The 57,671-nt window shown below is 56.2% G+C and carries 49 protein-coding genes (2 of these 49 running past the window's edge); 17 read left to right on the top strand and 32 right to left on the bottom strand.

Annotated features, from left to right (window positions below; translation table 11 throughout):
* From maeB to FY046_RS18320, 7 genes are all read right to left on the bottom strand, one after another.
* Positions 1–1,840: the 5' portion of an NADP-dependent oxaloacetate-decarboxylating malate dehydrogenase gene (gene maeB / locus FY046_RS18350; RefSeq protein ID WP_133845938.1), read on the bottom strand. Its footprint begins 440 nt before the window's first position; the window shows 1,840 of its 2,280 coding nt (coding positions 1–1,840); the start codon lies at positions 1,838–1,840; the stop codon falls past the left edge of the window.
* A gap of 239 nt (positions 1,841–2,079) precedes the next feature.
* Complete coding sequence (locus FY046_RS18345) at positions 2,080–3,042, bottom strand: sugar-binding transcriptional regulator (protein ID WP_200643949.1); 963 nt, start codon at positions 3,040–3,042, stop codon at positions 2,080–2,082.
* Between the two features lie 101 nt (positions 3,043–3,143).
* A complete protein-coding gene (locus FY046_RS18340) occupies positions 3,144–4,001 on the bottom strand; it encodes a phosphogluconate dehydrogenase C-terminal domain-containing protein (protein ID WP_159336151.1) in 858 nt (285 codons plus the stop codon).
* Positions 3,998–4,810, bottom strand: coding sequence for a sugar phosphate isomerase/epimerase family protein (locus FY046_RS18335; protein ID WP_212815644.1), 813 nt, complete (start codon positions 4,808–4,810; stop codon positions 3,998–4,000). Before FY046_RS18335 ends, FY046_RS18340 begins: the two co-directional genes overlap by 4 nt.
* Positions 4,811–5,596, bottom strand: coding sequence for a triose-phosphate isomerase family protein (locus FY046_RS18330; RefSeq protein WP_446186348.1), 786 nt, complete (start codon positions 5,594–5,596; stop codon positions 4,811–4,813).
* Positions 5,593–7,353, bottom strand: coding sequence for a dihydroxyacetone kinase family protein (locus tag FY046_RS18325; RefSeq protein ID WP_446186347.1), 1,761 nt, complete (start codon positions 7,351–7,353; stop codon positions 5,593–5,595). The genes FY046_RS18330 and FY046_RS18325 overlap by 4 nt, the downstream gene beginning before the upstream one ends.
* Positions 7,350–8,690: an MFS transporter gene (locus FY046_RS18320; protein ID WP_159336149.1), complete on the bottom strand. Its 1,341-nt coding sequence runs from the start codon at positions 8,688–8,690 to the stop codon at positions 7,350–7,352. Before FY046_RS18320 ends, FY046_RS18325 begins: the two co-directional genes overlap by 4 nt.
* A 422-nt stretch (positions 8,691–9,112) precedes the next feature.
* Between FY046_RS18320 and rpiB the strand changes: the two genes are divergently transcribed.
* The 3 genes from rpiB to tkt all read left to right on the top strand — a co-directional run bounded on the left by rpiB (position 9,113) and on the right by tkt (position 12,871).
* Positions 9,113–9,571: a ribose 5-phosphate isomerase B gene (rpiB, locus tag FY046_RS18315; protein ID WP_133845932.1), complete on the top strand. Its 459-nt coding sequence runs from the start codon at positions 9,113–9,115 to the stop codon at positions 9,569–9,571.
* A gap of 281 nt (positions 9,572–9,852) precedes the next feature.
* A complete protein-coding gene (tal, locus tag FY046_RS18310; protein WP_159336148.1) occupies positions 9,853–10,803 on the top strand; it encodes a transaldolase in 951 nt (316 codons plus the stop codon).
* Between the two features lie 67 nt (positions 10,804–10,870).
* Positions 10,871–12,871, top strand: a complete 2,001-nt coding sequence (gene tkt, locus FY046_RS18305; RefSeq protein WP_133845930.1) for a transketolase — start codon at positions 10,871–10,873, stop codon at positions 12,869–12,871.
* A 45-nt stretch (positions 12,872–12,916) separates the two neighbouring features.
* On the opposite strand, the gene FY046_RS18300 is transcribed toward tkt, so the two are convergent.
* The 4 genes from FY046_RS18300 to FY046_RS18285 all read right to left on the bottom strand — a co-directional run bounded on the left by FY046_RS18300 (position 12,917) and on the right by FY046_RS18285 (position 19,090).
* Positions 12,917–15,979: an efflux RND transporter permease subunit gene (locus tag FY046_RS18300; protein ID WP_446186346.1), complete on the bottom strand. Its 3,063-nt coding sequence runs from the start codon at positions 15,977–15,979 to the stop codon at positions 12,917–12,919.
* On the bottom strand, positions 15,976–17,118 hold the full coding sequence (locus FY046_RS18295) for an efflux RND transporter periplasmic adaptor subunit (protein WP_339506956.1): 1,143 nt from the start codon (positions 17,116–17,118) through the stop codon (positions 15,976–15,978). Before FY046_RS18295 ends, FY046_RS18300 begins: the two co-directional genes overlap by 4 nt.
* An 83-nt stretch (positions 17,119–17,201) precedes the next feature.
* Positions 17,202–18,398 (bottom strand): sensor histidine kinase, encoded by a 1,197-nt coding sequence (locus tag FY046_RS18290; RefSeq protein ID WP_446186345.1) that lies wholly within the window; start codon positions 18,396–18,398, stop codon positions 17,202–17,204.
* Complete coding sequence (locus FY046_RS18285) at positions 18,395–19,090, bottom strand: response regulator (protein WP_133845926.1); 696 nt, start codon at positions 19,088–19,090, stop codon at positions 18,395–18,397. The genes FY046_RS18290 and FY046_RS18285 overlap by 4 nt, the downstream gene beginning before the upstream one ends.
* Positions 19,091–19,211: 121 nt before the next feature.
* Here FY046_RS18285 and FY046_RS18280 point away from each other — a divergent pair, with 121 nt between their 5' ends.
* On the top strand, positions 19,212–19,994 hold the full coding sequence (locus FY046_RS18280) for a MipA/OmpV family protein (RefSeq protein WP_446186344.1): 783 nt from the start codon (positions 19,212–19,214) through the stop codon (positions 19,992–19,994).
* Positions 19,995–20,168: 174 nt separating this feature from the next.
* Here the strand turns inward: FY046_RS18280 and FY046_RS18275 are convergent, their stop codons facing one another.
* From FY046_RS18275 to FY046_RS18260, 4 genes are all read right to left on the bottom strand, one after another.
* Complete coding sequence (locus FY046_RS18275) at positions 20,169–21,263, bottom strand: DUF1176 domain-containing protein (RefSeq protein WP_227534916.1); 1,095 nt, start codon at positions 21,261–21,263, stop codon at positions 20,169–20,171.
* A gap of 142 nt (positions 21,264–21,405) precedes the next feature.
* The gene (gene nudK, locus FY046_RS18270; protein ID WP_159336142.1) at positions 21,406–21,987 is read right to left on the bottom strand and encodes a GDP-mannose pyrophosphatase NudK; all 582 of its coding nucleotides are present in this window, start codon (positions 21,985–21,987) and stop codon (positions 21,406–21,408) included.
* A gap of 463 nt (positions 21,988–22,450) precedes the next feature.
* On the bottom strand, positions 22,451–23,899 hold the full coding sequence (ansP, locus tag FY046_RS18265; protein WP_133845922.1) for an L-asparagine permease: 1,449 nt from the start codon (positions 23,897–23,899) through the stop codon (positions 22,451–22,453).
* A gap of 351 nt (positions 23,900–24,250) precedes the next feature.
* Positions 24,251–24,526: a YdgH/BhsA/McbA-like domain containing protein gene (locus tag FY046_RS18260; RefSeq protein WP_133845967.1), complete on the bottom strand. Its 276-nt coding sequence runs from the start codon at positions 24,524–24,526 to the stop codon at positions 24,251–24,253.
* Positions 24,527–24,777: 251 nt separating this feature from the next.
* Between FY046_RS18260 and narQ the strand changes: the two genes are divergently transcribed.
* The 3 genes from narQ (at position 24,778) to acrD (ending at position 30,424) form a co-directional block, all read left to right on the top strand.
* Complete coding sequence (gene narQ, locus FY046_RS18255; protein ID WP_446186343.1) at positions 24,778–26,463, top strand: nitrate/nitrite two-component system sensor histidine kinase NarQ; 1,686 nt, start codon at positions 24,778–24,780, stop codon at positions 26,461–26,463.
* Positions 26,464–26,465: 2 nt separating this feature from the next.
* A complete protein-coding gene (locus FY046_RS18250; RefSeq protein WP_159336139.1) occupies positions 26,466–27,107 on the top strand; it encodes a response regulator in 642 nt (213 codons plus the stop codon).
* Positions 27,108–27,310: 203 nt separating this feature from the next.
* Positions 27,311–30,424 (top strand): multidrug efflux RND transporter permease AcrD, encoded by a 3,114-nt coding sequence (gene acrD, locus FY046_RS18245; RefSeq protein ID WP_446186342.1) that lies wholly within the window; start codon positions 27,311–27,313, stop codon positions 30,422–30,424.
* Between the two features lie 103 nt (positions 30,425–30,527).
* Here acrD and ypfM read toward each other — a convergent pair whose 3' ends face one another.
* Positions 30,528–30,587 carry a protein YpfM gene (ypfM, locus tag FY046_RS18240; protein WP_133845966.1) on the bottom strand — a complete coding sequence of 20 codons (60 nt, stop codon included), beginning with the start codon at positions 30,585–30,587 and terminating at the stop codon, positions 30,528–30,530.
* 284 nt (positions 30,588–30,871) lie between these two features.
* Positions 30,872–31,066 carry a hypothetical protein gene (locus FY046_RS18235; protein WP_133845918.1) on the bottom strand — a complete coding sequence of 65 codons (195 nt, stop codon included), beginning with the start codon at positions 31,064–31,066 and terminating at the stop codon, positions 30,872–30,874.
* A 255-nt stretch (positions 31,067–31,321) separates the two neighbouring features.
* On the opposite strand from FY046_RS18235, the gene FY046_RS18230 reads away from it, so the two are divergent.
* Genes FY046_RS18230 through FY046_RS18220 form a run of 3 tightly spaced genes read left to right on the top strand, consistent with a single transcriptional unit; the run spans position 31,322 to position 33,034 of the window.
* Positions 31,322–31,705 carry an ArsC family reductase gene (locus tag FY046_RS18230; RefSeq protein ID WP_446186341.1) on the top strand — a complete coding sequence of 128 codons (384 nt, stop codon included), beginning with the start codon at positions 31,322–31,324 and terminating at the stop codon, positions 31,703–31,705.
* Positions 31,706–31,707: 2 nt separating this feature from the next.
* Positions 31,708–32,835, top strand: a complete 1,128-nt coding sequence (dapE, locus tag FY046_RS18225; protein WP_133845916.1) for a succinyl-diaminopimelate desuccinylase — start codon at positions 31,708–31,710, stop codon at positions 32,833–32,835.
* 10 nt (positions 32,836–32,845) lie between these two features.
* The gene (locus FY046_RS18220; RefSeq protein WP_062744795.1) at positions 32,846–33,034 is read left to right on the top strand and encodes a YpfN family protein; all 189 of its coding nucleotides are present in this window, start codon (positions 32,846–32,848) and stop codon (positions 33,032–33,034) included.
* Positions 33,035–33,132: 98 nt separating this feature from the next.
* On the opposite strand, the gene ypfH is transcribed toward FY046_RS18220, so the two are convergent.
* From ypfH to dapA, 6 genes are all read right to left on the bottom strand, one after another.
* The gene (gene ypfH / locus FY046_RS18215; protein WP_446186340.1) at positions 33,133–33,819 is read right to left on the bottom strand and encodes an esterase; all 687 of its coding nucleotides are present in this window, start codon (positions 33,817–33,819) and stop codon (positions 33,133–33,135) included.
* Between the two features lie 82 nt (positions 33,820–33,901).
* On the bottom strand, positions 33,902–35,899 hold the full coding sequence (locus FY046_RS18210) for a tRNA(Met) cytidine acetyltransferase TmcA (RefSeq protein WP_167864722.1): 1,998 nt from the start codon (positions 35,897–35,899) through the stop codon (positions 33,902–33,904).
* Between the two features lie 5 nt (positions 35,900–35,904).
* A complete protein-coding gene (gene ypfJ / locus FY046_RS18205) occupies positions 35,905–36,765 on the bottom strand; it encodes a KPN_02809 family neutral zinc metallopeptidase (protein WP_133845914.1) in 861 nt (286 codons plus the stop codon).
* 166 nt (positions 36,766–36,931) lie between these two features.
* The gene (gene purC, locus FY046_RS18200) at positions 36,932–37,645 is read right to left on the bottom strand and encodes a phosphoribosylaminoimidazolesuccinocarboxamide synthase (RefSeq protein ID WP_133845913.1); all 714 of its coding nucleotides are present in this window, start codon (positions 37,643–37,645) and stop codon (positions 36,932–36,934) included.
* 161 nt (positions 37,646–37,806) lie between these two features.
* The gene (gene bamC / locus FY046_RS18195) at positions 37,807–38,835 is read right to left on the bottom strand and encodes an outer membrane protein assembly factor BamC (protein ID WP_133845912.1); all 1,029 of its coding nucleotides are present in this window, start codon (positions 38,833–38,835) and stop codon (positions 37,807–37,809) included.
* Between the two features lie 15 nt (positions 38,836–38,850).
* Complete coding sequence (gene dapA, locus FY046_RS18190) at positions 38,851–39,729, bottom strand: 4-hydroxy-tetrahydrodipicolinate synthase (protein ID WP_133845911.1); 879 nt, start codon at positions 39,727–39,729, stop codon at positions 38,851–38,853.
* A 143-nt stretch (positions 39,730–39,872) separates the two neighbouring features.
* Between dapA and FY046_RS18185 the strand changes: the two genes are divergently transcribed.
* Both FY046_RS18185 and bcp read left to right on the top strand, forming a co-directional pair.
* Complete coding sequence (locus tag FY046_RS18185; protein ID WP_133845910.1) at positions 39,873–40,424, top strand: glycine cleavage system transcriptional repressor; 552 nt, start codon at positions 39,873–39,875, stop codon at positions 40,422–40,424.
* Positions 40,425–40,507: 83 nt separating this feature from the next.
* Positions 40,508–40,975, top strand: a complete 468-nt coding sequence (gene bcp / locus FY046_RS18180) for a thioredoxin-dependent thiol peroxidase (protein WP_133845909.1) — start codon at positions 40,508–40,510, stop codon at positions 40,973–40,975.
* Positions 40,976–41,030: 55 nt separating this feature from the next.
* Here the strand turns inward: bcp and FY046_RS18175 are convergent, their stop codons facing one another.
* The 3 genes from FY046_RS18175 to FY046_RS18165 all read right to left on the bottom strand — a co-directional run bounded on the left by FY046_RS18175 (position 41,031) and on the right by FY046_RS18165 (position 44,677).
* Positions 41,031–42,086: an AI-2E family transporter gene (locus tag FY046_RS18175; RefSeq protein ID WP_167864721.1), complete on the bottom strand. Its 1,056-nt coding sequence runs from the start codon at positions 42,084–42,086 to the stop codon at positions 41,031–41,033.
* 81 nt (positions 42,087–42,167) lie between these two features.
* Positions 42,168–43,778, bottom strand: a complete 1,611-nt coding sequence (locus FY046_RS18170; protein WP_133845907.1) for a sensor domain-containing diguanylate cyclase — start codon at positions 43,776–43,778, stop codon at positions 42,168–42,170.
* A gap of 296 nt (positions 43,779–44,074) precedes the next feature.
* Positions 44,075–44,677 carry a DsrE family protein gene (locus FY046_RS18165; protein WP_133845906.1) on the bottom strand — a complete coding sequence of 201 codons (603 nt, stop codon included), beginning with the start codon at positions 44,675–44,677 and terminating at the stop codon, positions 44,075–44,077.
* A gap of 673 nt (positions 44,678–45,350) precedes the next feature.
* Here FY046_RS18165 and bepA point away from each other — a divergent pair.
* Positions 45,351–46,814, top strand: coding sequence for a beta-barrel assembly-enhancing protease (gene bepA, locus FY046_RS18160; RefSeq protein ID WP_133845905.1), 1,464 nt, complete (start codon positions 45,351–45,353; stop codon positions 46,812–46,814).
* A gap of 18 nt (positions 46,815–46,832) precedes the next feature.
* Positions 46,833–47,186 carry an arsenate reductase (glutaredoxin) gene (gene arsC / locus FY046_RS18155; protein ID WP_133845904.1) on the top strand — a complete coding sequence of 118 codons (354 nt, stop codon included), beginning with the start codon at positions 46,833–46,835 and terminating at the stop codon, positions 47,184–47,186.
* A 24-nt stretch (positions 47,187–47,210) separates the two neighbouring features.
* On the opposite strand, the gene hda is transcribed toward arsC, so the two are convergent.
* From hda to upp, 3 genes are all read right to left on the bottom strand, one after another.
* Positions 47,211–47,918 carry a DnaA inactivator Hda gene (gene hda, locus FY046_RS18150; RefSeq protein ID WP_133845903.1) on the bottom strand — a complete coding sequence of 236 codons (708 nt, stop codon included), beginning with the start codon at positions 47,916–47,918 and terminating at the stop codon, positions 47,211–47,213.
* A gap of 116 nt (positions 47,919–48,034) precedes the next feature.
* Entirely contained in the window at positions 48,035–49,324 is a 1,290-nt protein-coding gene (gene uraA / locus FY046_RS18145) for a uracil permease (protein WP_133845901.1), read from the bottom strand.
* 235 nt (positions 49,325–49,559) lie between these two features.
* Positions 49,560–50,186 (bottom strand): uracil phosphoribosyltransferase, encoded by a 627-nt coding sequence (upp, locus tag FY046_RS18140; RefSeq protein ID WP_133845899.1) that lies wholly within the window; start codon positions 50,184–50,186, stop codon positions 49,560–49,562.
* Positions 50,187–50,431: 245 nt separating this feature from the next.
* Here upp and purM point away from each other — a divergent pair, with 245 nt between their 5' ends.
* Both purM and purN read left to right on the top strand, forming a co-directional pair.
* A complete protein-coding gene (gene purM, locus FY046_RS18135) occupies positions 50,432–51,472 on the top strand; it encodes a phosphoribosylformylglycinamidine cyclo-ligase (protein WP_446186339.1) in 1,041 nt (346 codons plus the stop codon).
* Positions 51,469–52,107, top strand: coding sequence for a phosphoribosylglycinamide formyltransferase (purN, locus tag FY046_RS18130; RefSeq protein ID WP_133845897.1), 639 nt, complete (start codon positions 51,469–51,471; stop codon positions 52,105–52,107). Before purM ends, purN begins: the two co-directional genes overlap by 4 nt.
* 63 nt (positions 52,108–52,170) lie before the next feature.
* Here purN and pstB read toward each other — a convergent pair whose 3' ends face one another.
* Genes pstB through FY046_RS18115 form a run of 3 tightly spaced genes read right to left on the bottom strand, consistent with a single transcriptional unit; the run spans position 52,171 to position 56,761 of the window.
* Positions 52,171–52,938 carry a phosphate ABC transporter ATP-binding protein PstB gene (gene pstB, locus FY046_RS18125; RefSeq protein WP_420361221.1) on the bottom strand — a complete coding sequence of 256 codons (768 nt, stop codon included), beginning with the start codon at positions 52,936–52,938 and terminating at the stop codon, positions 52,171–52,173.
* A gap of 23 nt (positions 52,939–52,961) precedes the next feature.
* The gene (gene pstA / locus FY046_RS18120) at positions 52,962–54,608 is read right to left on the bottom strand and encodes a phosphate ABC transporter permease PstA (protein ID WP_159338053.1); all 1,647 of its coding nucleotides are present in this window, start codon (positions 54,606–54,608) and stop codon (positions 52,962–52,964) included.
* On the bottom strand, positions 54,605–56,761 hold the full coding sequence (locus tag FY046_RS18115; RefSeq protein WP_159338052.1) for an ABC transporter permease subunit: 2,157 nt from the start codon (positions 56,759–56,761) through the stop codon (positions 54,605–54,607). The genes pstA and FY046_RS18115 overlap by 4 nt, the downstream gene beginning before the upstream one ends.
* 144 nt (positions 56,762–56,905) lie before the next feature.
* Here FY046_RS18115 and ppk1 point away from each other — a divergent pair, with 144 nt between their 5' ends.
* A protein-coding gene (gene ppk1 / locus FY046_RS18110; protein WP_133845893.1) for a polyphosphate kinase 1 crosses the window boundary here: on the top strand, positions 56,906–57,671 show its 5' portion. 1,295 nt of this gene lie beyond the right edge of the window; 766 of the gene's 2,061 nt are visible here — the first part of the coding sequence; its start codon is at positions 56,906–56,908; its stop codon lies beyond the right edge, outside the window.

Genomic DNA, 57,671 nt, shown 5'->3' with positions numbered 1-57,671 from the left:
GCGTCAGCTCAGCCAGCTGTTCCGGCGTCGGGTCTTCATTAACGTAAGTATCGGCAATAAAGGTGTTACCGCTCGGCAGCTCCAGCGCGTTCATCGCCCCGGCCACTTTCACGTCCGGACGGAAGCCAAACAGCTTCTCGACGATATCGTAATGCTGCCTGTAATCCCCCACGGTGCCGCAGATCAGCGCATCGGCTTCCCCACGGTGAACCATAATGGCACCGATCAACGTCGGATTGCCGATCACATCACGTTGCGCCTGCTGCGGCGACACGCCACGGCGCTTCATGATCTGGTAATACTCGTTCCAGTACTCCTTAAAACGCGGATCGGATTCGTTGTTCACCACGTCGAAATCTTTGCCCGCTTCGATTTTCAGTCCCAGCTTTTGCAGACGCATCTCAATCACACTCGGGCGGCCAATCAGGATCGGCTTCGCCAGCCCCAGCGTCACCAGCTCCTGGGTGGCATGCAGCACACGCGCCTCTTCCCCTTCGGCCAGCACCACGCGTTTCGGATCTTTACGCGCCTGCGAGAACACCGGTTTCATAAACAGATTGGTTTTGTAGACAAACTCCATCAGCTTTTCGCGGTAGGCGTCAAAGTCAGCAATAGGCCGCCGTGCCACACCGGAATCCATCGCCGCTTTTGCCACCGCCGGGGCGATCTGCACAATCAGGCGCGGGTCGAAGGGTTTCGGGATCAGATACTCCGGGCCAAACGACAGCTCCTGATCGCCGTAAGCGGAGGCCACCACATCGCTCTGCTCTGCCAGCGCCAGTTCGGCAATGGCATGCACCGCCGCCAGCTTCATCTCTTCGTTGATCGCCGTTGCCCCCACATCCAGCGCACCGCGGAAGATAAACGGGAAGCACAGCACGTTGTTCACCTGGTTAGGGAAGTCCGAGCGGCCCGTACAGATGATAGCGTCCGGGCGCACGGCTTTCGCCAGTGGTGGCAGGATTTCCGGCTCCGGGTTGGCCAGCGCAAGGATCAGCGGGTCACGCGCCATCCCTTTGACCATTTCCTGGGTCATCACTTTTGGGCCGGAGCAGCCAAGGAAGATATCTGCGCCTTCGATCACCTCAGACAGCGTTCGTTTGCCGTTATCGGCCACGGCATAAGCCGCTTTGGTTTCCGCCATCGGGGTTTCGCGCCCCTGGTAGATCACCCCTTTCGAGTCGCAGACCACAATATTGTGTTTCTGCATCCCCAGTGCCACCAGCAGGTTAAGGCAGGCAATGGCAGATGCCCCCGCCCCGGAGACCACCAGCCGCACGTCCGAAATGTTCTTTTTCACTACCCGCAGGCCGTTCAGCACCGCTGCCGTACAGATGATCGCCGTCCCGTGCTGATCGTCGTGGAACACCGGGATGTTCATGCGCTCGCGCAGTTTCTTTTCAATGTAGAAGCACTCGGGTGCTTTAATGTCTTCAAGGTTGATGCCACCAAAGGTGGGTTCCAGCGCGGCGATCACATCAATCAGTCTGTCCGGGTCCAGCTCATCCACTTCGATATCGAAGACATCGATACCGGCAAATTTCTTGAACAGTACGCCTTTCCCTTCCATCACCGGCTTGCTGGCCAGCGCGCCGATATTCCCTAAGCCCAGCACCGCCGTACCGTTAGAGATCACCGCCACCAGGTTAGCGCGGGCGGTGTACTTGTCTGCCGCTTCAGGATCGGCGGCGATCGCCAGGCATGGCGCGGCCACACCAGGCGAGTAGGCCAGCGCCAGATCGCGCTGTGTGGCAAGGGGCTTGGTCGGGGAAACCTGAATTTTTCCGGGAACCGGGAATTGGTGAAAATCGAGCGCACTCTGTTTTAACTGATCGTCCATTAGCAGGATCCTTTTTTATGGTGGGGTACAACTGCTCAGTATAGGAGTGCCGGACGGGAGAAAAACTTGAGGGAGTGCATAGAATTGGCATTCAACGATCGGGCGAGGCATGTGCAGGACCGGGCGAGGCATGCCTCGCCCCTACGATGCCCGGCGCAGGAGTCAGGTATTCCAACCCGCCGCAATGGTCAAATATTCCAGCCGGTCGTAGGGGTCAGGCATGCCTGACCCGTGGAAAACTACTTCGTCATATTCAACAGCGTACGAATGTTCTGTGCCGTGGTGGCGATAATATCAATCGCCCCGGTGCGCAGCGCACCCAGCAACGCCATCGCTTTGGTGTTCTCCGATGCGATAGCTATCACACAGGGGATTTTACGCAGCTCGTCGATGCTCAGGCCGATAACCCGGTCATTCATCACCGTATCCACATGCAGCCCCTGAGCGTTAAAGAAATCATAACCCGCCACATCACCAATCACCCCCTGATTCAGGCTGGCATCGATAATCTCATGGGGGGTAAACCAGCCGAGTTTGACCATATAACTGTTTTCATTCATGTCACCGATCCCCACCAGCGCTACATCGGCTTTACGCGCGCGATCCAGCGTCTCTTTGATGGTGCCGTTCTGCATGAATGCCTCTTTCAGCGCACGGTCTTCAACATAGGCCGGAGCATAGAGCGTTTCACTGATACCGCCGAACTTTTTCGCCAGACGGCGACTGATGTGGTCAGCATTGATGGCATCACCGGGGCGGTGCGTCCCGCCAATACCGCTAATAAAGTGGCAGTTACGCGTGGGGACACTGCCTGGATGGTCAGCGACCGCTGCCACGTTACGCCCCTGCCCGACCGCCACCACCGCATTATCTTTCAGTGACTGTGACAGGTGCATCGCGACCAGTGCCGCCACCTGACGGCGCTGCTCATCCTCGTCATGATGATCGAGGGCAATCAGCGCACGTTGTAATGGGAAACGTTCCAGTAACTGCTGCTCCAGCCGGGTACTGAAGACCGGGTGATAGCGCACGTTGATTTCAACGATGCCCTCTTCTTTGGCTCGCTTTAACAAGCGCCCCACTTTAATGCGGGAGATACCAAATTTACGCGCAATCTCTTCCTGGGTAATTTCGTCCTGATAGTATGCAACGGCAATTTCCGTCAGCAGTTCAGTGTCCTGAGATAGCGTGTTTTTTTCCATCCGGGCAGTCGTCTCTTCTCGTCGGTTTCGGTAGCGAGCGCGGCAGCCTGTGCCGCGCCTCAGGCAACAATTTATACCATTTTACGCTATCCGACAGAGGATTAACGACGGATCGCGTCAATTTTGAGCATGCGCGCAATCACGATATCCAGTTCTTTCTCCTCGAAAATCTGTTTCCAGTCGGGCTTAACGATCTTCTCGCGGCCATACTCCATCGCAATCATGCAGGCATCAGAGAACGGGTTAGTGGCGCGGAATGCCACTGCCAGCGCGATCTGAATATGGCCGTACAGCATTGCTTTTGCCGCCTCTTCCGGCACGCCGGAGTGTTTAACCGTCTCATCCAGCGCCTCTTTCATAAAAGCACCGACCATACAGGCTACGGTTTCCACCAGCGTGGGCTCAAGATACGCCAGCTGTTTAACCGTCACCCAGTGCACCTGCTCAACCGGGCCATACATCACGCTGATCACCTTGCTCAGTTCACTCTTCTGCGCATCGCTGCCGCTTTCAAACGACGCCGCCACATGCTGAATGGCAGCCACGCCACCGAAGGCATCGGCGTGTTCTTCTTTGGTATAACGGTCAAGGAATACGGAAGGATGGCACGGATGGGCCACGGCGTAGTGAATGCCCTCGCGCAGCGCAATCAGATTGGCATAAGCCGCTGCCGGGTCCAGCGTTAACAGCGTGGCACCGTTTTTCATCAACGGCACCACACCTTCAGAGACTTTGCCCAGCACAATATCCGGCACCGCGAGGATCACCACATCACTGTGCGGCACCACGGATTCCGTGCTGGACAGCTCACGCCCCTGCCCGGTGACCTGCTCCTGGGCCTTCGGCGCACTCTCACAGTAAAACACCTGATAGTCGCTGCGCTGCAAATTCGCCGAAATGCGCATGCCCATTTTGCCGCCCGCGCCAATCACGGTGATGGTGGTTAATTGTGTGCTCATACTGACTCCTGAAGTTGTTTGTGACGTAAAAAATCAACGCTCTGTTGCGTCCACTCGGCTTCCCGCTGGCAGGTGCTTTCGGCATCCTGCTGCCACGGCAGCCAGTGTTCGACGATCTGATTAATGCCACGCTCTGCCGGACGCACCTGGTCTATCAGCAGATCGTAATCAAGCAGCCCTTCGCCCAGCGGGCAACCGGTCAGCGTGAAACCGACCCAGCCCTCCTGGCGGCTGAAAGCAAAATCTTTAATATGCAGATTGAGCACCCGGTGCGCGGTGTTTGCCACCACTTGCTGGGGGAGTTCGAGAGCGGCGACGCAGTTTGCCGGGTCCAGGCACACGCCCAGGTAATCGGAAGGGAAACGATCGATCACCGACATCATCTGCGCGCTGTTGACCTGCTCGTAAGTCTCCAGACACAGCCGAACCTGCTGGCGTTCAAACGCGGGCAGAATGCTTTCAATCAGCGCGGCGGCTTCCGGCAGCGTTGGACGATGGCTGGCACTGTTAAACATCGAACGGATCACCGTCACCTGTAACACCTGTGCCAGGTGCAGATAACGCTGTAAGTGGGCGGTTTGCAGACCGCGCGTTCCCAGCTCCAGCTCGATGCCCAGCGTATCGGCCTGCTGACGCAGTGTGACCAGCTCGGCATCGCTCCAGCTTTCGATCTGCGGATAATCACAGATTTGAAACAGCGTCACGCCCATATCGGCGGTCTTTTCCAGCATCTGCGCCAGCGTCATCGGAACGGATACACGCGCCGAGGCACGCCAGAAAAAGGCATAGGTACTCAGACCAATCGCCATTTATGCCTCCTGCCGCTGAGCGCTGTGGGCCAGTGCGGCGGCTTCATCAATAATCTGTGCCAGCGCATCGGGTTTGTGGGCGAAGCGCCCGAGAAACAGCCCGCTGACCTGATGGCCAAGACGACTCAACAGCCCCGGCCCGGCGCTGCCACCGTAAATCACGCGAATGTTGATATCGCCCGCCAGATCAAGCTGGCGCAACCCGGTACACACCTCACCGATAAAGGCATCCGGTGCAGGCGCAGGCGCACCAATCGCCCACTGCGGTTCCCAGGCCAGCACCACATCACCGCTCAGCTGTTGCTGACGCGCCTGACTCAGTGCCGCGCTTAACTGATGACGGCAGATCGCTATCGCCTGCTCACTGCTCAGACGTTGTTCTTCCCCCAGGCACAGTACCGGGATTAACCCGTTACGCAGCGCTGCCGCCAGTTTCCCCGCCACCTGACGGTCATCTTCGGCAAAATGGCGACGACGTTCCGCATGGCCGACCTCCACATAGCGACAGCCGATTTCAGCCAGCATCGGGCCACTGACCTCACCGGTCCAGGCCCCGCTGTCCTCCCAGGCCAGATCCTGTGCCCCCACGCTGACTGCCGTATCAGCAAAAATCTGCTTCACCGCCGGAATAGCGGGGAACGCAGGCAGAACGAACAGCCCCACCTCACCGCTGACGATCGCCGGATGCTGACGAGCCAGCTCTGCCACCTGCTGGCTCCAGGTCAGGGTTTGTTGATAGCTGAAATACATTTTCAGGCTGACGCCCAGTGTGATGCGCGCGCTCACTGGCTGGCCTCCTGAAGGGAGAGTGTCGCGGGTGCGCGGGCCTGTAGCTGCACCAGCACTTTATTGACGATCAGCGCCAGCGAGACGGCCCCCGCGTCTGGCGTGCCCAGGCTCTTCTCAGCCAGTGGACGGGCGCGGCCCATTTTCGGCAACAGCTGCGCCGTCTCTTTGGCGCTTTTGGTCGCCTGCTGTGCTGCCGCCGCCCAGGCATCAATCAGCGTGTCACCTGCGGCCACGCGGGCACTCAGGCACTCGCTGAAAGGCACCAGCACATCGACCATGGTTTTATCGCCCGGCTTCGCTTTACCGAAGTGCATAATCCCCTCTTTGGCATGCTGCACCCCCAACGCAACGCGCCGGGCATTCGGGGTTTTAACATCCCCCAGCGCCGTGCCAATCGCCGTCAGCAGCACGCCCCAGAGCGCACCTGAAGTGCCTCCGGCTTTGTCCGCCCAGGCATCGGCGGCGCGACACAGCAGCGTTCCGGCACCCGCCTGGCGCTGCTGCATCTCACGGGCTTTTTCGAGTGCCCCCCGCGATCCGCGTTCCATACCGATCCCGTGGTCACCGTCTCCGGCAACCGCATCAATACGCCCCAGTTCAGTGGCATGTTCTTCAATCACTTCAGCTATCGCAGTGACCACCGACAGGACACAGGTGGCCGCCTGCTGCGAGGCCGCGCTGGCAGTGGGCACCACATCTACCTCGGCGAGGATCTGCTCAGCAGCATCCAGCGGTTCCGCCATCAGCACACTGCCTTTACGGAACGCCGGCGCATTGGCCGGGGCACGCCACAAGGTTTCCAGTTCATCGTCCAGCCACATCAGCGTCAGTGAAGCACCGGCCATATTAAAGCTGGTCACAAACTCACCCACTTCCGGCTCCACCACCTGCAACCCTTCCGCCGCCAGCAGCTGTGCCACGCGGCGATAAACGACAAACAGCTCTTCATATTTCACCGAGCCGAGGCCGTTGAGGATCGCCGCTACCCGCTGCCCTTTACGCTGCGTAATCTCTTCCGGGCACTCCTTCAGCAGACTGCTGACAAACAGTTCTGCCAGCGTATCTGCCGCAGGAATATCGCATTCGCGGATGCCCGGCTCACCGTGTATCCCCATTCCCAGCGCCATGGTGCCGTGCGCCACGCTGAACAGTGGCTGTGTGGCCCCCGGCAGGGTACAACCGGAGAACGCCACACCCAGAGAGCGCGTGCGATGATTCGCATGGCGTGCCAGACGCGTGACCTCGGCAAGCGAGTATCCTGCCTCAGCCGCCGCGGCTGCGGCCTTAAACACCGCCAGATCGCCCGCCACACCACGACGTTTTTCGCGCTCGGACAGCGCCGCACTGGAAATATCGTCTGTCACTGCCAGCAGTTCGCAATCAATGCCTTCGGCTTTCAGACGTTCGCTGGCCTGACCAAAATGCAGCGCGTCCCCGGCATAGTTACCAAAGGCCAGCAGAACGCCCCCGCCATTGTCCGCCGCACGCGCCACGTTGTAGATCTGCTGGGCTGACGGGGAAGCAAACAGGTTACCCATCGCCGCCCCGTGCGCCATACCCTGCCCGACCAGGCCTGAAAATGCCGGATAGTGGCCGGACCCGCCGCCAATCACCACCGCCACACATCCCGCAGGGCTGCGGGTGCTGCGCACCACGCCCCCCGGAACCTGACGGACTTTATCGGCATTGGCCGCGACGAAACCCTCAATCAGCTCACTGGCGAAAGCAGAGGGTTGATTAAACAGATAGGTCATTGGGATGGCTCCTGTGTAATGGGGGCAGACTGAAATCCAGAACGTTTGGCGTTAAGTAACAACATCAGCAGTGCAGAGAGCAGCATGAAGCCCCCCACGACCATCATGGGAACGGTGTAGGCTCCGGTGGCGTCATGCAGCATTCCGGTGAGGTAGCCCGCCGAGAAGCCCGCAACGTTACCGAGGGTGTTAATCAGCGCGATGGCTGCCGCCGCAGACGCGCCGGTCAGAAACTGCGTTGGCAGCGTCCAGAAATTCGGCAGCGCGGCAAAAATCGAGCTGGCCGTTACCGCAATCACCAGCATGGTGGCCAGCGGAGATTCCATATAGAGCGCCAGCGGTACGCTGATAGCCCCGGTCAACGCAGGCAGTGCGATATGCCAGGTTTTGCAACCGCGACGGGTTGCATCGCGTGACCAGAAGAACATCACGATGGCCGCCACCAGATACGGCGCTCCGGTAATCAGCCCCTTCTCGATGACGTTAAACGAGGTGCCGAACTGCTGCTGGAAGCCAGAAATAATGGTCGGCAGGAAGAAAGCCAGCGCATACAGACCATAGATAAAGCCGAAGTAGATCAGGCACAGCAGCCAGACGCGGCCGTTGGTCATCACGCTACGCAGGCTGGCATGCGCGGTGGAGCCTTTTTCACGCTGCTCTTTTTCCAGCGCCGTAGTCAGCCACTCTTTCTCTTCTTTATTCAGCCATTTTGCCTCACGCGGGGAGTCCACCAGATAGAACCAGGCCACGATGCCGATAATAATCGCCGGAATGGAGACACCGAGGAACATCACCCGCCAGCCGGAGAGGCCAAACAGACCGTGCTGTTCAATCAGTGCGGCAGCCAGCGGCGCACCCAGCACCACCGTCAGCGGCTGTGCGAGGTAAAACAGGGACAACACCTTACTGCGGTGTTTAGCCGGAACCCACATGCTGAGGAACAGGATCGCCCCCGGGAAGAAGCCCGCTTCGGCAATCCCCAGCAGCAGTCGCAGGGTATACAACCCTTCAATACTGCTCACCCAGGTAAACAGCAGCGAAACGATGCCCCAGCTGACCATAATGCGCGCCAGCCATTTGCGTGCGCCGTAGCGATGTAAGGCCAGGTTGCTTGGCACTTCCAGCAGGATGTAACCAATAAAGAAGATGCCGGACGCCAGGCCAAACTGCACCGCACTCAGCCCGAGATCTTGTGTCATGCCGTTCGGTCCGGCAAAGGAGATCGCCGTACGGTCAAGGAAGTTGATGAAGAACATCAGTGCCACAAAGGGCACCAGCCGCAGCGAGACTTTTCGAATAGCGGATTTTTCAATCGCCTGTGGATTAAGGGCAGTCATACGGCACCTCCGACAGACTGGAACAGAATACTGGTGAAATGACTCTGGCAATGACGCACCAGATCAGGGGTAGGCAGATGGCAAATTTGACGCATGGTTGAGTCCTCAGTGGGTCTTCTTGTGCATTGCATCAATGCGTGAACAAATGAACACTATATGGATTAATGTTCATTTCCCAGCATGCAAAACGAAAACTGTGACGGATCTCAAAACCTTTAATTTTGCCATTTAGCGGCAATAATAGGCAAAACCAAGCGCCATAAGGAAAAAATCAGCAGAGCGAAGAGGCATACTGAATAAAACAAAAGAACATCTATTGAACATATGAACAAAAATGCGTTAGGGTAAAAGTGAATCGTTGCCGGAGATCCTGATGATTCACCGGGATCCGGCGGCCCTGTTATCTCAGCGGGAGTAACCCTATGTCTTCTATCGCAATTGGCGCCGACGATGCGGCACTGGAATTAAAAAACCTGATCAAGCAGCTTTTGCAGGAAAAAAATATCGACGTCAGCGACTACAGCAATGATGCACAGTCCAGCAGACCCCTCTATCCGGATGTCGCCTGGACGGTGGCCAACGCCATTCGAGAAGGCAAACATCAGCGGGGAATTTTGATTTGCGGAACCGGGATCGGCATGGCGATTGTGGCGAACAAAGTGCCGGGCATCCGTGCTGCACAGTGTCACGATACTTACTCTGCCGAGCGTGCTCGCAAGAGTAACAATGCACAGGTGATGACACTGGGTGCACGCGTCATCGGCCCGGAGCTGGCCCGAAGTATTGTGAATAGCTGGCTAAATGCTGAATTTGAAGGGGGCGGCTCAACGGAAAAAGTCGAGAAAATCAGCTATTACGAGCAGAAAGTCGGCGAAAAGTAATCTTTAAGTGCGGCGCACCCCCTCTGCGCCGCCGCGTTTTCCCTGAGCTGCTACACTTAATCGTTGTGCTATTTTTGCTGCCAGCAGACTGGCCCATTGGGCGAACCCATCGCAACAATCAGAGAAAACGCATTCCCATTGTCGCGGGTCTGATGCAATGTTTCGCCTAAGAATACTCAGCCGTGTCGGGTACAGTTGTTGCGTCTTGCCTGTAAGAAACAGCCGCAACAATCGCGTCACGGTTAAACTTGCATCACAGATTGCTTATCAAGGAGCTTTAGATGAACCAGCTAGACGCACTGAAACAATTCACCACCGTGGTGGCTGATAGTGGCGATATTGAATCCATCCGTAACTACCATCCGGAAGATGCCACAACCAACCCGTCTCTGATCCTGAAAGCCTCCGGCCTCGACGCCTACAAACATCTGATTACTGACGCCATCGAGTACGCCAAAAAACAGGGCGGCAGTAAAGAAACCCAAATTATCAATGCCAGCGATAAGGTCGCCGTTAACCTCGGTCTGGAGATCCTGAAAAGTGTTCCTGGCCGCGTGTCTACCGAAGTGGATGCACGCCTCTCTTTCGATCGCGGGATGTGCGTGACCAAAGCGGAAAAGCTGGTGAGAATGTATGAAGAACACGGTATCGACCGTTCACGCATCCTCATTAAACTGGCTTCCACCTGGGAAGGTATTAAAGCGGCTGAAGAGCTTGAGAAAAACGGTATTCAGTGCAACCTGACCCTGCTGTTCTCCTTCGCTCAGGCCCGTGCCTGCGCCGAAGCCGATGTGTTCCTGATCTCGCCATTTGTTGGCCGCATCTACGACTGGTACAACAGCCGTAAACCGCTCGACCCGTACGTGGTGGATGAAGATCCGGGTGTGAAATCCGTACGCAATATCTACGACTACTATAAGCAGCATCGCTATAACACCGTGATCATGGGTGCCAGCTTCCGTAAAGTTGAGCAGATCCTGGCCCTGGCGGGCTGCGATCGTCTGACCATCGCACCGAATCTGCTGGAAGAACTTCAGGCCAGCAATGCGCCGGTCGAACGTAAACTGACGCCGTCCACTCAGGGCTTCCACCAGCCAGCCCCGCTGTCTGAAGCGGAATTCCGCTGGGAACATAATCAGGACCCGATGGCGGTAGAAAAACTGGCCGAAGGTATCCGCCAGTTCGCCATTGACCAGCAGAAACTGGAAGACGTGCTGGCTGCACGTCTCTAATCCCCCCTCTTATCTCTGTCTCCCCGGGCGGATCGACGATCCGCCCTCTTGCAACCAGGAGGAAGCAATGTCTTCACGTAAAGAACTGGCAAATGCCATCCGCGCGCTCAGTATGGATGCGGTGCAAAAAGCCAAATCTGGCCATCCGGGTGCGCCAATGGGTATGGCCGATATCGCTGAAGTCCTGTGGCGTGATTTCCTGCATCACAACCCGAACAACCCAGCCTGGGCTGACCGCGACCGCTTTATTTTGTCTAACGGCCACGCCTCGATGCTGCTTTACAGCCTGCTGCACCTCAGCGGCTACGATCTGCCGATGTCCGAGCTGAAAAACTTCCGCCAGCTGCATTCAAAAACCCCGGGTCACCCGGAGTTGGGCTACACGCCAGGTGTGGAAACCACCACCGGACCGCTGGGCCAGGGCCTGGCGAATGCGGTCGGTCTGGCGATTGCGGAACGGACGCTGGGCGCACAGTTTAACCGCCCTGACCATAAAATTGTCGATCACCACACCTACGTGTTTATGGGCGATGGCTGCCTGATGGAAGGTATCTCCCATGAAGTCTGCTCACTGGCGGGTACGCTGGGGCTGGGTAAACTGATCGGTTTTTACGATCACAACGGCATCTCGATTGATGGTGAAGTGGAAGGCTGGTTCACCGACGATACCGCACAACGCTTTGAAGCCTATCACTGGCATGTGATCCGCGATATCGACGGCCATAACCCGGATGCGATTGCCAACGCCATCAAAGAAGCGCAAAGCGTCACCGACAAACCGTCGCTGCTGATTTGTAAAACCGTAATTGGTTTCGGTTCACCGAACAAAGCCGGTAAAGAAGAAGCGCACGGTGCTGCGCTGGGCGATGAAGAAGTGGCACTGACACGTAAAGCGCTGGGCTGGAATTATCCGCCGTTTGAAATTCCGAAAGAGATCTACGCTCAGTGGGATGCGAAAGACGCCGGAGCCAAAGCGGAAAAAGCCTGGGATGAGAAATTTGCTGCCTACAAAGCGGCCCACCCTGAGCTGGCCGCAGAATATACCCGTCGTATGACCGGGGGCATGCCGGAGAACTGGCAGGCGGAAACCCAGAAGTATATTGAACAGTTGCAGGCCAATCCGCAGAAAATCGCCAGCCGTAAAGCATCGCAAAACGCGCTGGAGGCCTACGGTCCGCTGCTGAAAGAGTTCCTTGGCGGTTCTGCTGACCTCGCCCCGAGTAACCTGACCATCTGGTCCGGCTCGAAGTCGATTAAAGAGGATGAAGCCGGAAACTATATTCACTACGGCGTACGCGAATTCGGGATGACGGCGATTGCCAATGGCCTGGCGCATCACGGTGGCTTTATCCCGTATACCGCCACCTTCCTGATGTTCGTCGAGTATGCGCGTAATGCGGTGCGTATGGCCGCGCTGATGAAGGCGCGTCAGATTATGGTCTATACCCATGACTCCATCGGTCTGGGCGAAGATGGTCCAACGCACCAGCCTGTCGAGCAGATTGCCAGCCTGCGCGTGACGCCGAACATGAGCGTCTGGCGTCCGTGCGACCAGGTGGAAACCGCCGTGGCGTGGAAACATGCCGTCGAGCGTCATCATGGTCCGACCGCGCTGATCCTGTCGCGTCAGAACCTGGCACAGCCGGAGCGTACTAAAGAGCAGCTGGCCAATATTTCACGCGGCGGTTACGTGCTGAAAGACAGTGACGGCACGCCGGAGGTGATCCTGATTGCCACCGGTTCCGAAGTGGAAATCACTCTGGGCGCAGCCGACAAGCTGAGCGCCAGCGGCCACAAGGTGCGCGTGGTATCGCTGCCGTCTACCGATCTATTCGATGCCCAGGATGCGGCCTACCGCGAATCCGTGCTGCCTTCCGGCGTCACGGCGCGTGTCGCTGTTGAAGCCGGTATCGCTGATTACTGGTACAAATATGTTGGCCTGAACGGTGCCATCGTCGGGATGACCGGCTTCGGTGAATCGGCCCCGGCCGAGAAGCTGTTCCCGGAATTTGGCTTTACGGTGGAAAACATCGTCAGCCATGCCGAGGCGCTGCTCAAACCGCATTAATTCCTTTCCAGCCAAAAAGACAAAACCGCCGCAAGGCGGTTTTTTTTATGCTTTCGGCACCACATCGTCTTTGATCACCCGGCTGAGACAGGCAGGCAGTACCGTCAGTGTCACCAGCGTTGCTACCAGCAACCCGCCAATGATGGCATAGGCCATCGGCCCCCAGAATACCTGTTCGGCTATCGGGATCATCCCGAGAATTGCCGCACAGGCGGTCAGCATGATCGGGCGAGATCGATGCTGCGCGGCAGCGATAATCGCCGGCTGTTTTTCCATCCCCCGCCCAAGATTACTGTCCACCTCACCGATCAGAATCACCGCATTACGGATAATCATCCCGGCCAGCGCAATCATGCCGAGCAGTGCCACAAAGCCCATCGGCGTGCCGGTCGGTAACATCGCCAGCACAATACCAATCAGCCCAAAGGGTGCCATCAGCAGCGCCAACAGCATTCGCGAGAAACGCTGTAGCTGAATCATCAGCAGGATCAGCATCACAAACAACGTCACCGGCAAGACGGCAAACACCGAGGTGTTCCCCTTATCCGATTCAGCCACCGATCCGCCTTCGTCAATCCGGTAATCAGGGGGTAACGACGCTCGCAGTTGCGTGACCGAGGCCGCCAACTGTTGCGATACCCCCTCCGCACGCAGGCCCGGTGCCAGGTCAGTCTGCACGGTGATGAACGGCATACGCTGATGGCGCCAGATCACCGGATCCTGGATGCCCCAGCGAAGCGTTGCCACCTGACTTAAGGGCACCTTCATGCCGCCGCTGGTGGTCAGTTGTAGGGAGGAGAGCGTTGTCAGGTCCTGACGTTCCCGATCATTGGCCCGCAGCATCACATCCACCTGCCGGTTACCGTCGCGGACGGTCGTCACCACGCTGCCTGACCAGAGGGTATTCAGTGCCGTGGCAACGCTTTCCGAGGAGACACCCGCCGCCCGTGCCGCCGTCTGATTGATAATCAGAGTAATGACGCGCTCCGGCTCCCCGGCGGTCAGATTCACTTCACGGGTGAGCGTACTGTCGCCAAGGATCGCCGCCAGCTGCCGGGCAATGGACTGAACCTGATGGTAGTCCGGCCCGCTGACGCGGTACTTTATCGGCCAGCCGACTGGCGGCCCCAGTTCGAGCGGCGACACGCGCGTAGCGATATCACTGAAACCCTCCGACAGAATCTTCTCTAACTGCTGTTGCAGCGCTTCACGATCCTCAAGGCTCTTCGCCACCACCACCAGTTGGGCGGTGTTTTCATTATCGAGTAATACATCCATCGGCAGATAAAAACGGATCGCCCCGGTGCCGATATAGCTGGACAGGCGATCGATGTGAGGATTGCCGCGCAGCGCACGCTCAAGCCGCTCGGTCTGGCGTTCGGTTTCTTTCTGTGAGGCGTTGCCGGGTAATGTCAGGCTCACCAGCAGCTCAGGACGGTCGGACGCCGGAAAAAACTCTCCCTGCATAAAGGTGGTTCCCCAGGCAGCCAGCACCAGTAACGTCAGCGCGGCGGTCACGGTTTTCAGCCGGTGCCCCAGCGCCAGCGTCAGTAAGCGGTGATACCCGCGCGCCAGCCGACCCGGCCCGGCCTGATGTGATTTAAGCGTGGCGGGCAGTAGCCAGGTGCCGATCAGCGGAGAAAACAGGATAGCCACGACCCAGGAGGAGAGCAGCGCGATCGTCACCACAACGAACAGAGAAAAACAGTATTCTCCCGCGCTGGAGGCGGCAAACCCGACCGGGATAAAACCGGCAATCATCACCAGCGTACCCGTCAACATCGGGAAGGCGGTGGTTTGAAACGCGTAGCTGGCGGCCTTCCAGCGGCTGTCTCCCGCTTCCAGCCGCGACACCATGCTTTCCACGGTGATCATCGCATCATCCACCAGCAGGCCGAGCGCGATAATCAGCGCCCCCAGTGAAATGCGCTGTAACCCGATCCCCGCCAGCATCATGCCCACAAAGGTCATCGCCAGCACCAGCGGGATCGCGGCGGCCACCACCAGGCCGGCACGCATACCGAGCGAGAGAAAAGAAACCGCCATCACGATAACCACGGCTTCCGTCAGCACCCGGGTAAATCCACTGACGGCCTGCTGTACCACGGCGCTCTGGTCAGCCACCCTGACCATCTCAATCCCGTGCGGCAGCCCGGCCTGAATCGCCGCCATACGCTGGTTCACCGCCTCACCAAAACGAATCATGTTGCCGGTAGCCGCCATGGATATCGCCAGACCAATGGCAGGTTGTCCATTGACCCGAAAGGCAGCAGCGGGCGGCTCTGCCACCTGTCGGGTGACGGTGGCCATCGCGCTAAGGGGAATATAACGATCGCCGATATGCAGCACGACAGCCTGCAGACTCTGCGCAGACCCCAGTGCTCCCGTCACGCTCAGCGCGATATTCTCCCTGTCGCTGCGTATTTCCCCGGCGGGTACCACGGCATTCTGCGCACGGATGGCCTCGGTGACCTGCTGAAGGTCAATCCCCAGCCCCGCCATTTTACGCGGCGAGAAGGCAATCACCATTTGCTCTTCCTGCACACCCGTCAGCGTGATTTTGCCGATATCCGGCAGCGACATCAGGTTACGACGAATGTCTTCAACCCGGTCGCGCAGTTCGCGCAGGGAAAAGCCTTCCGCGGTGAAACCGTAAATCGTGCCAAACGTGTCATCAAACTCGTCGTTTACCTGGGGCGTCTGCACTCCCTGGGGAAGTGAAGGTGTAATATCCTGCACTTTTTTGCGCACCTGATACCAGATCTCAGGCACTGAGGCAGGGGGCGTATCATCGCGCAGGTTAACAAAAATCACGGACTGCCCGGCACGGGTTTCACTCTCGACATAATCGAGATAAGGAATTTCCTGAAGTTTCTTCTCCAGGGTATCCGTGACCAGATTAACAGTATCTTTCACATCCGCACCCGGCCAGGACGCCGATACCACGGCGGTTTTGATGGTAAACGCCGGGTCTTCATTGCGCGGCAGTTGTTCATAGCTGAAGATACCGGCCGCCATTACCAGCAGCATGAAAAAGACGATCAGCGGCTGATGCTGTAAGGCCCAGGTGGAGAGATTGAAACGCGATGTCGGAATGTGCGGGGTCATTGGCCCTCCTCCAGCAGCGTCACTTTTTCACCGTCACGCAGTTTACTGACGCCTGCCGTCACCACCCGTTCTCCCGGCAGGATGCCCGCCGTTACCGCAATGCTGTTCACGTCAGAGTTCCCCAGGGTGACCGGACGTAGCAGCACGCGGAGGTGGGTACTGTCCACCACGAAAACGGCGGGCTTATCCCCCAGCCGGGTCAATGCTGACGCTGGCAGTGCGATGCTGCGTTGCCCCTGCTGCTGCCACGCTGCCTGCACACTGGCTCCCAGCGCCATGCTTTCCGGTGGATTCACCAGCGTCACGCGCACGCGCCAGGTACGCGTTTGCGGGTCGGCCTGTGGGCTGACATCACGCAGATGTCCCAGGGTTGTCACAGCGGGATCGGCAAGCAGTGAGATCTGTACAGGCAGTGCGCTGTTTGGCGTCAGCGCATGCGGATCGCTGACATCAAAGATCGCATCGCGATCATTGCCCGCAGCGAGGGTGAACACCGCTTGTCCGGCACTGACGACCTGCCCCGGCTGGGCGCTGACCGCGGTGATAATGCCGTCCGAGGGTGCCGTCAGGCGCGTCCAGCTCAGGCTGTCCTGGGCATTTTTAAGCGCCGCTTCGCTGCTCTGTCGTTTGGATAAAGCAGCCTGCCAGTCTGAACGCGCCGTATCCAGCTGAACCCGGGCGATAGCCCCGGTTCGCGTCAGCGTGGTCATCCGCTGCACATTCAGTGCTGCCACCCGCTCCGCCGCCTGGGCGCTGGCGAGATCGGCGCGCGCACTGCCCAGCTGATTCAGGCCCGTGCTGTTATCCTGCATCGCCAGCAGCTGTCCTGCCTTCACCTTGTCCCCCACATCCACGGCACGTGACAGCATGCGTCCATCCAGACGAAACGCCAGGGTCGTTTCATCGTGAGCGCGGATTTCCCCGGTCTGCGACTGCACGCTGCCGGAAAGCGACGCCGGTGCCACCACATAGCGCACCGGACGTGCCAGAGGCGCAGCGGTTTTCTCCTTGTCGCCACAGGCAACAAGGAGAAACACGACGGGCAGTGCCATGAGCCACAGCCAGAAGAGGGATAACCGCCCCGGGAGGTTGAGATGATGCAGTATCTGACGGGCGTAATCGGTGAAGGTATCGGTCATAGCACTATTCCTGAACGGTAATCGCCTTATTCAATCGCGCGACTGTCCAGATTTGCTGCACGTATTATCAAGAAATCGTCAATTCAGGCGATTTTTATTCCCACCTCCGGCGTGGCAAAGGGCAAATGCAGGCTGATCATCAGCCCGCCTTCCGCTGGTAATGAGGCCACCAGCTGCCCGCCACAGGCTTCACAAATTGCCCGGGCTATCGACAGACCCAGCCCACTGCCGCCTGAGTGTCGTGCCCGCGACGAGTCAGCCCGGGCAAATCGTTCGAACATCAGCGGCAGAAATTCCGCCTCCACGCCCGGCCCGCGATCGCGGAAGGTGATCAAATAGCCCTTTGGCTGGCGCTGAACATCGATATCCAGCACCTTGCCTTCGCCTGCGTAGCGCAGGGCATTTTCCATCAGAATGGTAAAGACCTGCCCCAGACGAAACGGATCTCCGCGAAAAGGCGCAGGTGCGGCCGCTCTGACAGGCATATTCATCCCAGCCGCTTCCGCCTGCGGTTTCATCCATATCACGCGCTCGCGCAGCAGTTCGGTTAAATCAAAGGTACTGAGGGTGAACGACAGTTGTCCGGCATCGGCAAGCGATAACAAATGCAGCTCATCCGTCAGACGGTTCAGGTGCTGAAGCTGTTTCATCACCATGTTCAGCTGGCCCGGGTCCGGCTCAAATACGCCGTCTATCATGCCCTGAAGGCGCCCTATCGCAGCCGTCAGCGGCGAACGCAGCTCGTGCGCCATCGCAACGTGGGAGGTGCGCAGCTCACGATCGTAACGTTCAAGCTGCTGAGACATAAGATTAAAATCGTGGGTAAACTGCGCGAGTTCCGCGGGGGCGTTTTCCACCGTCCCTGCCCGCGTACCAAACTCACCGCGTGCCACCGATCGTGCGGCCGCTGCCAGGCGACTGAACTGTTCGGACAGCGGCCGCGCGGCACGCAGCCCGAAGATCATAATGATCGGCAACGCGATCACAATTAACGCCGCCAGCATCAGCCAGTCCGATGAGCCGATATCCGGCATCGAATAACTGATGCCCCAGCCAGCATCGACCAGTTGGTGAAAACGGGCAATATCCCGCTCCGGATGTTGAAACAGGACAGCCAGCTCCGCGCGCTGAGAGGCTGGCATATGATGGAGTACCCAGTATTTCTGAATCACAAAACGCAGCCACATGCATAAAGCGATCAAGACAACGGATCCCATCGCCAGCGCCAGGATCCTCATGCAAATCCAGCGCCACAGGCTCTGTTTTTTTGGCTGACTCATGGCTGCCTGAACCGGTAACCCACGCCGCGCACGTTATGCAGGACATCCGCAATACCCGCATTTTCCAGCTTTTTACGCAGGTTATACATATGCGTATCGACCACGCGCTCCAGCGCTTCGCTCTCGGGAAGACAGCGTTCCAGCAGCAGCTGACGAGAAAAAGGATAGGTTTGGGACTGCATCAGTGTGGTGAGCAATGAGAGTTCGGTCGGGGTGAGTTCCAGCCCGGTCACCTTGCCTGCCCCGTCTCTGACAACGGCGGTGAGCGATTCAACATCAACCTCCAGCCCCTGCCAGCGCAGGATCTCTTTGCGCGGGGTAAGGTTTGATGTACGGCGCAGCACCGCCTGAACGCGCGCCACAACCTCACCCGGGTTGTACGGTTTTACCACGTAGTCATCGGCCCCATAGCGCAGTGCGCCAATTTTATCAGGTGTATCCCCCATCGCGGAGACCATGATCACCGGAATATCCCCTTTACGACGCACGGCGGCCAGCACCTCTGTGCCATTCATGCCAGGCAGCATGATATCAAGCAGGATCAGGTCCGGCTTCCAGCTCTGCGACAGATCCAGCCCGGTGACTCCGTCGCTGGCGATAGCGACATGGTAATTCTCCCGGCGTAAATAGGCTTCCAGCACGTTAGCCGCATCCGCATCATCCTCAATAATCAGTACGCGTTTCATCTGCATGACATCACCTTGACTGTTTCTTCATAAAACCCTGGCAGTAAATTGACACTGCCTGTTCATCATTCGGTATCAGATGTGCGGCCACTTATGAGCCGTGATGATTCGGTGCTGAGGAGCGACGATGATAACCAGAAAATTTACCCTGTGCATTAGCTGTCTTGCCGTCATGAACATCAGTCTTATCGCCCGCGCCGCCGAGCCGGACCCGAAAAGCCTGACTCTGGGTATCGGGGCAACCAGTGCGCCGCGTTACAGCGGTTCCGACCAGCGCCAGTGGCAGTTTGTGCCGGTGATTCAGGCCCGCGATGGCGCGGTGTTTTTCGACTCGCAAAAAGGGCTGGGCTACGACCTGCAGACCGACTCGGGGCTGTATCTGGAGCATACGCTGGGCTACAGCCTGGGGCGTTCGGATAAAAATGCCTCATGGCGCGACGGGTCTGACAAACTCAAAGGGATGGGAAATATTGACGCCGCGCTGAATACGGCGGTGGCCGTCGGCTGGACGATTGCGCCGTGGCTCTCCGTGGAAGGCAAAGCAACGCTGCCGTTGAGCGACAGTCAGGGCGTGCAGTATCAGACATCCGTGACGCTGATCCCGCTGCAAAATGAAAGCGATACCCTCGCCTTTCAGTCCGCCGCGCTGTTTGGCGACAGTCGCTCTATGAATACGTTTTACGGCGTCAATGCGCAGCAGAGTTCACGCAGCGGTTACCGCCACTACGCTGCACCCGGCGGGCTGTATGGCGTACAAAACAGTCTGACGTGGGGACACCAGTTTACCCCGCAGTGGGGCACCACGCTGGTGGCGGGCTATACCTGGCTCAGTGACCACGCCGCCGACAGCCCGATTGTATTCCGTCGTAATGAAGCCACCGCCACGGCCGCTATCACCTACACGTTTTAGTGACGATGAAAAGAACGAAACGCTGCCCCTCACGGTTTGAAAATTTTCTGACCGATTACGATATCCGCTTTGTGGCGTGTATTGTGGGGGGCATTGTTGTCGTTCATCTCATCGTTTATTACTTGATAGCCTATTGTGTCAGGTAATGGCCGCACAGGGAGTTCGTTTGTGTCATCACTCCTGCTGCATCTCCACCGAGGCGTTCTGCTGTGGCGGAACGCTTTGACTCTCATACAGCATCGGCCACTGGTCGCTGCTGTGCCAGGCATCACAGGTACTTTCCTGCGCATATTCTGCCAGCACAAACTGGCGGCCATTATACTGCCAGCGCGTGGCCACACCGCAGTCGCCCAGGCCACGATCTTTACTGAAGGTCAGCAGCTCACCGCGTGCTGCATCAAAATCGGCATTCACCAGCTCCAGCTGATTATCCGTGCGCTCCGGCGGAGAAAACGGCAGCGTCAGGGTAATGCTTTTCGACACATAAGGCTGACTGCGCGAGACTTCAAACGCCAGGTCAATAATGTTGTAAGCCCCCATTTCACAACTGACCAGCAGCAGTGCCTTCTCATCACTGAGCGGTGAAACGCTGACTTCGCGCCGCAGTGGGTTGAGCGAGCAGCTGTCGTTGTTAATCCGCCAGGTCGCAAAATCAATCAACCCGGTGGACTCTTCCTGCGTTAACGCCTGAGGTGCATGCGGCGGTGCGCTGACCTGCGGCAATACCGGGGCAGGAGGGACGTTGTTGGCCGCACGGTCACCGCGCTGGATCCAGGCACTGGTGCTGTTAATACGTCCCTGCACTTCATCCATCAGTAATAACGCGGCTTTCAGGCCATGCAGAGAAATAATCGCATCCGCGCGGTAGAGCAGTTGAATGGTATCTGCATCCATCACCTGGGCGAGGAATTCATCAATTGAGATGCTGTGGGTGGTGCGCAGATGGTGCGGCTCAACCTCCCAGTGTTTGAGGTCGAGCTTTAACCGCTGCCCGTCCAGCAACAGGTTATCCTGCAATGCGCCGCCGGGCAGCTTGCCGCTGAAACGGTTGCCGTAATCCATGCGCAACTGTGCCGGGGCATCGCTGCCCGCATCCCGCTGTAGCGTCATTGCCAGGCCATTGTTTCCCGGAATACTGCGCACTTCGCAGCTGTTGAGGTTATTGCAGGTGATCTGCCAGTCAGAAAAGGTCTTCTGTAACGGCTGCGCCTGCACAGAAGCCGCACAAGAGAGCGAGAGTAGCCATAACCATTTCGTCCAGTAAGACATTGATCGATGAGGTCCCTGTTAGGTCATCCAGCAAAAAAACACCATCACGGACAATCCGTGTACAGCATTCATCATGCGCAGATCCTGCCAGTGTCTCAATCGGATTTATCGGACAGTCACCGTTGTCGGAGAGCGTGCAGATTCAAATAAGATGCAGCCAGCCCACCAGCAGCGCATGCTGCAACAGGGTAACGGTTTTCCCGTCTTTAATGCGGCCATCTTTCACCATGGCCCAGGCCTCTGGAAAGGTGACTTCCAGCACATCAATATCTTCGTCATCAATCCCGCCACCCGCGTTTTCACGCCGGGCATCGCTGTACTCAGCGGCAAAGAAATGCACCATCTCGGTGACGCCGCCCGGTGACATATACAACTCGAACAGCTTTTCCACGTCACCCACGACATAACCGGTTTCTTCAATCGCTTCGCGACGAATGCAGTCTTCTGGTGAATCATCGTCCAGCAATCCCGCACAGGTCTCAATCAGCATCCCGCTGGGATTGCCATTCACCCAGGTGGCAATACGAAACTGACGCGTCAGCACCACGCTGTTTTTATCGCGGTTATACAACAGGATGGTCGCGCCATTACCGCGATCGTAAACTTCGCGTTTGTGACGCAGGGTGGTGCCATCTTTGGCGGTGAGATCGTAGGTAAAATTACGCAGAACGAACCAGTTCTCGGACAGAACTTTATTCTTGATGACGTCGATCTTGGCTGACATACAGGCCCCGTGGTGATGCTTAAGGAGCCTGCTATCTTAGATCGCAATAACCTGGAAAACTATCTGAAACGGGTCAGGCATGCCTGACCCCTACGTGCGTTGAGATTGTGGGGCCGTGGTATGCCTGACCCCTACGTGCGTTGAGATGTGGGGCCGCGGTATGCCTTAACCCGACGTGCGTTGAGATTGTGGGGCCGTGGTATGCCTGAACCCTACGCGCGTTGAGATTGTGGGGCCGTGGTATGCCTGCCCCTACGTGCGTTGAGATGTGGGGCCGTGGCATGCCTGACCCCTAAGTGCGTTGAGATTGTGGGGCCGTGGTATGCCTGACCCCTACGTGCGTTGAGATTGTGGGGCCGTGGTATACCTGCCCCCGACGTGCGTTGAGATTGTGGGGCCGTGGTATACCTGACCCCGACGTGCGTTGAGATTGTAGGGGCGTGGCATGCCGCGCCCGTTAAGATTAGTGGTTTTGTTCTTCCTGAGCCAGAGCATGAACACGCTTACGCGCGCCAAACCAGCCAAGGACCAACACCACGGCAATCAGGGGGATCGCAGCGATAGTGTAAGTGCCGTTCGGGTAGTCGAACGCCATCAGCACCAGCACGCTGAACAGGAACAACAGCGTTAACCAGGAGGTAAATGGCGCCCACGGCAGCTTGAAGCTGACATCTTCAGCCTTGCCTTCTTTGATCGCTTTGCGCAGACGCATCTGACACACCACGATAAAGGCCCAGGAAGAGAGGATACCCAGCGCGGCCACGTTCAGCACGATTTCAAAGACGCGTGAAGGGACCACGTAGTTGAGGTAAACACCAATGATGTAAACACCGATGGTCACCAGAATACCCATATAAGGCACCTGCTGGCCGCTCATTTTAGACATGAACTTCGGTGCAGATCCGCCCATCGACATCGAGCGCAAGATACGCCCTGTTGAATAGAGACCCGAGTTCAGACTGGACAGTGCCGCACTCAGCACCACGATATTCATGATGCTGCCCACGTAAGGCACACCCAGCTTAGAGAAGAAGGTAACAAACGGGCTCTGCCCTGCCTGGTAGGCATTCCACGGCAGCAACAGTACCAGCAGCACCACGGAACCGACGTAGAACAAACCAATACGCCAGATCACGCTGTTGATCGCTTTTGGCAGCATGGTTTTCGGGTCTTTACATTCCCCGGCCGCCGTTCCCACCAGTTCAATTGAGGCGAAAGCAAAGACCACGCCCTGTACTAATACCAGTGCCGGCATCAGACCATTCGGGAAGAAGCCGCCGTTATCGCTGATCAGGTGGAAACCGGTCGCGTTACCATCCAGCGGCTTACCGCTGCCGAGGAACACCACACCGACAACCAGGAAGATCACAATCGCCAGCACTTTAATCAATGCAAACCAGAACTCCATCTCGGCAAACCACTTCACGCCGATCATGTTCATAGTACCCACAATGGCTAACGCACCGAGGGCAAACACCCACTGTGGCACATCACCAAATGCGCCCCAGTAGTGCATATACAGTGCAACGGCGGTGATATCGACAATACCGGTCATTGCCCAGTTGACGAAATACATCCAGCCCGCAACATAAGAGGCTTTTTCACCGAGGAATTCACGGGAGTAAGAAACGAAACTGCCGCTTGATGGGCGGTGTAATACCAGTTCCCCCAGCGCGCGCAGAATGAAGAAAGAGAATATACCACAGACCAGATAGACGATGGCCAGTGCAGGCCCGGCGGCTTGCAGACGGGAACCGGCGCCCAGGAACAGCCCGGTACCAATCGCACCACCGATGGCAATCATCTGAACGTGGCGATTGTCCATCGCTTTATGGTAGCCAGAATCATGAGAGTTTAACCAACGTCGTTTTGCTGCGCGTTTTTCAGCGCCAGATTTCTTTTCAGCGTTCATTTTCTATCCTGTTGTCCTGTCCACAATGTGATGCGGCACCCTGTCCCGGGCATCCTGTATTCTTATAGGCCAACCAAACGATTGCGTAGCATGATGCATCGCTGGTCGATCCGCCTGTCTGCTGTAGTTTTATTCATGACACAAGCAGGAAAATCGCGGCGATGCATCCTAACCGTTCTGATTAATTGACGCAAAAAATCCACGCTGGAAATCGTGAGCTTTTGTAATTTTTGTCGGATGGCGCATAAAAAAACCGACCACAATTTGCGGTCGGTCAGTGAAAACACTAAGAACTACACAGGGACATACAGGGGACTACACAGGGATTACTGGGCTGGGGTAAAACGGGTCTTAACGATAAATCTCGGCGTTACCGCTCCACTGGCTGGAATCGCCGGGAGTATTAACACCAATCACGCGATAACTGCTGGCACCCATCGCATCGGCTTTTTTCGCTAACTGGTGAGTGGCATCATCCAGCGAGCCTCTGACGCCTGAAATGGAAACGGTGCCAATGCTTTGTAAGTTGGTCGCCTGGCTTTCATCGACCTGCGTGGCCGCCAGGGTTGAAAATGAGGTCGCAGCGAGCAAGGTCGCCACAATCAAAGCGGGGAAAGACTTGTTCATCATGATGCTCCTCAATGCGTTAATTAATCATGTAGTGACGGGATTGATTATTACCGATTCAATGAAAAGCAGAGTGAGCATTCAGTAAAGGCATTAAAACATTGTTGACGTAGAGCGTTTACGCGCCAAGAAACGTAAAGGAGTATGTCAAAACCCCGGGGATGTAACCGCCCATGACACGCCCGGCGTAGCCCTTCTGTAAACGATGGCATAACGTTATAATCACCCTTATTAAATTAAGGATAATTACTTTGCCCCTCACACGCTCACTGACCTCCAGCCTCGCCCGCGCCCTGTTTGCGATAGTCGTGCTCTCCGTTATCTCAAGCGGCCTGGCGCTATTAATGCTGTCCGGCAGCCTGCGCGATGCGGAAGCGGTCAATCTGGCGGGGTCGCTGCGTATGCAGGTCTGGCGACTGAACTGGGACGTCACCGCCCACTCTCCGCTTTATGCGCAGCATATGGCTGACTATCAGCGCACCTTACACTCACCTGCCCTCACGGCGCTGGATCGTTTCTATGTGCCTGCCACCGTGCGTCAGCGCTATCGGGAACTGCTGATGGCGGCGCAACATCCCGCCTCTCAGATGGCCGGGAACCCGGGTCAGGTGATCCATCAGGTGGCGCAAATCGATCGGTTCGTGCTGGCGTTGCAGCACTGGGCGGAACGCAAAGTGCGCCTGGCTGCCCTGACCTGTCTGCTGGGATTTGTGGCGATTGCGCTGCTGGTGTATCTCATTCTGCGCCGTATACGGCAGAGCGTGGTTGGGCCGTTGCAGCAATTGGTCAGCGCCAGCGAGGCGATCGAACAGACCGATTTTCATCTGCCCCCGCTCAGTACCCACCTGCCCAATGAGCTTGGCGTACTGGCGCGGGCATTTACCCGTATGTCAGGCGAGCTGGAAAAGTCATGGCGGGCAATGTCATTGAACGTTGAGGAAAAAACCGCTGATTTAACACGCGCTAACCGCCGTCTCAGCCTGCTGTATGCCTGTTCGCAGCAGCTCAGCCATAGCGTGAAAGGGCAGGAGGCTTTTTTGCAGACACTGCAGCTGGTGTCTGACCATGAAAAGCTCAGTTTCATTGCCTTGTCTACGCCCGAGTTTGGCTCACTGTCTGTCGGTCACATTCTGGCCGACAGACAGTGGCAAATGCTGCCGTTACGGCGGCACCCGCAGCAGCCCATCTGCGGAGAACTGCGCTGGCAGGCCGATCAAAACGAGTCGCCGCTAATGAACAGTGTGGCTTCGTTGCTGGTCCATGGGCTGGAGCTGTGGCAGGCCCAGCAGCAGGTACAAAGCCTGCTGCTGCTGCAAGAGCGGGCGGCGATTGCCCGTGAACTGCATGACTCGCTGGCGCAATCCCTGACCTTTTTACGGATTCAACTGGTCAGGTTAAAGCGCGCACTCAACGCTGATGCAGCAAGCGAACGGGCTATCGTGGAAGAGTTTGAGCAGGCGCTATCCACGGCTAACCGTCAGCTACGTGAGTTGTTAACCACTTTTCGTCTGAGCATTGAGCCTGCCAGCCTGGCGCGGGCGCTGGAACAGGTGATCGCCCCGCTGCGCCCACAAAGCACGGCCGCCATCACACTGGTGTGCCAGTTGGATGTCCAGCTTCCGGCACAGCAACATATTCATGTTTTACAGATCGTACGTGAAGCCCTGCTCAATGCGGTACGTCATGCTCATGGGACGGAAATTTGTGTCAGCGGCGATAATCATCCCACAGAAGGAGTGACCCTCACCATCTGCGATAATGGCGTGGGTATGGCCACAATCGAAGAGCCGGAGGGGCATTACGGCCTGAATATTATGCATGAACGCGCTGCCCTGCTGAACGGCGAGTTAACGATTACGCGTGGTGCAAACGGGGGCACCTGCGTGTCATTGCATTTTACACCGCTCACCGAAAGCGGACCGGGAAAGGAATTATGATCATGGAAGAGCACAAAAAAATCAGTGTGATGATTGTCGACGATCACCCGTTGATGCGCCAGGGCATTCGCCAGCTACTGGCACTGGAACCCCATTTTGACATCGTGGCTGAAGCCAGCAACGGTGAAGACGCACTGATCAGCGCGCGGGAACTGCACCCGGCGTTAATCCTGTTAGACCTGAATATGAAGGGCTTATCCGGGCTGGAAACACTGCATGCACTGAGAGCCGAGAATATTCTTTCCCGCGTCGTCGTGCTGACCGTCTCTGACCATCGCCGCGACATTTCCGCCCTGCTGGAGGCGGGCGTCAATGGTTATCTCCTGAAAGACAGCGAACCAGAATCGTTACTGCATCACATTATTTTGGCCGCTAAAGGTGGCACCGCCTTCAGTGCACCTTTAGAGGCATTGCGTCACAACGATAACGGGAAGGCCGATCCGTTCATCAACCTGACAATCCGTGAACGGGATGTGATGAAAGCGGTGGCTTTGGGTCTTTCCAATAAAGAGGTGGCAGAGAAGCTGGAGATTTCAGATCAAACGGTCAAAGTGCATCTGCGCAACGTCACGCGCAAACTGAATGTACGCTCCAGGGTAGCGGCTACCGTGCTATGGCTGGCGTCGCATCACGCCAGTCTGTAACGAAAATGCGTCGTATCAGCACGATAATTTACATATTCTCCTCAATTTCTCCACGATTGTTCGCGCAACCGCGAGTAAAGTGATTCACTGCCGGAGCGCGTTGAATAATTAGAGAAATTTGCTCCGCACTGAACTCTCAAACGCCGCAGGGAACACAGGCATTCTTTTCTTCTTTTTTCAGACAACATGCTGCGGAGCTTGAGATGGCGAATTTCTTTATCGACCGCCCGATATTTGCCTGGGTACTGGCGATCCTTATGTGCCTGACGGGTGGGCTGGCGATTGTTTCCCTGCCGATTGAACAATATCCTGACCTGGCTCCCCCCAACGTCCGTATCACCGCGAACTATCCTGGTGCCTCTGCTGAAACACTTGAAAACACTGTGACCCAGGTGATTGAGCAGAACATGACGGGCATCGATAACCTGATGTACATGTCGTCGCAGAGCAGCAATACCGGCCAGGCAACCATCACGCTGACCTTCGAAGCCGGGACCAACCCTGACGAAGCACGCCAGCAGGTGCAAAATCAGCTTCAGACCGCGCTGCGTAAACTGCCGCAGGATGTCCAGTCGCAGGGGGTGACGGTCAATAAAACCGGCGACACCAATATTCTGATGGTGGCTTTCGTCTCCACCGACGGCAGCATGGATAAGCAGGATATTTCTGACTATGTAGCCAGTAATATTCAGGATCCTCTCAGCCGTATTGACGGTGTGGGCCAGGTGGATGCTTACGGTTCACAATATGCGATGCGCATCTGGCTCGATCCTGACAAGCTGATTAACTATGCCATGACCACGGGCGATGTCGTCAGCGCCATCGAATCGCAAAACAGTCAGGTCGCAGTGGGCCAGCTCGGTGGGCTACCCTCGGTTGACCGCCAGGCACTGAATGCCACCATTAACTCCCAGTCGCTGTTGCAGACACCGGAACAGTTCCGTGCGATCACGCTCAAAGTCAATCAGGATGGCTCAGTTGTCACGCTGGGTGACGTGGCACAGATTGAACTGGGCGCGGAGAAATATGACTACCTCAGCCGCTATAACGGCATGGCGGCGTCAGGGCTGGGAATTAAGTTGGCATCCGGTGCCAACGAACTGCAAACGGATACGCTGGTACGCGCCCGTCTTGACGAACTGTCCCACTACTTCCCGCACGGACTCAAAGCCGAAATTGCCTATGAAACCACGCCGTTTGTAAAAGCCTCCATCGAGGATGTGGTGAAAACGCTGTTTGAAGCGGTGCTGCTGGTCTTCCTTGTCATGTACCTGTTCCTGCAAAATTTCCGTGCCACGCTGATCCCGACGATTGCCGTTCCGGTGGTACTGCTGGGTACCTTCGGCGTGCTTTACACCTTTGGCTACAGCATTAATACCCTGACGATGTTTGCGATGGTGCTGGCCATCGGCCTGCTGGTGGATGATGCCATCGTGGTGGTGGAAAACGTCGAACGAATAATGAGTGAAGAGGGGTTATCCCCGCGGGAAGCCACGCGTAAATCGATGGGGCAGATACAGGGGGCGCTGGTCGGTATTGCCCTGGTACTGTCGGCGGTATTTATTCCGATGGCGTTCTTTGGCGGCACCACCGGTGCGATCTATCGTCAATTCTCGGTGACCATTGTATCCGCCATGGTGCTGTCGGTGCTGGTGGCAATGATCCTCACCCCGGCCCTCTGCGCCACACTGCTTAAACCGCTGGCGAAGGGCCATCATCACGGGCGGCGCGGTTTCTTTGGCTGGTTTAACCGCATGTTCAACCGTAGCGCCGATCGCTACGAGCGTGGAGTGGGGAAAATTCTCGCCAAAGGCGGCCGCTGGCTGCTGCTCTATCTGGCGCTGATTGGCATTATGGCCTTCCTCTTTCTCCGCCTGCCGACGTCATTCCTGCCGCTGGAAGATCGCGGCATCTTCACCACTCAGGTCCAGCTGCCGCCAGGTTCCACCCTGCAACAGACCATGAAAGTGGTGGAGAAGGTGGAAAAATACTATCTGACAGAAGAGAAAGACAACGTGCTGTCGGTGTTTGCCACCGTCGGTGCCGGGCCGGGCGGTAACGGGCAAAACGTGGCGCGTATGTTTGTGCGACTGAAAGACTGGCAGGATCGTACCGACAGCCACAACACCGCCTTCGCCATTATCGAACGCGCCACCAAAGCCTTCGAAAAAATCAACGAGGCAAAAGTGATCGCCAGCAGCCCGCCAGCGATCACCGGCCTGGGTAACTCCGCCGGGTTTGATATGGAGTTGCAGGATCACGCAGGACTGGGCCATAACGCTCTGATGAACGCGCGTAATACGCTGCTGGAGATGACACAGAAAAACCCGCAGCTGACCCGGGTACGCCACAACGGTCTGGATGACAGCCCGCAGCTGCGTATTGATATTGACCAGCGTAAAGCCCAGGCGCTGGGCGTATCGCTTGATGATATTAATGCCACGCTGCAAACGGGCTGGGGCTCAACCTATGTGAATGACTTCCTCGACCGTGGGCGTGTGAAAAAGGTCTATGTTCAGGCCGATGCAAAATTCCGTATGCTGCCAGACGACATCAGTAAATGGTATGTGCGCAACAGCAGCGACCAGATGGTGCCCTTTACCGCATTTGCCCGCTCACACTGGGAGAGTGGATCCCCACGTCTGGAACGTTACAACGGTTATTCTGCGGTCGAGATTGTGGGTGAATCCGCCGCGGGCATCAGTAACGGGGCTGCAATGGATGTGATGGAGAAGCTGGTCAGCCAACTGCCCACCGGGATTGGTTTGCAGTGGACCGGGGCATCGCTTCAGGAGCGTATGACCGGTGCCCAGGCACCTGCCCTGTACGCGCTGTCGTTACTGGTGGTATTCCTTTGTCTGGCCGCGTTATACGAGAGCTGGTCGATCCCGTTCTCGGTGATGCTGGTGGTGCCACTCGGTGTGATCGGAGCGCTGGTCGCTACCTGGTTGCGCGGGCTGGAAAACGATGTTTACTTCCAGGTCGGTTTACTGACGGTCATTGGTCTGTCTGCGAAGAATGCCATTCTGATTGTCGAGTTTGCCAATGAGATTAATACGCGCGGGCGCGATCTGGTCGAAGCCACACTGGAAGCCTCGCGCCAGCGTCTGCGGCCGATTCTGATGACCTCTCTGGCCTTTATCTTCGGTGTGTTGCCGATGGTGATCAGCAATGGTGCGGGTTCCAGCAGCCAGCATGCGGTGGGAACCGGGGTAATGGGCGGGATGATCTCGGCTACCGTGCTGGCGATATTCTTCGTCCCGCTGTTCTTTGTGCTGGTCCGTCGGCGTTTCCCGTTGAAAGATAAGCCTCAGTAACTAAAGCAAAAAGGCAGCCGGTGAAGGGCTGCCTTTTATAATTTTGGTAACTGAAGGTAAAGCATTTTGATGCAGTCGCCGTGCTTTTCTTTTCTCAAATTCATTACTTACGTAACATTGATTCGATAAAGTCTTTCCAGTTCCCCAGTTCTAAATCAATCATAATATCCTCTCTTATTTTGTAGGTTTATTTTAAGAGTATTCCTAAGCAAAAGAAAGACGGGGATCACAATTGCTGCTATCGGCGGAAACCCTTTAAAGGGCGCGTGATGAATTTGTGTGGCAACGCACAGTTCGCGGGTAATGATTTCGCAGGAAATTATTAGCAGTAGCACAGAATAGGCTTTTGCGCTGTTGACCCAAAAAATCCACTGCCGGAGGATGTCACCTGTCACGATCGTTGCCAGAAAGGTAAAACATCGACCCCTGGCGGGGCCGGATGCATCATTACTTGAGAATGATCACTTTGTCATAACCGCCGCTTTCGCTGTCGATATGCGTTTTGGCATCGGGATGTTCACGCATCACCGCGTCAACAACATGTGCAAACTCTTCACAGCGGGTTTTCTTTTTACGCTTCAGCACAATGGTCGACTGGGTTTCTTCCACCGTATGTGCGGCAGACTCTTTCATGTAGTTCATCGCTCCCCTCCTCTCGATCGCGGGCCTTCTGCCCTGGTAAACGGTGCTCATAGCAATAATGCTACGTTGAGCTCTCCCGAATATAGATGAATCCCACAAAAAACAGAAGGGTACAGAAGTCTGACTTTTACTGACTGCGCATCAAACGTTCTTCAGATGTCACCGTCTTTCCTCACCCTAAGGGCTGCCTGTTGGTGCCATCCGCTGTAGACTGTATGCCAGGCGCGTATTCACTGGCACAGGAACCCTTTTTTCATGACACACAACACCGCAAAAAACACCTTAACGATGTACGGCATTAAAAACTGCGACACCATCAAAAAAGCCCGTAAATACCTGGAAAGCCAGGGCGTGGACTATCAGTTCCATGACTACCGCGCAGACGGGCTGGATGCCGCTTTGCTCCAGCGCTTTATCGATACGCTCGGCTGGCAGGCGCTGCTCAATACCCGGGGCACTACCTGGCGGAAACTGGAAGAGTCGGAGCGTAATGCGGTGGATAATCCAGCAACTGCGCTGAAGTTGATGCTGGCACAGCCTGCAATCATTAAACGCCCGTTGCTCTGTGCGCCAGACGGCTCTATGCTGCTGGGCTTTAGTGAAACCACCTATACGCCGTTTATCCAGGAGAAGTCATAATTATGCACTGTCCGGTCATTGAGCTGACGCAGCAGCTTATTCGTCGCCCTTCCCTCAGCCCTGACGATGCGGGTTGCCAGGCGATTCTGATTGCCCGTCTCCAGGCGCTGGGTTTCACTATCGAACCGATGAATATGGGCGACACGCTGAACTTCTGGGCATGGCGCGGCGAAGGCGAAACACTGGCGTTTGCCGGCCACACTGACGTGGTGCCCACCGGCGATGCAAATCTGTGGATCAATCCCCCGTTTGAACCGACGATCCGCGACGGCATGCTATTTGGCCGTGGCGCGGCTGATATGAAAGGGTCGCTGGCCGCGATGACCGTTGCCGCTGAACGCTTTGTCACAGCACACCCGAATCATAAAGGGCGTCTGGCTTTCCTGATCACTTCCGATGAAGAGGCCAGCGGGACTCATGGCACCGTTAAGGTGGTGGAAGCGCTGATGGCGCGCAACGAACGCATGGACTACTGCCTGGTAGGCGAACCCTCCAGCACCGAAGTGGTGGGCGATGTGGTCAAAAACGGTCGTCGCGGCTCGATTACCGCCAATCTGACTATCCACGGCGTTCAGGGCCATGTGGCCTATCCGCACCTGGCTGATAACCCGATACATCGGGCGATGCCTGCGCTGAACGAGCTGGTCGCTACCGAGTGGGATCGCGGTAATGAATTCTTCCCGCCGACCAGCATGCAGATTGCCAACGTCCAGGCCGGCACCGGGAGCAACAACGTCATTCCCGGCGACTGTTTTGTGCAGTTCAATTTCCGTTTCAGTACCGAGCTGACCGATGTACTGATTCAGCAGAAAGTGCAGGAGCTGCTCGACCGCCACCAGTTGCGTTACAGCATTGAGTGGACACTCTCCGGGCAACCTTTCCTGACATCACGCGGGAAACTGGTGGATGCGGTGGTCAACGCGGTTGAGCACTATAATGAGATCAAGCCGCAACTGTTAACCACTGGCGGCACCTCTGACGGACGCTTTATTGCCCGTATGGGCGCACAGGTTGTGGAACTCGGCCCGGTGAATGCCACCATTCATAAAATCAATGAGTGCGTCAAAGCCGCCGACCTGCAGCTCCTTAGCCGCATGTACCAGCGGATCATGGAACAGCTGATCGCATAAAGGTGAGATGATGGAATTTATAAAACATTACTGGTGGATCCTGGTGATCCTGCTGATGATTGGTATTCTGATGAACGTCTACAAAGACCTGAAGCGTATCGATCACAAAAAGTTTCTCGATAACAAACCCGAACTGCCTCCGCATCGTGATTTCAACGATAAGTGGGATGACGAAGACGACTGGCCGAAAAAGAAATAGCGCCATGAAACACAAAGGCCGATCGAAACAGATGATCGGCCTTTGTGCGTTCATTGCAGGGGCGGACTTTCTTTTCCGGTCCGCCCCGATCCCCCGCATCACATCAACGCCACAACATCCTCATCGCCCGGTTTACTGCCGCTAAACGCTTCATCAAAGTAGCGACGCGGCACGGTAAATTGCAGGCGTTCGAGCGCACACTGCATCGCGTGGTCATCAATGGCATGGGGAAGGTCGGGGGCGATATCCAGAGTGACATCGCCCCCGAGCGCCGTTAACCGCTCCTCTGCGTCCAGCGCATGGGTCAATGGCAGCACAGTATCATTATCACCGTGGATCAAATGGATGGTGGTGCGTGTGCTTGCCTGATGCGGCAACGTGATATAGCGCCCGCTAAACGCCACCACCCGCCCTGCCAGCCCGCTATGTGACTTCACCGCTTCCAGCACCATCGTTGCCCCCTGGGAAAAGCCAATCAGCGCCGTTGCATCGGCTTTGACACCGCTTTGCTGCTGCCAGTGGCGAACGCTGGCGATAAACCCGTCCATCACCTCCGCCACCGCCTGCTGGGGTTCGGCCGCAGAGGGATCAAACCACTGGAATCCCCCTTCCGCATTCTGCTCCGGTCCGCCGATGCTCACCACCAACGCACGGGGAAATGCGCCGGTAAACCAGCGGCCAATTTCACTCATGGCGACCGGATTATCGCCCGCAGCGTGATACAGCAAAAACAGTTGGCTCGGGGGTAACGAGGGGTTATGGACGACAACATGGTCATATTTCATCAGGATCTCCTTAATGCGATAAGACGATCATACGCCCCTCAGCGATAATGAAAATGGCGTATTTTTGACGATGATGTTGGATTTATTGCAACGAGTTGATCCACTGCTCGCACTGTTGCGCCCGGGAGGCATCCAGCCCGATCAGTGCCTGCTGTACCTCCTGTCGCCACGCCACCAGCAATGCTTTACGTCCGCTCAGAGTGAATCGCGCGCAAATGTCGGCCGCTGACTGCCCCTCCAGCAGCGCAGCATGCAGAAGCGGCAGTGTACCGACATGCTGGCTGACCAGACGCCCCAGCGCAGCAAAACTGGCCTCAAAGGGCCGCTGTGCCCAGGCGAAACCGCACAACGCCTGCCAGTCATCTTCCGTCAGCATCAGATCCTTGTGGTCTGCCAGCGGCAGGTCCTGCCCATCGACCTGCTGACGCAGCCAGTAACCGTCCCGCGCCAGCTGCTGAACCAGACCAGCGGTCAGGCGCTGCCCCGCAGAACTAAGCGGCAGCACAGCCATCGCCGCATAACACCCGCTGCTGGCTTCACGCTGGCTACCGATGCGCACCAGCTTAAAACCACAGCGCTGCCAGAAACGCCACAGCGGTTCGGTAAAGCCAAAGCTGACCGAGAGATAGTCCAGCCCCTGGGTATGCTCAAGCGCATGGGCGATCAGCTGCTGTCCGATACCGCGTCCGCGCAGCAGCGGTGAGACGGCAATGCGGCTGATACGCCGTGAACGTAGCTGCGGCGCAACCAGTGACCCCCCGTGGGCCGCCAGCGACTGAGCAACAAGATTACCGCGCGGACGCCGTTTGCCTGCCCATACCGCCGCCGCCAGCTCCGCTGATAATCCGCCTTCATCGACCAGCCATAGCGCGCCCTGCACGTTCTCTGCCTGCGTGGCCACCAGAAAATGCATACCCGGTGCATCCATCATGCGGCGCAGGTCCAGCGGCGAAGTGCGATAGTGGGCGCTGGTCAGCAGTTGATAGATCGCCGTCATGCGGGCCGGCTGCCGCAACCAGTCATCCTGCTCCAGCGCGCTGTAGTGAATGGCTCCCTGCTGTGGCTCAGCGCTGCCATCCTCGAACAGCAGCATCCCGGCGACAATCTGCTCCAGAGGATCGTTAGCCGCCCAGCGCAGCGGCTCATCAAGCTGGTAGTGCGTCACCGCGGGCAGTGAGGCGCAGAACTTCAGCATAAAGCCACGCCCGGTGCCCTCGTAGCCCTGCACGGTGGTGGTCAGCAGCACCCGGGGGAATAATGTCACCAGCCGCTGCAACAGCGGTGCCGGAATGGCGGCAGCCTCGTCAATCAGCAACCAGTCAACGCCGGGTACACACTGTTCTGCTTCTGCCAGCAGCCGGTCTGGTGCCACAAACTGGAAGCGTTCTCCGGCAAACTGCGCCAGCACATCCGTCGACACCCGGCCAGGCGCGGTCACCCGACAACGTCCTGGCCAGTGAGCCGCCAGCATCCCCGCCAGTGCAGATTTTCCACGCCCGCGGGCAGCGGTCAGCGCATAAATCCCGGGGGTGGCATTGAGAAGCTCGGTGAGAATGTTCTGCTGCGCGCGATGATCCACCTGCCAGTCGGGCTGGATAGCAACAGGGGAAAGCGTTTGGGGAAAAGGCTGACGCCACAGCACAACGCGCGGGTCGGCCAGTATCGACTGTTGAACATGATGCACAAAGTGCGTGCTGGCACAGGGCGTGTCTCCCTCACTCCAGCGCAGTGAGTCGACATCCGGGCACTGCGCCCAGCCGTCCCATTCGGGGACCAGCAGCAGCAGCCAGCTGCCGGCACGCAGGGTACCCGCCAGCGCGGCAAAAGCCTCAGCATGAAAGCCGTCACGGGCATCAAACACGGCATGGTGGAACTCCCGCCCCAGCAGCGTGCGGATGGCCTGTGGCTCACAGAAAAGCCCGGTGCCCTCGGGTTTCCCCGCCCACAACCAGTCGCCGGGCAATTGTGCCATCACATCAGCGGCCTGCTGTGTGCACCACGCAGGCTCACCGCTGATCACCAGCAGACGGCGCCAGCCCTGTCGTTCAATCTGAGCCGTTGCCGTTATCAGATCATGCACCCGCGTTAACCCGCAAAGGTATTACACTGGCCAGGATTGCCGCTGTCGAAACCTTTCTTAAACCAGGTGTAACGCTGCTGCGAAGTGCCGTGCGTAAAGCTGTCCGGCACCACTCTCCCCTGGCTGCGCTGTTGCAGGCGGTCATCACCAATGGCCTGAGCAGCATTGAGCGCCGACTCAAGGTCACCGGTTTCCAGGATATTTTCCTGCTGCATATAGTGGCCCCAGACGCCGGCAAAACAGTCGGCCTGCAATTCCATTTTCACTGACAGCTGATTCACTTCGGCGCGTCCGGCGTTCTGTTGCAACTGGCGAACGTTTTTATCAATACCCAACAGGTGCTGCACATGGTGGCCCACTTCATGAGCGATAACATAGCCCTGAGCAAATTCTCCACCCGCACCCAGTTTGTTGGTCATTTCGTCATAGAAGGAGAGGTCGATATACACTTTACTGTCTGCCGGGCAGTAGAACGGCCCCATTGCCGACTGTCCGCTGCCGCAGGCGGTTGAGGTCTGGCCGCGGTACATCACCAGCGTGGGCGGCTGCCAGGTCTTATTCATTCGCTGGAACAGCTTCTGCCAGGTATCTTCCGTCAGGGCAAAAACGGTACGGGTGAACTGTGCCGCTTCATCTTCTTTCGGCGTGACCCGACGCTGCTGCTGAGTCGTTTGTGACATCGAGGTGGTGTCCCCGGTCAGCAATGGCGTCAGATCGTAGCCATAGTAGCTGGCGATCGCCACCAGGATCAGCAGAACAATGCCCCCTTTGCCACGGGGAATACGTATACGCCCACCGCCAACCGTCCCGGATTCGTTACGGCGATCTTCCACATTGTCGCTTTCGCGACGCCCTTGCCAGCGCATAAATTTTCCCTCGTGATCATCACAACAACATATCAGTCGATTTTAGTCTGACGCAGCGGGGAACACCAGAAAACGCGGGGGGTAGAAAGGATATAACAAAAAAGGCCAGGCAAGCCTGACCTTTCCATAATGCAGTGTGATGGGGCGGATCAACCGCGCCCGGCAATCAGTCCAGCTTCACACCCAGACGATTCGCCACTTCTTCGTATGCTTCGATCAGGCCACCCAGACTCTGGCGGTAGCGATCTTTGTCCATCTTGTTCAGGGTTTCCTTATCCCACAGACGCGCTCCGTCCGGGGAGAACTCATCGCCCAGCACCACTTCGCCTTTGAACAGACCAAATTCCAGCTTGAAGTCGACGAGGATCAGACCGGCATCCGAGAACAGCTTAGTCAGAACGTCGTTCGCTTTGTAGGTCAGCTCACGCATACGGGCCAGATTTTCTCTGTTGACCCAGCCGAAGGTCTCACAGTAAGACTCGTTGACCATCGGGTCATGTTTAGCATCGTCTTTCAGGAACAGGTCAAACAACGGTGGATTGAGCACCAGGCCCTCTTCCACGCCCAGACGTTTTACCAGAGATCCGGCCGCACGGTTACGCACTACGCATTCCACCGGCACCATATCCAGCTTCTTCACCAGCGCTTCGTTATCAGAGAGCAGGGCTTCCATCTGTGTTGGGATCCCGGCTTCCTGCAGTTTTGTCATAATGAAATAATTGAACTTGTTGTTAATCATTCCTTTACGGTCAAACTGTTCGATACGCTCACCGTCCAGCGCTGACGTATCGTTACGGAATTCGAGTACCAACAGATCCGGGTTTTCGGTGCTGTAAACGGTTTTCGCTTTGCCGCGATACAACTCAGCTTTTTTCTGCATCTTGTTTAACTCCAAACGATATAAGTGACACTATCAGGGCGGCGGTGCCGTCCCGTTAAAATTTTGCCTGGCGGAATTATATGTTCCGCGGGTAAAAAACCGAAGCAATCGTTTACGTAATACCAAATAAAAAAGGCCAGAGAATCTCTGGCCTTCCTGGCTTACTTGCTGAATGCGGCCTGGAACACCGCCACCAGCGCATCATTCTGCGACTGGGTGAGCGGATGACCCTTCGGATCAAGGAACTGCAGACTACTACGGTTATCCAGGTCACCGACCTGAAGTTTGTAGTCACCATTTTTCAGTTCAGGATCTTTGGCACCCAGTTCATCAAAGGTGCTGCTACCCGGCGCTTTGTACGTCACGTTCAGGCTACCCTGTGAACGGTTGTTATCCGTGACTTCCATACCCATGCGGTTCAGGGTCGCTGGCAGACGCTGCCAGACAACGTTGAATGGCGCACGCAGGATCAGGTTAGGCAGACCGGTATCATCCGCCCCACTCTGCACATCAATCTGCGTTGGGCTGCGGCTGGCGGCGGCATCTTCACGGCCAGTTTCAATCTTATCCAGACCGGTGCTGATCTCGTTCAACATCTGCGCAGTGTAACGCTGGATCTGCACCGGGGACGTGACGACTTTGTCCTCCTGCTGCAACTCCAGCAGTTTCACTGTCAGCGCCTGCTGACCGCCCTGCTGCTGAACGCTTAACTGATAACGACCACGATACTGGTTGTCTTCATCAGCACGGTTCCACTGGACCCAATCGGTGGTCAGCGACTGACGAGCATCCTGACGGTCAGCGATCGGGAACTTGGCAGCCTGCACCACATCAACAACCTGCGGCCAGAGTGCACTACGGGTATCGACCAGCAGCGTACCGGTATTGCCGGCAAACTGGCTACGCGTACCGTTCATCAGCGCCAGCGTCTGGGCTGGTGGACGAATATCCAACTGCTTACCCACCTGCCCTTTGCTGCTGACGTTTGGTATGTCAAAGTCGCCATTTTGCAGCGGCAGGATCATGCCAGCAGGTGCGCGCAGATCGCTAAGATCGGCTGCCTGCAGGTAGGATTCGTCACCGCTCACCTGACGCTTGTAACGTTGGTCGTTAGAACATGCTGCAAGCAGCATCACCAACGACAGTCCCACCACTTTCGCTACCGTGGACTTTTGTACTGAGTAAGCCATTAATTCTCCCTAAATTTAAAGCAGGCCAGCGTTTTTCAGTGCCTGCTCAACAACCGGACGACCGGCATCGGTCAGCGGCGTCATAGGCAGACGCAGCGTATCGGTTGCTATTAATCCTAATCGTTTCGCAGCCCATTTCACCGGGATAGGATTCGGTTCAACAAACAGTTTCTGATGCAGGTGCATCAGGCGCTGGTTCAGAAGGCGTGCTTCAGCAAAGTTGCCCTGCTGTGCCAGAGCACAGAGTTCAACCATTTCACGTGCGGCAATGTTTGCCGTGACGGAAATAACGCCGTGCCCGCCCAGGTGCATAAAGTCCAGCGAGGTGGCGTCATCGCCGCTCACCAGCACAAAATCTTCATTTACACGCTCTTGGATCTGACTTACCCGCGATAAGTTCCCGGTGGCCTCTTTGATTCCGATAATATTTTTAATTTTGGCCAGCCGACCGACGGTTTCCGGCAGCAAATCGGTGCCGGTACGTGACGGTACGTTATATAACATCTGCGGAAGAGCGGTGCTTTCTGCGATGGTTTTGAAATGCTGATACAACCCTTCCTGAGTAGGACGGTTGTAATAAGGGGTGACGGTCAGGCAACCGACAACGCCGGAGTTTTCGAAACGTTTGGTCAGAGAGACGCCTTCAGCCGTGGCATTTGCACCGGTCCCGGCAATAATCGGAATACGGCCATCTGCCAGCTCCAGCGTCAGCATCACCACATCACCATGTTCATCATGGCTGAGGGTGGCAGATTCGCCTGTCGTTCCTACAGAAACAATTGCCGCGGTGCCGCTGGCAATATGGTAATCAATCAGTTTTTTCAGACTCGCACGGCAGACATTACCTTTGTCATCCATCGGCGTAACGAGTGCAACAATACTTCCCGTGAACATTAGCCATCCCCTCGACAAACAAGTGCTTCATGGTACGTTTGTACGAGCAGTAAAAGCAAGCGCGCAGGGCGGCTCAAGCGCTTGTCAGCAGTTTTTTTTATGTTTACCTTATAGTTATTAGTATTTGGACAGGAAGCTTGATTTTGCCACAGTCATCGCAACACCATTTGGTTATCACTGCCCTTGGGGTAGACCGCCCAGGGATCGTCAATGCCATCACCCGTCATGTCAGCAGTTGCGGATGTAACATTGAAGATAGCCGGCTTGCTATGCTGGGCGACGAATTCACCTTTATCATGCTGTTATCCGGTAGCTGGAATGCCATCACCCTGATTGAATCCACTCTGCCATTAAAAGGAGCCGAACTGGAATTGCTGATCGTGATGAAACGCACCAGCGCCAGCACACGTCCTCCGATGCCCGTCACGGTGTGGGTTCAGGTGGATGTAACCGACTCCCCGCATATCATTGAACGCTTTACCGACCTGTTTGATTCGCATCAGATGAATATTGCAGAGCTCGTCTCACGGACGCAGCCAGCAGATGAAAATCAGCCTCCACTGCTCTATATTCAGATAACCGCCCACAGTCCGGCCAGTCAGGATGCTTCATTTATTGAGCAAGCGTTTAACCGACTCTGTACAGAACTCAATGCTCAAGGCACTATTAAGGTGGTTTCTCATCACGGAGCGTAAATCTGGCTAACCGCGAGAGAGAAAGTGCGCACATTTACCCATAGAATGTCCCCATAGCATGATGATAAAAACGGAGAGTTGTGATGAATCCACTGAAAGCCGGTGATACCGCACCGAAATTTAGCTTGCCCGATCAGGATGGCGAACAAGTAAATTTAGCCGACTTCCAGGGACAGCGCGTTCTGGTTTATTTCTACCCGAAAGCGATGACACCAGGCTGCACCGTACAGGCATGCGGTCTGCGTGACAGCATGGATGAGCTGAAAAATGCTGGCGTTGATGTCTTAGGCATTAGCACCGATAAGCCGGAAAAACTGTCGCGCTTCGTTGAGAAAGAGCTGCTGAACTTCACCCTGCTCTCTGATGAAGACCACCAGGTTTCTGAACAGTTTGGTATCTGGGGCGAGAAAACCTTTATGGGGAAAACCTATGATGGGATTCACCGTACCAGCTTCCTGATCGGTGCGGATGGTAAAGTCGAGAAAGTCTTTGATGATTTCAAAACCAGCAACCACCACGATATCGTGATGGATTACCTCAAGTCAGCATGATTTGAACGTGCGGGTCGGCCTTTTTCCGGTCGACCCGTAACGATTTAACCCGTGATTATTTGGCCAACTCATCCGGCCAGGCATGTACGACCGCTTTGACCAGCGTCGCCAGCGGGATCGCAAAGAACACGCCCCAGAATCCCCATAGCCCGCCAAAAATCACCACCGACAGGATGATCACCAGCGGATGCAGGTTCACGGCTTCTGAGAACAGCACAGGCACCAGAATATTGCCATCCAGCGCCTGGATAACCAGATACACCATCATCATGGTCCAGAAGTCACCGGACAATCCCCACTGCCCCAGCCCAACGCCCACGACCGGGATGGTCACCACCATCGCACCAATATAGGGGATCAGCACGGAAACACCGACCAGCACCGCGAGTAATAGCGCATAGTTCATGCCAATCGCGAGGAAGCCCAGCCAGCTGACCACCCCGACCACGATCATCTCCAGCACTTTACCGCGAATGTAGTTAGACACCTGCTGGTTCATCTCAATCCAGACCTGCCCGGCCAGGCCACGGTTACGTGGCAGCACACGCCGAATGGCACTCAGCATTTGTTCTTTGTCCTTTAGCAGAAAGAACACCATCAGCGGTACCAGCACCAGATAGATCGCCAGTGTCATCAACCCCACCAGCGAGGCGAGAGAATATTTCACCACCTGGTCACCCAATCCACTCAGGCGACTGCGCAGGTTTTCCACCACAATATCGATAATTCCCACATCCATCAGCGTAGGAAAACGCTCCGGCAGACGCAGGGCAAACTGATAGAGGCGGGTGAGCATGGTGGGCAGCTCATGGGTCAGATTAATGCCCTGCTGCCATGCCACGGGGGCCACCACCAGCATCAGAACCAGCAGCAGCGTTGCAAAGACAATCAGCACCAGCGTTACCGCCCAGGTGCGCGAGCAGCCAAGCCGCTCCAGCCGCACCGTTGGCCACTCCAGCAGATAAGCCAGTACCAGCGCCACTAACAGCGGGGCCAGCAGGCCATTAAAGAAAAACAAAATGCAAAATGCAGCGATTAAAATCACCAGCAACGCAATCGCCTGGGGATCGCTGAAACGGCGACGATACCATTGCGTAAGAAGTTCCAGCATGGGAGTCCTTGCCTGAAAAAGAATAAAGAAGAGTGTACCTGATACGGCCCGCCCTTGTGAAAACAAGAGCGGGCGTAAAAACTACTGCGGCAGCACCTGCACAACGGCAGGCGGTTCAGTGATATTTTTCGCGACAATCACCCGGTTGCGTCCGGCATTTTTTGCCTGATATAGCGCATCATCCGCCAGCTTGAAGGTCTGATCCATGGTATTGCCACTTTCCGGTGACCAGAAAGCCACACCCACTGAAATTGTAATATGGCCGACAGGATCCAGCGACAGCGCTTCAATGCGCTTACGCACACGTTCAGCAATCATCATGGCCACATCGCGATCGGCGCCCGGCAGGATCATCAGGAATTCTTCACCGCCATTACGGCAGATCACATCGGTCTGCCTGGCACTTTGCTCCAGCTGACGCGCCACGGTTTTGATCACCGTGTCACCTGCATCATGGCCGAACGTATCATTCACCCGTTTAAAGTAGTCGATATCCAGTGCCAGCACGGCAAAAGGCTGGGTGGTGGCCAGAAAATAGTCCAGTACCGCATTCAGGCCACGGCGGTTGAGCAGGCTGGTCATCGGGTCAGTCTGTACTTCACTTTTCAGGCGGCCAATTTTATCCTGCATCAGTGAAATCCCGACCAGCAACGCACGTTTGATCTGTGACGCCTCATAATACCAGGAGCGGATGCTGTTGATCTCTTTCGAGACATTTTGCGTATCCATCTGGCTGGCCTTGCGCGCCAGCTGCCATAGCGGCAGTGCAATGCGTTGTGCAAGGATCAGCGCAATAATCAGCGTCAGCAGAGCAAACGGCACCGAATGCTTCAGCACTTTCAGCAACAGGCTGTTCAGCGGCGCCAGCGTGGCCTCCGTGGGTTTAAGCGCCACGATGGTCCAGCCTGCCGTCGGTACATTGGCATAGCCCGCCAGCATCGCATCACCGTTTTCGGCGGTCACCTGCTGATGGCCATTACTGGATTTTTTACGCTGTTCGTTACCGATTAACGGATCGATGGTTTTCCCGATCAGCTGACGATCCTGGTGATATAACACCTGGTTCTTTTCATCGATCACATACAATGACGAACCGTCGCGATAGAACTGCTCGCCCAGCAGAATGTTAAGGATGCTTTTTTTCTTCAGGTAAATAGAGCCGCCGACATAGCCGAGGTAGCTGCCGGTTTTCGACCAGATCGGCCAGGAGATAAACACCAGCAGATTATTGGCAGCAGACATCGTTGGCGGGCTGACCAGTGGCTTGCGTTCTGTGAGCGCCTGTTTTGCCGCGCTGGAGCTGAGATGCATGCCTTTCAGCATCAACGACTCCGGCGAGATCGCGCGCACCCAGCCGTTGGCATCAACAATCACCACGGAGTTAAAACTGTTGGTTTGTTCGCGCAGGCGATCGACTTCATCCTGCAGAGTGGCATCGTTACCCAGGCCATTACCCAGCACTTTAGCGCTGTAAGAGAGCTGTGACTCAGCCAACTGGAAAAACACTTCGGTAGTGGAGGCCAGCTTGGTGGCATAAACCCGGTTTGATTCCAGTGTGTTACCGATCAGCACATCGCGCTGCACACGCCAGCTGGCGTACAGAGAATTAGCGAGTGTGATCACGATACTGGCGACAGCCAGCAGCGTAATAAGGGTGCGCAAGTCCGTTTTTGGCCGCGATAGCCTCAACATGGACTCACCTTCGTGAGAAACATCATCATCTGCGCCTTATATTTTATTATGCGCGTTAATACCCCATCGGCTTCACACGGCAGGTGTGAAAAATGCGGAGTATGTCTTTGAGTGCGAGTTATGCCCTGGTAAAGCACGTGCCAATTGTACACCTCTCAGCCGATTTGGGAATATTCTGAATCGCGCAGGGCCAATAAATATTTTGGTTAAAGCGAGATAATCATGCAGCGCAGCAATGCAGCGAAGGAGAGGAAAATCGAGGCCAGGCGGGCCGAGGGCCCGCACGGAACAGCCGTCTACATCGACAGGAAAGCATATCCTTGATTTTCAAGGGTCGATACGGTTGTTGGGCTAGAGAGTGCATGGGTAACCGACCGATCAATCCAGTTGCTTTGGAAATGATGGAAGGCCACAGACTGATCGCACACGGACACATCTACCCCTTTGGCACGCAGGGCGCCAATCAGTTTCAGGTTAGGATTATCGATGCCATAAATCCGGTGATACTGCTCATTGTTCAGCATGGCGGGCGTACCCTCCCCCGTTACTGACACCACAAACTTCAGTTTTTCTGTCGGAACACCGGACGCCACATACAGATTCACCACACGCGCCACACGTTCCAGCCCCAGGTTCGGGTCCTGGGGTGCGTTTTCGGCGCGGGTAATCTGGAAAACAATTTTATTGCTGTCATTGATGTTGGGTTTGTAAGCAACATCTGACTCGTAGTGCATTTTCCCATAACCTTCAATGGCGGGCGTTGACCAAAACCCTTCAGGATCGCTGACCGGTGCAACACGATTGCTGATCTTGTCGATAAGCTCAGGCGCTTTGGTAAAACTGGCCCCGACAAAACCCGCGACAGCCGCAATCAGAACATAAGACACCACAGAACGCATAAGGAACTCTCCGCAAAACACCGTTGTGACTGCGATATTACACAGCCTCATCACAAACGCTTACCGGCGTTTTTCATCATACAGGCTGGATAGTCCCCCTCTAAAACAGTGCCGGAACGTCACTGTGTAGCATCAGCTAACAATGCCCGTAGACAGCCGTCATCAGGCAGGTCCATACCAAACTACAGTCGCGGGTCCCTCTCGCCGTCAGATCATTGTTATTACCGTAACTGACTGGATATCTTTATACTTTTTAATGGTTCGCCATTGTTCACCCGCCCCCCAGCCAATGATAATTTTGCTTATGTCGTCTTACACTGCCCTCTCCTACGACAGGGACGTTTTTAAGAAAAAACCTGGTCAATTAGCATGCCACTATCAATAAAACTGATTAAATTTACCTAACTTTTAAATTTAAGCCGAACCATTGCGCCGATGAGAGCGACATTCACCTGCTCTGTCGGGGAGCGCCCCCACACCGCCCTGTTCAGTTTTTTACCGCAACATCGTGTGCGTAATTGACGAGTACCGGCAGACGTCACTATTTTAGCCATTTCATTCGCCCCGGGCTGTGGTTTAAGATGTGGAATTAGTGCGTCTTTTTCTACGTACATGCAGAACATTTCGGCACGTTGCCGGTCAAAAAACTGGACTTCCTTGTTAGGGTTTACGTATGTTCATCCGATTAAAGAAAAGCCTGCTGGCTTCGCTGGTGGTGACACTGCTGACGGGTAGCTTGCTTCCGGCACATGCCGATATCAGCGATAATCTGCCGGATATCGGTACCACCGCAGGCGGCACACTGTCGATTAATCAGGAACTGGCGATGGGCGATTTTTATGTGCGCCAGTTGCGTGCCAGTGCCCCTATCATCAACGACCCGCTGCTGAATCAATATATCAATCAGTTAGGGCAGCGCCTGGTGACCCACGCCTGGTCGGTAAAAACCCCGTTCCATTTTTACCTGATCCGTAACGATGAAATTAACGCCTTTGCTTTCTTTGGCGGCAACGTTGTCCTGCATTCCGCCCTGTTCCGCTACAGCGATAATGAAAGCCAGCTGGCCTCCGTTATGGCGCATGAAATCTCCCACGTGACCCAGCGTCACCTGGCGCGCGCGATGGAAGAGCAGCAACGTAATGCGCCACTGACCTGGGTCGGCGCGCTGGGATCCATTCTTCTTGCAATGGCCAGCCCGCAGGCGGGGATGGCGGCATTGAGCGGCACGCTGGCAGGGGCTCAACAGGGCATCATCAGTTTTACCCAGCAAAATGAACAGGAAGCGGACCGCATCGGCATTCAGGTGCTGCAGCGCGCCGGTTTTGACCCGGAAGCGATGCCCAACTTCTTGCAGAAGCTGGCGGACGCCTCCCGTTTTGCGTCAAAACCACCGGAAATGCTGCTGACGCACCCACTGCCTGACAGTCGTCTGGCCGATGCGCGGAACCGCGCCAATCAGATGAAGCCAGTGGTGGTGCAGTCCTCGCAGGATTACTACATGGCCAAAGTCAGGGCGCTGGGGATGTTCTCAACCGGACAGAACCAGTTGGGCACCGATCTGCTGACGACCCTGGCGCACGGTAACAGCCGTGAACAGTCCGCCGCGCTATACGGGAAAGCAGTGTTGCTGCTGGGGGAAAGTAAGTTTACGGAGGCGCGTACTATTATTGCGCCACTGCTGGCAAAGCAACCGGATAATCTGTGGTATCTCGATATCATGACCGACATCGATATCGGGCTGAAGCAGCCTCAACAGGCGATAAACCGTCTGCTGGCCGTTAAAGGGGTAAACAACAATCCGGTATTGCAGATTAACCTCGCCAACGCCTATGTGGAGGCCAAACAACCGGCCAATGCCAGCAAAGTGCTCTACCGCTACACATGGGCGAACAAAGATGACCCCAACGGCTGGGACTTGCTGGCTCAGGCCTCGGCGGATCAGAGGCTGACAGATGAAGAACAGGCGGCGCGAGCTGAAGGTCTGGCGTTAAGCGGCCAGCTCGATCAGGCCATCCGCAGCCTGAGCAGCGCCAGTGCAGCCGTAAAACTGGGCAGCCTGAAGCAGGCACGTTATGACGCACGCATCGACCAGCTGCGCCATTTGCAGGAGCGTTTCCGTCAGTACCAGAAATCATAACGAATCCTGAGGATAGCCATGTCAGAGGTACAGATTTACCATAACCCGCGCTGCTCCAAGAGCCGCGAAACGCTCGCGCTGCTGACCCGCCAGGGAATAACGCCTGAGGTCATCCTTTATCTGGAGACCCCACCCGATGTCGCCACGCTGAAAACGCTGTTGCAGCAGCTGGGATTCACCAGCGCGCGTCAGTTGATGCGGACTAAAGAAGCGCAGTATAAAGCGGCGGGTCTGGACGATTTAACGTTAACGGAAGCGCAGTTACTGGCCGCGCTGGTCGCTGAGCCGAAGCTGATTGAACGCCCGATTGTTACCAATGGAGGCAAAGCGCGCATCGGCAGACCGCCGGAGCAGGTGCTGGAGATTCTTTAAGGAAGAAAGCCTGGCGCAGAGCAACTACAGCGCCAGTGTCTCTTTAACGAAGGGAATGGTCAGTTTACGCTGGGCGCTGATAGAGGCCTGATCGAGCTGATCCAGCGTCACAAAAAGCGTACGCATTTCACGATCGAGCCGTTTCAGCAGGAAGCGGCCCACATCTTCCGGTAGTTCAAAACCGCGTAATTTTGCACGTAGCTGTAAGGCCTGCAATTTATCTTCATCGGAAAGCGGTTGCAGCTTATAGATCTGCCCCCAGTCGAGACGCGAGGCCAGATCCGCCAGCTTCAGGTTGAGCTGACGCGGTGGACGATCACCCGTGATCAGCAGTCGTGTTTTACCGGTTTCCAGAATGCGATTATACAGATCGAAGATCGCCATTTCCCAGGGTTCATCCCCGGCAATGCACTCGATATTGTCGATGCAGATCAGCGCGAGCTGCTCCATGCCATCGAGCACTTCAGGCACAAACCAGGTGCGTTTATCGAGAGGAACATAGCCCACCGCCTCACCTTTGGCCGACAGTTCGGCACAGGCGGCATGCAACAGGTGGCTGCGTCCTCCGCCCTCGCGGGACCAGAAGTAGAAGTAACTCCCGTGTTGCTGATGCAGTGCGCCCTGAAGCGCAGCCAGCAGCGACGGATTTTCCCCCGGCCAGAAGCTGGCAAAGGTTTCATCGTCGGGCAGGTAAAGTGGCAGTGAGAGCTGTGCCGGCGTGTTCAGATTCACCTCAGGGTTTGAGCAGGCAGAAAACGGGAAAATTCTACCACAAGTCGTTCAGGATCATGAAACGCTAAGGTCGGGAGATGCAATGAGGCAGGGGCAGCCAGAGCTGCCCCTTAGATTTACTGTGCGTCGCGACGTTCGTCCTGCACCTCAATCACCTCTTCTTCCTTACTCAACAGACTGATCGCTTTGAAAATCAGGCTGAGCGTCACACCCACCACGGTGGCAAGTGCCATGCCTTTCAGCTCAGCGGCACCAATGTGTACTTTCGCCCCACTGACGCCGATGATCAGGATCACGGAGGTCAGGATCAGATTCTGCGCTTTGTTGTAATCCACTTTCGATTCAATCAGTACGCGAATACCCGATGCCGCAATCACACCGTACAGCAACAGCGATACGCCGCCCATCACCGGGACTGGCACGGCCTGGATTGCCGCAGCCAGCTTACCCACGCAGGAGAGCATGATGGCCAGAATCGCTGCGCCGCCAATTACCCAGGTGCTGTACACGCGGGTAATCGCCATCACGCCGATGTTTTCGCCATAAGTGGTATTGGGCGTTGAGCCAAAGAAGCCGGAGAAAATGGTCGAGATGCCATTGGCAAACATTGAACGATGCAGACCCGGGTCTTTCAGCAGGTCTTTCTTCACAATATTCGCCGTTACCACCAGGTGGCCGATATGTTCGGCAATCACCACCAGTGCCGCAGGCAGAATGGTGAAAATGGCATACCATTCAAAACGCGGGGTGTAGAAGGTTGGCAGGGCAAACCAGTGGGCTTTCGCCACCGGCGTCCAGTCGACAATGCCCATGCCATAGGACAGTGCGTAGCCCACCAGCACACCGATCAGAATCGGGATAATTGCCAGAAAACCACGGAACAGCACGGAGCCAAAGACCGTTACGCCCAGCGTGACCATCGAGATAATAATGGTTTTGCTGTCAGCCATGCTGCCATCGGCTGGTAACAAACCGGACATATTCGCCGCCACGCCCGCCAGTTCCAGACCAATCACCGCCACAATCGCGCCCATCGCCGCTGGCGGGAACATCACGTCCAGCCAGCCTGTACCGGCTTTTTTGACGATCAGCGCCACCAGGCAGAACAGCACACCACACATAATGAAACCGCCCAGCGCCACTTCATAACCCAGCGGTAACAGCAGCAGTACCGGGGAGATAAAGGCAAAGCTGGAGCCCAGATAAGCCGGGATTTTACCTTTACAGATAAACAGGTACAGCAGCGTGCCGATGCCGTTGAACAGCAGCACCGTGGCCGGGTTGATATGGAACAGGATGGGTACCAGGACCGTCGCGCCAAACATGGCGAACAGATGCTGGAAGCTGAGTGGAATGGTTTGCAGCAGCGGTGGCCGCTCGTGTACGCCAATTGCACGACGCGTCATGATGTTATTACCCCTTGAGTTTGCCTTTGCTATAAAAAAACCGACTCTCTGGTCGGTTTGATGCTTATCGGGGCGGGCATGCCCGCCCCCTACGGATTATTCGCGGATTCGGCGCTTGCCGGGCCGGGCATGCCCCACCCCTACGAATTACTCGCGGATTCGGCGCTTGCCGGGCCGGGCATGCCCGGCCCCTACGGGGTTCGTAGGGGTGAGGCACGCCTCGCCCGCAGCCGGCTTATTTAGTACCGAAGATCTTATCGCCTGCATCGCCGAGGCCAGGGATAATATACCCCTTCTCGTTCAGCCCCTGATCGACTGAGGCAGTGTACAGCTCAACATCCGGGTGCGCTTTTTCCAGCGCAGCAATACCTTCCGGTGCCGCGACCAGTACCAGCACCTTAATGCTGTTACAGCCCGCTTTTTTCAGCAGGTCGATAGTAGCAATCATCGAACCACCGGTTGCCAGCATCGGGTCAACCACCAGTGCCAGGCGCTCTTCGATGTTGGACACCAACTTCTGGAAATAGGGTACTGGCTCCAGTGTTTCTTCATCGCGGTACACGCCAACGACACTGATCCGGGCGCTTGGCACATGTTCCAGCACACCTTCCATCATGCCGAGACCAGCACGCAGAATAGGGACAACGGTAATTTTTTTACCTTTGATCTGTTCGATTTCAACCGGACCGTTCCAGCCTTCAATGGTCACGGTTTCGGTTTCCAAATCGGCAGTGGCTTCATAAGTCAGCAGACTTCCCACTTCTGATGCGAGTTCACGGAAACGTTTGGTGCTTACATCATGTTCCCGCATCAGACCCAGTTTATGTTTGACCAGCGGGTGTTTGACTTCCACGATCTTCATTGTTGTACTCCCGGAGTGTTAAGCTGCAAAAAAAAATCGCGAGATTATAGCGCCATTTATCCCCGGCGCCATATGACTTAGTGCAATACTTTGCACATCTCCTGCAACCCCTCTAAGAATTAGCTAAAATCCAGCTATCCGCAATGCGCAATAAGATGGCACTCGCAAACGTTTGCCTGCGCTGCTAGAATTGCCGCGCTTAAACTTACCACCACACCAACCGCAAACCGCGTGGGGATTTCGCAGTGACCGACAAAACCTCTCTCAGCTATAAAGACGCCGGCGTAGATATCGATGCTGGCAATGCTTTAGTCGACCGTATCAAAGGCGTAGTGAAAAAGACTCGTCGCCCGGAAGTGATGGGTGGACTGGGCGGTTTCGGTGCCCTTTGTGCACTGCCGCAAAAATACCGTGAACCTATCCTGGTTTCCGGCACTGACGGCGTCGGCACCAAGCTGCGTCTGGCGATGGACCTTAAACGCCACGATACCATCGGTATCGATCTGGTCGCGATGTGCGTTAACGATCTGGTGGTACAGGGCGCAGAGCCTCTGTTCTTCCTGGATTATTATGCAACCGGCAAGCTGGACGTTGACACGGCAGCCAGTGTGATCACCGGCATCGCTGAAGGCTGTTCACAGTCTGGCTGTGCACTGGTGGGCGGCGAAACCGCTGAAATGCCAGGTATGTACCACGGTGAAGATTACGACGTGGCAGGCTTTTGTGTCGGCGTGGTTGAGAAATCCGAAATTATCGACGGCAGCAAAGTGGCCGATGGCGACGTTCTGATCGCCCTGGGTTCAAGCGGCCCTCACTCCAACGGCTACTCGCTGGTGCGCAAAATTCTGGAAGTCAGCAAAACTGACCCGGAAACCACTCAGCTTGAAGGCAAAACGCTGTCTGACCATCTGCTGGCTCCAACCCGCATCTACGTGAAAAACATCCTCAGCCTGATCGAACAGGTGGATGTCCATGCGATTGCCCACCTGACTGGCGGCGGTTTCTGGGAAAATATTCCGCGCGTACTGCCGAATAACACTCAGGCTGTTCTGGACGAGTCAAGCTGGGAATGGCCAGCCGTCTTTGGCTGGATGCAGCAGGCCGGTAACGTCAGCCGCTTTGAGATGTACCGCACCTTTAACTGTGGTGTCGGCATGGTGATTGCCCTGAGTCCGGCAGACGCCGACAAAGCGGTACAATTGATGACTGATGCAGGCGAAAAAGCCTGGAAAATCGGTGTCATCAAAGCCTCTGACTCTGAAGAACGTGTGGTTATTAACGCATGAAACGCATAGTCGTGCTGGTTTCCGGTAATGGAAGCAATTTACAGGCAATCCTGGACGCCTGCCAGCAGGGACGGATTCACGGCAGCGTTGCTGCCGTGTTCAGTAACAAGGCTGAGGCCTTTGGTCTGGAACGTGCGCGTGAGGCGAACGTTGCTGCTCATGCGCTGTCTGCTGCGCAGTTTGCCGACCGTGAAGCGTTCGATCGCCAGCTGATGCTGGAGATTGACGCTTACGCCCCCGATCTGGTGGTACTGGCCGGTTACATGCGCATCCTCAGCCCGGCATTTGTTCAGCACTATGCCGGTCGGATGCTGAATATCCATCCTTCGCTGTTACCGAAATACCCGGGGCTGCATACGCATCGCCAGGCCATCGAGAACGGTGACGACGAGCACGGCACCTCGGTGCATTTTGTCACCGAAGAGCTGGACGGCGGTCCGGTGATCCTGCAGGCAAAAGTGCCGGTGTACAGCAACGACAGCGAAGCGGATGTTGCTGCGCGCGTTCAGCACCAGGAACATGCGATTTATCCACTGGTCGTCGGCTGGTTTGTGGATGGCCGACTGGCTATGCGCGACGATGCCGCATGGCTTGACGGTCAGCCGTTGTCCGCTGAAGGACATGCATTCGAATAATGCCTTACCTGCGTAAGGGCGGACCTTTTTTCCTGTCCGCCCATATCAATGACCTCCACCAAATTAACCATATCGTCCGGTAATATAATCCTCAGTACGACGCTGACGCGGTGACGTAAACAGATCATCGGTCATGCCAAACTCCACCACACTCCCCTGGTGCATAAACGCCGTATAGTCCGACACACGTGCCGCCTGCTGCATATTGTGCGTGACCAGAATCAGCGTGAAGTGCTGTTTTAACGATGTCATCAGCTCTTCTATCACCAGCGTCGAAATCGGATCCAGTGCCGAGGTCGGCTCATCCAGCAGCAGGATTTCAGGCTCAATGGCGATAGCTCTGGCGATCACCAGGCGCTGCTGCTGTCCGCTCGACAGCGTGAGGGCATTTTGCCAGAGGTTATCTTTCACCTCTGGCCACAGCGCCGCAGCACGCAGCGCACGCTCCACCGCTTCATCCAGTACACGCCTGTCACGCACGCCCATCAACCTCAGACCGTATACCACATTATCGTAAATGGTTTTCGGGAAGGGATTAGGCCGTTGAAACACCATGCCCACGCGGCGACGCAGCGCAGAGAGATCCTGATTATGGCCGAGGATTGACTGCTGTTGCAGGCGGATATCCCCTTCAATGCGACAACCATCAATCAGATCGTTCATACGGTTAAAACAGCGTAACAGCGTTGATTTCCCACAGCCTGATGGACCAATCAACGCCGTAATGCGGTTTTTAGGCACTCGCAGGCTGATGTTATTCAGCGCGGCTTTATCGCCATACCACAAACAGAGGTTATCAATCTCAAGCGCGGTTTCGTTGTCATCAAACATCGCAGTCATAACGGAATTCCGTGTTAATGCATCAGCGCACGGTAGCGCTCGCGCAGACGGTGGCGAAGGACCATCGCCATCAGATTTAACCCCAGAATCAGCAACACCAACAGCAGCGCCGTGGCAAATACCAGCGGGCGATCGGCTTCGGCATTGGGGCTTTGGAACGCCAGATCGTAAATCTGAAAACCAAGGTGCATAAATTTACGATCCAGATGTAAATAAGGGAACAGCGAGTCTATCGGCAGCTCCGGGACCATCTTCACCACGCCCACCAGCATCAGTGGAGCGGTTTCTCCAGCGGCACGTGCCACCGCCAGGATCAGCCCGGTAAGCATCGCCGGTAATGCCTGCGGTAACACCACGTGCCACAGCATCTCTGCCTTCGTCGCCCCCAGCGCCAGCGCACCCTGGCGCAATGAACCCGGAATGCGCGACAGCCCCTCTTCAGTGGCGACAATCACCACTGGCAATGTCAGCAACGCCAGGGTCAGTGATGCCCATAGCAGGCCTGGCGTGCCAAAGGTCGGGTTCGGCAAGGCGCTGGAGAAAAACAGACGATCGAGGCTGCCGCCCATAAACCAGACGAAGAACCCCAGGCCGAACACGCCATAGACAATCGATGGCACCCCCGCCAGGTTGACGACGGCAATACGCACCAGCCGGGTTAACAGATTGCGTCCGGCATACTCATGTAACCAGATGGCGGCAATCACCCCCAGCGGCATCACCACCACCGACATCAGCAACACCATCAGCACGGTACCGAAAATCGCCGGGAAGACACCGCCCTCCCCCTGGCTCCCGCCGCCAGAATCACTGACAAAGTGCCACAGCTGGCTGCCAAAATGTCGCCACTTCATACCGGTGGTCATCGCATTGGGCTGCCAGGCAGCAATAATCTGCGCCAGCGAAATCTCATGCTGCACACCGCTGGCATCCCGCAGCAGCACCGCCGTATTGTTGCTTTCACGCTGAAGCGTTGCGAGTCTGGCGGCCTGACGGGCGAACTGACGTTGCAGTTCAGCGCGATCCGCCTGATACACCGACTGGGCCTCGGGGTTATAGCGCTTTTCGTCTCGCAGATGCTGCCGCTGTTGCTCCAGCGACTCCATCTGTGCGTTCAGCCGCGCCATGTTCTTGCGCCGCAGTTTCTCTGCCTCGTCAATCCGCTGACGAGCCTGCAATAAACGCTGCTGTAAGGTCTTGCCAGGGTCCTGGGAGGTTAACAAATGGCTATCTTCACGCAGCCCTTCGAACCAGCCATAGGCATTGCCGCCTGAGCGGCGTTGCAACACGATGGCCTGCGGGGGTGTTTCCCTGGCGATCGCATCGCTGGACAGTACCGTGCGAAAGTCAGGCGCATCGAAATCACGGTTACCGGTTTTAATCAGATAACGTGTCACGCTGTCAGGCAGACCCGCAGCATCTCGCTGGCCGCTGGCGACCAGTTGCTGGCGCGATACGGTCTGCTGCTGGGTGACCTCGCCCAGTACCTGTACCTGACCTTGCGGGGTATTCAACGTGAACAGTTCCAGCGGCTGCGGCCAGAAATAACGCAGCCCCTGCCAGGCCAGCAGGGTAATCAGCAACAGGAAGGCCAGCAGACTGACGGCAACAGCGCCACCAGTGAGCCAGCGCCAGCGGTGATTATTCTTTACCGCATTCATCCCTGCACCTCCTGCTGGCTGTAACGCTGCCGCAGTCGCTGACGCACCATCTCGGCAACGGTATTGACCACCAGCGTGAAGATCAGCAGCACCAGCGCAGACAGGAACAGAATACGGTAATGGGTGCTGCCCGCCGCCGCTTCCGGCATTTCTACCGCCACATTGGCCGCCAGTGAACGTAATCCTTCAAACAGCCCCCCGTCGGTCACCGGCGTATTACCGGTAGCCATCAGCACAATCATCGTTTCGCCAATAGCGCGGCCAAACCCGATCATCAGGGCGGCGAAGATACCGGAAGAGGCCCCCGGCAGTACCACGCGCGTCAGGGTTTGCCACGGTGTCGCCCCCAGCGCCAGCGATCCCTGCCCCAGTGAGGCCGGAACACTAAAAATAGCATCTTCTGCCAGCGTGAAAATCAGTGGGACCAGAGCAAAGCCCATCGCCACACCCGCCACCAACAGGTTGCGCTGCTGATAGTCTGCGCTGATGTGATCGGCCAGTCCCTGTCCCCAGAGTGCCTGCTCCGCCAGCGGGATGAGCCACAGGGAGCCTGTCGCCGTCAGTAACAACAGCGGCAGCAATAGCAGGACTTCACGCCCTTCAGCAAACGCACGTTTACGCCAGCGAGGGGGCAGTTTTTGCACCATCCAACCACACAGCAACAGCACCGCAGCCAGCAGTAAAGGCAGTAGCAGTACCCCAAGCAGCCGATCGGCAATTTTTGGGGCCAGCCACAGCCCGGCAATCAGACCAATCACCACGCTGGGTAACGCGCCCATCATTTCAATGGTGGGTTTCACCCAACGCCGTAGCTGAGGCGTCATAAACCAGGCGGTGTACATGGCGGCCGCCAGTGCCAGTGGCGTCGCAAACAGCATCGCCAGCCCTGCGGCTTTCAACGTGCCCGCCACCATCGGGATCAGGCTAAATTTCCCCTGGTAGTAATCATTGGCCGAGGTGGACTGCCAGACCCAGGCCGGCTCCGGATAGTTTTCATACCAGACTTTCTGCCACAGATTGCGCCAGCTGAGATCGGGCCACGGGTTAGTCAGACGATAATGCTGCCAGTGCCCGGCACGTTCAACCAATAAGCCATCGCCCTCCTGGGAGAACTGCGCCAGTTCAATACCCGGCGCCAGCTGTCGGCTGAGGATCGCGCCCTGCTGCTTACTGGCAAACAGCTTCAGCTCACCCTGCGGACTCAGGGTGGCGAAAACACGACGGTGCGGTTCGGTAAAGAGCAGAGGCTGCCACTGCGCCCCCTCAAAATGACGGATATAACGCAAATGTGGGCCACTGGAGCTTGCAATATCAAACCACTGGGAAATCCCCTGCCCATCGGAAATGAGCAAGGAATTCCCCCCACTCAGCAACGCGATGTTTTTCGGTGGCTCGGCCAGCATCAGAGAATCACGCAGCTGGGGCTCACCGTTACCAAGTCGCCAGACGCGCAACTGAGCGCCAGAAAGGGTAAATAACAGGCTGCCATCGGGCGATAACAGCAACTGATCGACGTCACGCACGTTCAGCCGGTAGTTTTGCGCTGGCTGCTGAGCATTGAGTTGCCATAGCGTAATATGATCGGCGGTCGCCAGTGCAACCTGCCAGCGGTTTTCAGCGGTCTGCGCCAGACTGAACTGACGCACATGATCTTCCCCGTTGGAAAGTGGGACATCGCCCAGCGGGAATGTCCAGCGGGGTTCCTCACCGGGAGGAAAATCGGGTTTAACTAACACCATTGAGCCGCTATCTGACAACAACAGCACACTACTATGATCGGCACTGCTCGCTGCCCGGATAGTACCGCGCAACAGCGTTACTGCAGAGGAAGGAGGTTGAGCACTGAGCGGCACAAAGCGCCCGCTGCCCTGACGGTCAATGCGCCAGCCCCACTGTTGCTGCCTGTCCATTCCCATGGCAACCGCAGGACTGCTCTGCCAGAGCTTAATGTTGTTATCTGCCTGCATCCCAGGGCTGATAAAGAGTGGCACCACCACCCAAATCAGCCAGAAGAACAGCAGTGTCATCACCAGCAGGATCGCCACCCCACACGCCGTTACCACACGTCGCGTCAGCCGATCAATCCTGCGGCGGCGCCCGGCGTTGTCGTGAACAGGGATTGGGCGATCAGTCATATCAGGGTGGTTTTCCATTATGCTTAGAAGCCGCTATGTTGCCCGTATGTGATTAATAAGACAATCAACATTCATCGGGCATTGGACAATGCTGCCATACTCTCGCCATAATGTTTCAGGACAATGGATACCTTCATCCTGAATCAGCCGAACGGAGTAAAAATGGGTCAGGAAAAGCTGTATATAGAGAAAGAGTTAAGTTGGCTATCCTTTAATGAACGCGTTTTACAAGAAGCGGCAGACAAAACCAACCCGCTGATTGAACGTATGCGCTTTCTTGGTATCTATTCCAATAATCTGGAAGAGTTTTATAAAGTTCGTTTTGCCGATCTCAAACGCCGCATTCTGATTGGAGAAGAGCAGGGTTCCCCCAGCACGCCACGCCATTTACTAAAAAAAATTCAGGCGCGGGTGCTGAAAGCTGACCAGGAGTTCGACAGTCTGTATAACGACCTGTTGCTGGAAATGGCGCGTAATCAGATCTTCCTGATCAACGAACGCCAGCTCTCTCCTAATCAGCAGAGCTGGCTGCGGCACTATTTTAAACACCATCTTCGCCAGCACATCACGCCGATCTTGATCAATCACGACACCGATCTGATCGAGTTCCTGAAAGACGATTATACCTACCTGGCCGTAGAGATTATTCGTGGTGAAGACATTCGTTACGCGTTGCTGGAAATTCCGTCAGATAAAGTTCCGCGTTTCGTCAATCTGCCGCCGGAAACCCCGCGTCGCAGAAAACCAATGATTCTGCTGGATAATATTCTGCGCTATTGCCTGGGTGACATTTTTCGTGGCTTCTTCGACTACGATGCGCTGAATGCCTACTCGATGAAAATGACCCGTGACGCCGAGTACGATCTGGTCACTGAAATGGAATCGAGCCTGCTGGAGCTGATGTCCTCAAGCCTGAAACAGCGCCTGA

The organism is Erwinia sp. 1181_3 (assembly GCF_052824965.1).
This window is presented reverse-complemented; position numbering and strand designations above follow the sequence as displayed.

Coding starts and splice junctions, on each gene's coding strand:
- FY046_RS18345 (WP_200643949.1), bottom strand. CDS start 3,042: ATGGAAAAAAACACGCTATCTCAGGACACTGAACTGCTGACGGAAATT.
- FY046_RS18340 (WP_159336151.1), bottom strand. CDS start 4,001: ATGAGCACACAATTAACCACCATCACCGTGATTGGCGCGGGCGGCAAA.
- FY046_RS18335 (WP_212815644.1), bottom strand. CDS start 4,810: ATGGCGATTGGTCTGAGTACCTATGCCTTTTTCTGGCGTGCCTCGGCG.
- FY046_RS18325 (WP_446186347.1), bottom strand. CDS start 7,353: ATGACCTATCTGTTTAATCAACCCTCTGCTTTCGCCAGTGAGCTGATT.
- FY046_RS18320 (WP_159336149.1), bottom strand. CDS start 8,690: ATGACTGCCCTTAATCCACAGGCGATTGAAAAATCCGCTATTCGAAAA.
- rpiB (WP_133845932.1), top strand. CDS start 9,113: ATGTCTTCTATCGCAATTGGCGCCGACGATGCGGCACTGGAATTAAAA.
- tal (WP_159336148.1), top strand. CDS start 9,853: ATGAACCAGCTAGACGCACTGAAACAATTCACCACCGTGGTGGCTGAT.
- tkt (WP_133845930.1), top strand. CDS start 10,871: ATGTCTTCACGTAAAGAACTGGCAAATGCCATCCGCGCGCTCAGTATG.
- FY046_RS18300 (WP_446186346.1), bottom strand. CDS start 15,979: ATGACCCCGCACATTCCGACATCGCGTTTCAATCTCTCCACCTGGGCC.
- FY046_RS18295 (WP_339506956.1), bottom strand. CDS start 17,118: ATGACCGATACCTTCACCGATTACGCCCGTCAGATACTGCATCATCTC.
- FY046_RS18290 (WP_446186345.1), bottom strand. CDS start 18,398: ATGAGTCAGCCAAAAAAACAGAGCCTGTGGCGCTGGATTTGCATGAGG.
- FY046_RS18285 (WP_133845926.1), bottom strand. CDS start 19,090: ATGCAGATGAAACGCGTACTGATTATTGAGGATGATGCGGATGCGGCT.
- FY046_RS18280 (WP_446186344.1), top strand. CDS start 19,212: ATGATAACCAGAAAATTTACCCTGTGCATTAGCTGTCTTGCCGTCATG.
- FY046_RS18275 (WP_227534916.1), bottom strand. CDS start 21,263: ATGTCTTACTGGACGAAATGGTTATGGCTACTCTCGCTCTCTTGTGCG.
- nudK (WP_159336142.1), bottom strand. CDS start 21,987: ATGTCAGCCAAGATCGACGTCATCAAGAATAAAGTTCTGTCCGAGAAC.
- ansP (WP_133845922.1), bottom strand. CDS start 23,899: ATGAACGCTGAAAAGAAATCTGGCGCTGAAAAACGCGCAGCAAAACGA.
- FY046_RS18260 (WP_133845967.1), bottom strand. CDS start 24,526: ATGAACAAGTCTTTCCCCGCTTTGATTGTGGCGACCTTGCTCGCTGCG.
- FY046_RS18250 (WP_159336139.1), top strand. CDS start 26,466: ATGGAAGAGCACAAAAAAATCAGTGTGATGATTGTCGACGATCACCCG.
- acrD (WP_446186342.1), top strand. CDS start 27,311: ATGGCGAATTTCTTTATCGACCGCCCGATATTTGCCTGGGTACTGGCG.
- FY046_RS18235 (WP_133845918.1), bottom strand. CDS start 31,066: ATGAACTACATGAAAGAGTCTGCCGCACATACGGTGGAAGAAACCCAG.
- FY046_RS18230 (WP_446186341.1), top strand. CDS start 31,322: ATGACACACAACACCGCAAAAAACACCTTAACGATGTACGGCATTAAA.
- dapE (WP_133845916.1), top strand. CDS start 31,708: ATGCACTGTCCGGTCATTGAGCTGACGCAGCAGCTTATTCGTCGCCCT.
- FY046_RS18220 (WP_062744795.1), top strand. CDS start 32,846: ATGGAATTTATAAAACATTACTGGTGGATCCTGGTGATCCTGCTGATG.
- ypfH (WP_446186340.1), bottom strand. CDS start 33,819: ATGAAATATGACCATGTTGTCGTCCATAACCCCTCGTTACCCCCGAGC.
- ypfJ (WP_133845914.1), bottom strand. CDS start 36,765: ATGCGCTGGCAAGGGCGTCGCGAAAGCGACAATGTGGAAGATCGCCGT.
- purC (WP_133845913.1), bottom strand. CDS start 37,645: ATGCAGAAAAAAGCTGAGTTGTATCGCGGCAAAGCGAAAACCGTTTAC.
- bamC (WP_133845912.1), bottom strand. CDS start 38,835: ATGGCTTACTCAGTACAAAAGTCCACGGTAGCGAAAGTGGTGGGACTG.
- dapA (WP_133845911.1), bottom strand. CDS start 39,729: ATGTTCACGGGAAGTATTGTTGCACTCGTTACGCCGATGGATGACAAA.
- bcp (WP_133845909.1), top strand. CDS start 40,508: ATGAATCCACTGAAAGCCGGTGATACCGCACCGAAATTTAGCTTGCCC.
- FY046_RS18175 (WP_167864721.1), bottom strand. CDS start 42,086: ATGCTGGAACTTCTTACGCAATGGTATCGTCGCCGTTTCAGCGATCCC.
- FY046_RS18170 (WP_133845907.1), bottom strand. CDS start 43,778: ATGTTGAGGCTATCGCGGCCAAAAACGGACTTGCGCACCCTTATTACG.
- FY046_RS18165 (WP_133845906.1), bottom strand. CDS start 44,677: ATGCGTTCTGTGGTGTCTTATGTTCTGATTGCGGCTGTCGCGGGTTTT.
- bepA (WP_133845905.1), top strand. CDS start 45,351: ATGTTCATCCGATTAAAGAAAAGCCTGCTGGCTTCGCTGGTGGTGACA.
- arsC (WP_133845904.1), top strand. CDS start 46,833: ATGTCAGAGGTACAGATTTACCATAACCCGCGCTGCTCCAAGAGCCGC.
- uraA (WP_133845901.1), bottom strand. CDS start 49,324: ATGACGCGTCGTGCAATTGGCGTACACGAGCGGCCACCGCTGCTGCAA.
- upp (WP_133845899.1), bottom strand. CDS start 50,186: ATGAAGATCGTGGAAGTCAAACACCCGCTGGTCAAACATAAACTGGGT.
- purN (WP_133845897.1), top strand. CDS start 51,469: ATGAAACGCATAGTCGTGCTGGTTTCCGGTAATGGAAGCAATTTACAG.
- pstB (WP_420361221.1), bottom strand. CDS start 52,938: ATGTTTGATGACAACGAAACCGCGCTTGAGATTGATAACCTCTGTTTG.
- pstA (WP_159338053.1), bottom strand. CDS start 54,608: ATGAATGCGGTAAAGAATAATCACCGCTGGCGCTGGCTCACTGGTGGC.
- FY046_RS18115 (WP_159338052.1), bottom strand. CDS start 56,761: ATGGAAAACCACCCTGATATGACTGATCGCCCAATCCCTGTTCACGAC.